Origin of the sequence: Chitinophaga sp. (genome assembly GCF_017745275.1) — a bacterium.
GTDB lineage: Bacteria > Bacteroidota > Bacteroidia > Chitinophagales > Chitinophagaceae > Chitinophaga.
The window spans coordinates 820,558-878,228 of the sequence record NZ_JAGHZS010000007.1 but is presented as its reverse complement, the minus strand read 5'-3'; the positions used below and the strand labels follow the sequence as shown (position 1 = coordinate 878,228).

The 57,671-nt window shown below is 46.8% G+C and carries 44 protein-coding genes and 1 tRNA gene; 27 read left to right on the top strand and 18 right to left on the bottom strand.

The features are described from left to right. Window positions 1-352 precede the first annotated feature (352 nt). A complete protein-coding gene (locus tag J7623_RS23135) occupies window positions 353-2,803 on the top strand; it encodes a tail fiber domain-containing protein (RefSeq protein WP_291924853.1) in 2,451 nt (816 codons plus the stop codon). A 95-nt stretch (window positions 2,804-2,898) separates the two neighbouring features. On the opposite strand, the gene J7623_RS23130 is transcribed toward J7623_RS23135, so the two are convergent. Further along, window positions 2,899-3,453, bottom strand: a complete 555-nt coding sequence (locus J7623_RS23130; protein WP_291924851.1) for an AAA family ATPase — start codon at window positions 3,451-3,453, stop codon at window positions 2,899-2,901. Window positions 3,454-3,520: 67 nt separating this feature from the next. On the opposite strand from J7623_RS23130, the gene J7623_RS23125 reads away from it, so the two are divergent. The 9 genes from J7623_RS23125 (at window position 3,521) to J7623_RS23085 (ending at window position 14,721) form a co-directional block, all read left to right on the top strand. After that, window positions 3,521-4,897 (top strand): HAMP domain-containing sensor histidine kinase, encoded by a 1,377-nt coding sequence (locus tag J7623_RS23125; protein ID WP_291924849.1) that lies wholly within the window; start codon window positions 3,521-3,523, stop codon window positions 4,895-4,897. 132 nt (window positions 4,898-5,029) lie between these two features. Further along, entirely contained in the window at window positions 5,030-5,485 is a 456-nt protein-coding gene (locus J7623_RS23120) for a hypothetical protein (protein WP_291924847.1), read from the top strand. Window positions 5,486-5,614: 129 nt separating this feature from the next. Then, complete coding sequence (locus J7623_RS23115; RefSeq protein WP_291924846.1) at window positions 5,615-6,298, top strand: response regulator transcription factor; 684 nt, start codon at window positions 5,615-5,617, stop codon at window positions 6,296-6,298. Next, a complete protein-coding gene (locus J7623_RS23110; protein WP_291924844.1) occupies window positions 6,295-7,662 on the top strand; it encodes an ATP-binding protein in 1,368 nt (455 codons plus the stop codon). Before J7623_RS23115 ends, J7623_RS23110 begins: the two co-directional genes overlap by 4 nt. A 191-nt stretch (window positions 7,663-7,853) precedes the next feature. Continuing rightward, window positions 7,854-10,604, top strand: a complete 2,751-nt coding sequence (mgtA, locus tag J7623_RS23105; RefSeq protein ID WP_291924842.1) for a magnesium-translocating P-type ATPase — start codon at window positions 7,854-7,856, stop codon at window positions 10,602-10,604. 73 nt (window positions 10,605-10,677) lie between these two features. Beyond that, the gene (locus J7623_RS23100; protein WP_291924841.1) at window positions 10,678-11,376 is read left to right on the top strand and encodes an SDR family oxidoreductase; all 699 of its coding nucleotides are present in this window, start codon (window positions 10,678-10,680) and stop codon (window positions 11,374-11,376) included. Window positions 11,377-11,660: 284 nt separating this feature from the next. Next, window positions 11,661-12,686: a histidine kinase gene (locus J7623_RS23095; RefSeq protein WP_291924840.1), complete on the top strand. Its 1,026-nt coding sequence runs from the start codon at window positions 11,661-11,663 to the stop codon at window positions 12,684-12,686. A gap of 58 nt (window positions 12,687-12,744) precedes the next feature. Then, window positions 12,745-13,497, top strand: a complete 753-nt coding sequence (locus tag J7623_RS23090; protein ID WP_291924838.1) for a LytTR family DNA-binding domain-containing protein — start codon at window positions 12,745-12,747, stop codon at window positions 13,495-13,497. A gap of 90 nt (window positions 13,498-13,587) precedes the next feature. Further along, window positions 13,588-14,721, top strand: coding sequence for a VCBS repeat-containing protein (locus J7623_RS23085; protein WP_291924836.1), 1,134 nt, complete (start codon window positions 13,588-13,590; stop codon window positions 14,719-14,721). Between the two features lie 87 nt (window positions 14,722-14,808). Here the strand turns inward: J7623_RS23085 and J7623_RS23080 are convergent, their stop codons facing one another. Continuing rightward, on the bottom strand, window positions 14,809-15,033 hold the full coding sequence (locus tag J7623_RS23080; protein ID WP_291924834.1) for a hypothetical protein: 225 nt from the start codon (window positions 15,031-15,033) through the stop codon (window positions 14,809-14,811). A 131-nt stretch (window positions 15,034-15,164) separates the two neighbouring features. On the opposite strand from J7623_RS23080, the gene J7623_RS23075 reads away from it, so the two are divergent. From J7623_RS23075 to J7623_RS23065, 3 genes are all read left to right on the top strand, one after another. Next, complete coding sequence (locus J7623_RS23075) at window positions 15,165-15,644, top strand: inorganic diphosphatase (RefSeq protein WP_291924832.1); 480 nt, start codon at window positions 15,165-15,167, stop codon at window positions 15,642-15,644. A gap of 265 nt (window positions 15,645-15,909) precedes the next feature. Beyond that, window positions 15,910-18,552, top strand: coding sequence for a PAS domain S-box protein (locus tag J7623_RS23070; RefSeq protein ID WP_291924830.1), 2,643 nt, complete (start codon window positions 15,910-15,912; stop codon window positions 18,550-18,552). Window positions 18,553-18,693: 141 nt separating this feature from the next. Further along, entirely contained in the window at window positions 18,694-19,209 is a 516-nt protein-coding gene (locus tag J7623_RS23065) for a hypothetical protein (RefSeq protein ID WP_291924828.1), read from the top strand. Window positions 19,210-19,216: 7 nt separating this feature from the next. On the opposite strand, the gene J7623_RS23060 is transcribed toward J7623_RS23065, so the two are convergent. The 4 genes from J7623_RS23060 to J7623_RS23045 form a co-directional block, all read right to left on the bottom strand. Beyond that, window positions 19,217-21,571, bottom strand: coding sequence for an ABC transporter permease (locus J7623_RS23060; protein WP_291924826.1), 2,355 nt, complete (start codon window positions 21,569-21,571; stop codon window positions 19,217-19,219). A 39-nt stretch (window positions 21,572-21,610) separates the two neighbouring features. Beyond that, window positions 21,611-21,796 carry a hypothetical protein gene (locus J7623_RS23055; protein ID WP_291924824.1) on the bottom strand — a complete coding sequence of 62 codons (186 nt, stop codon included), beginning with the start codon at window positions 21,794-21,796 and terminating at the stop codon, window positions 21,611-21,613. Window positions 21,797-21,894: 98 nt separating this feature from the next. Beyond that, a complete protein-coding gene (locus J7623_RS23050) occupies window positions 21,895-24,393 on the bottom strand; it encodes a YfhO family protein (RefSeq protein ID WP_291924823.1) in 2,499 nt (832 codons plus the stop codon). A gap of 124 nt (window positions 24,394-24,517) precedes the next feature. Next, entirely contained in the window at window positions 24,518-24,688 is a 171-nt protein-coding gene (locus tag J7623_RS23045; protein ID WP_291924821.1) for a hypothetical protein, read from the bottom strand. A gap of 199 nt (window positions 24,689-24,887) precedes the next feature. On the opposite strand from J7623_RS23045, the gene J7623_RS23040 reads away from it, so the two are divergent. After that, a complete protein-coding gene (locus J7623_RS23040; RefSeq protein ID WP_291924819.1) occupies window positions 24,888-25,472 on the top strand; it encodes a hypothetical protein in 585 nt (194 codons plus the stop codon). A 2-nt stretch (window positions 25,473-25,474) separates the two neighbouring features. Here the strand turns inward: J7623_RS23040 and bla are convergent, their stop codons facing one another. Beyond that, on the bottom strand, window positions 25,475-26,194 hold the full coding sequence (gene bla, locus J7623_RS23035; protein WP_291924817.1) for a subclass B1 metallo-beta-lactamase: 720 nt from the start codon (window positions 26,192-26,194) through the stop codon (window positions 25,475-25,477). Between the two features lie 127 nt (window positions 26,195-26,321). Between bla and J7623_RS23030 the strand changes: the two genes are divergently transcribed. The 5 genes from J7623_RS23030 to J7623_RS23010 all read left to right on the top strand — a co-directional run bounded on the left by J7623_RS23030 (window position 26,322) and on the right by J7623_RS23010 (window position 32,065). Beyond that, window positions 26,322-27,137 carry a serine acetyltransferase gene (locus J7623_RS23030; RefSeq protein WP_291924815.1) on the top strand — a complete coding sequence of 272 codons (816 nt, stop codon included), beginning with the start codon at window positions 26,322-26,324 and terminating at the stop codon, window positions 27,135-27,137. Window positions 27,138-27,213: 76 nt separating this feature from the next. Further along, window positions 27,214-29,262: a TonB-dependent receptor gene (locus J7623_RS23025; protein ID WP_291924813.1), complete on the top strand. Its 2,049-nt coding sequence runs from the start codon at window positions 27,214-27,216 to the stop codon at window positions 29,260-29,262. A gap of 205 nt (window positions 29,263-29,467) precedes the next feature. Beyond that, window positions 29,468-30,262: an ABC transporter permease gene (locus tag J7623_RS23020; RefSeq protein ID WP_291924811.1), complete on the top strand. Its 795-nt coding sequence runs from the start codon at window positions 29,468-29,470 to the stop codon at window positions 30,260-30,262. Between the two features lie 3 nt (window positions 30,263-30,265). After that, the gene (locus J7623_RS23015; protein WP_291924809.1) at window positions 30,266-31,039 is read left to right on the top strand and encodes an ATP-binding cassette domain-containing protein; all 774 of its coding nucleotides are present in this window, start codon (window positions 30,266-30,268) and stop codon (window positions 31,037-31,039) included. A gap of 3 nt (window positions 31,040-31,042) precedes the next feature. Then, window positions 31,043-32,065, top strand: coding sequence for an MlaD family protein (locus J7623_RS23010; RefSeq protein WP_291924807.1), 1,023 nt, complete (start codon window positions 31,043-31,045; stop codon window positions 32,063-32,065). A gap of 3 nt (window positions 32,066-32,068) precedes the next feature. On the opposite strand, the gene J7623_RS23005 is transcribed toward J7623_RS23010, so the two are convergent. The 10 genes from J7623_RS23005 to J7623_RS22960 all read right to left on the bottom strand — a co-directional run bounded on the left by J7623_RS23005 (window position 32,069) and on the right by J7623_RS22960 (window position 45,101). Beyond that, a complete protein-coding gene (locus J7623_RS23005; RefSeq protein ID WP_291924805.1) occupies window positions 32,069-32,365 on the bottom strand; it encodes an isochorismate lyase in 297 nt (98 codons plus the stop codon). Window position 32,366: 1 nt separating this feature from the next. Further along, window positions 32,367-33,071, bottom strand: a complete 705-nt coding sequence (locus tag J7623_RS23000; RefSeq protein WP_291924803.1) for a DUF1080 domain-containing protein — start codon at window positions 33,069-33,071, stop codon at window positions 32,367-32,369. Between the two features lie 76 nt (window positions 33,072-33,147). Then, window positions 33,148-33,849 (bottom strand): CDGSH iron-sulfur domain-containing protein, encoded by a 702-nt coding sequence (locus J7623_RS22995; RefSeq protein WP_291924801.1) that lies wholly within the window; start codon window positions 33,847-33,849, stop codon window positions 33,148-33,150. Between the two features lie 134 nt (window positions 33,850-33,983). Then, window positions 33,984-35,327 (bottom strand): alpha-L-fucosidase, encoded by a 1,344-nt coding sequence (locus J7623_RS22990; RefSeq protein WP_291924799.1) that lies wholly within the window; start codon window positions 35,325-35,327, stop codon window positions 33,984-33,986. Between the two features lie 6 nt (window positions 35,328-35,333). After that, window positions 35,334-36,518 carry a DUF4998 domain-containing protein gene (locus J7623_RS22985; protein WP_291924797.1) on the bottom strand — a complete coding sequence of 395 codons (1,185 nt, stop codon included), beginning with the start codon at window positions 36,516-36,518 and terminating at the stop codon, window positions 35,334-35,336. A 24-nt stretch (window positions 36,519-36,542) separates the two neighbouring features. Next, on the bottom strand, window positions 36,543-37,709 hold the full coding sequence (locus J7623_RS22980; RefSeq protein WP_291924795.1) for a DUF5000 domain-containing lipoprotein: 1,167 nt from the start codon (window positions 37,707-37,709) through the stop codon (window positions 36,543-36,545). Between the two features lie 29 nt (window positions 37,710-37,738). Next, entirely contained in the window at window positions 37,739-39,637 is a 1,899-nt protein-coding gene (locus tag J7623_RS22975) for a RagB/SusD family nutrient uptake outer membrane protein (RefSeq protein WP_291924793.1), read from the bottom strand. A gap of 22 nt (window positions 39,638-39,659) precedes the next feature. Further along, a complete protein-coding gene (locus J7623_RS22970) occupies window positions 39,660-43,049 on the bottom strand; it encodes a TonB-dependent receptor (RefSeq protein ID WP_291924791.1) in 3,390 nt (1,129 codons plus the stop codon). Window positions 43,050-43,280: 231 nt separating this feature from the next. Beyond that, window positions 43,281-44,432, bottom strand: a complete 1,152-nt coding sequence (locus J7623_RS22965) for a FecR family protein (RefSeq protein WP_291924790.1) — start codon at window positions 44,430-44,432, stop codon at window positions 43,281-43,283. 84 nt (window positions 44,433-44,516) lie between these two features. Further along, on the bottom strand, window positions 44,517-45,101 hold the full coding sequence (locus J7623_RS22960) for an RNA polymerase sigma factor (RefSeq protein WP_291924788.1): 585 nt from the start codon (window positions 45,099-45,101) through the stop codon (window positions 44,517-44,519). Window positions 45,102-45,320: 219 nt separating this feature from the next. Between J7623_RS22960 and J7623_RS22955 the strand changes: the two genes are divergently transcribed. The 6 genes from J7623_RS22955 to J7623_RS22930 all read left to right on the top strand — a co-directional run bounded on the left by J7623_RS22955 (window position 45,321) and on the right by J7623_RS22930 (window position 53,929). Beyond that, entirely contained in the window at window positions 45,321-46,469 is a 1,149-nt protein-coding gene (locus tag J7623_RS22955; RefSeq protein WP_291924786.1) for a putative sensor domain DACNV-containing protein, read from the top strand. Between the two features lie 34 nt (window positions 46,470-46,503). Next, on the top strand, window positions 46,504-47,109 hold the full coding sequence (locus J7623_RS22950) for a pseudouridine synthase (protein WP_291924784.1): 606 nt from the start codon (window positions 46,504-46,506) through the stop codon (window positions 47,107-47,109). 124 nt (window positions 47,110-47,233) lie between these two features. Next, window positions 47,234-49,534, top strand: coding sequence for a family 20 glycosylhydrolase (locus J7623_RS22945; RefSeq protein WP_291924782.1), 2,301 nt, complete (start codon window positions 47,234-47,236; stop codon window positions 49,532-49,534). Between the two features lie 131 nt (window positions 49,535-49,665). Next, complete coding sequence (locus J7623_RS22940; RefSeq protein ID WP_291924780.1) at window positions 49,666-50,964, top strand: hypothetical protein; 1,299 nt, start codon at window positions 49,666-49,668, stop codon at window positions 50,962-50,964. A gap of 335 nt (window positions 50,965-51,299) precedes the next feature. Beyond that, a complete protein-coding gene (locus J7623_RS22935) occupies window positions 51,300-53,759 on the top strand; it encodes a glutaminase family protein (RefSeq protein WP_291924778.1) in 2,460 nt (819 codons plus the stop codon). A gap of 97 nt (window positions 53,760-53,856) precedes the next feature. Next, window positions 53,857-53,929 (top strand) — tRNA-Lys (locus J7623_RS22930). Between the two features lie 149 nt (window positions 53,930-54,078). Here the strand turns inward: J7623_RS22930 and J7623_RS22925 are convergent. Beyond that, window positions 54,079-54,282: a hypothetical protein gene (locus tag J7623_RS22925; RefSeq protein WP_291924775.1), complete on the bottom strand. Its 204-nt coding sequence runs from the start codon at window positions 54,280-54,282 to the stop codon at window positions 54,079-54,081. Between the two features lie 99 nt (window positions 54,283-54,381). On the opposite strand from J7623_RS22925, the gene J7623_RS22920 reads away from it, so the two are divergent. Together J7623_RS22920 and J7623_RS22915 are read left to right on the top strand one after the other, a co-directional pair. Then, window positions 54,382-55,086, top strand: coding sequence for a hypothetical protein (locus J7623_RS22920; RefSeq protein WP_291924772.1), 705 nt, complete (start codon window positions 54,382-54,384; stop codon window positions 55,084-55,086). 1 nt (window position 55,087) lies between these two features. Then, a complete protein-coding gene (locus J7623_RS22915; protein WP_291924771.1) occupies window positions 55,088-56,698 on the top strand; it encodes a DNA-directed RNA polymerase subunit alpha C-terminal domain-containing protein in 1,611 nt (536 codons plus the stop codon). The last annotated feature ends 973 nt before the right edge of the window (window positions 56,699-57,671 follow it).

Sequence of the window (57,671 nt, the reverse complement as noted above, 5' to 3'; positions counted from 1 at the left end):
GAGCAACATTTTCTCATCACGTGTAGCTGAATTTTCCACTGTCAAATATTAATAGTTCATAGTGCCGGTGGTTGCCCGGCATTGTTAGTATTTACATAAACCTGGTGGGGGTTTGTTGGTGTCAGTTGTTGTTCACTAATACTCCGCGTTACGGAATGGTACCAGCAAAGATGCAGAAAAAATAGTTTTTCCGCACATTAATATTTTTCAAAGGTATTATGTATTTTTGGCATGCAAAAAATCCTGATAGGCTTGGCCATTGGGAATGAAAGCCCTTTCCTGTGAAATGTATTAATAATACAATCGAGAAAGTGTTACCCATAATTTCTTCTTATTATCTATGTCATACCTCATGAAGTATTTATCTGTCCTGTTGATGCTCCTTTGTGTGAGCACTCTTTCCAAAGCACAGCAAGTATACCAGATCCGGGCCGATAGTGTCCGCATTTACAGCAATTGCGATACTGCGGAATTAATCCTGGAAAACCGGACCAAAGGGGTACCGGGATTTTTGTTTAATAAAGGGAACGGGCGTACGGAGTTTCAGCGTATTCGTTTGAAAGCGATGGGGAACCTGTTGGCTATACCCGGACAGGATACAGTGGATCTGGGTACCTGGGGGAATCAAAGTTATATTCGCAATGATACCAGTTTACAGGCCGGTAATTTTAACATTAATGGAGTAGGACTCGCCCTGGCGCTGGAAGGACGTTTTCTTAGAAGTACTGCCGGCAGTGACTGGGATGGGGAAGCGCACTATCATATGTACAATGGAAGCGCCGCTGCAGGAAATCTGCGTTGGTCATTAGGACTATTGGGTGTTGAGGGAACAGTCGACAGTGGTGCAGATTTTCGCATATTCCGATATTCAAATACCGGTAAGTTTCTGAACTCTGCGCTGTCTATAGAAAGATCCAGTGGTATTGCCGCTATTCCATCGGGCTTAAGAACTGGTAATTTAATGATCAATGCCAATTATCCATTTTCTCCAAATGTACGTTTAGCGGTAACAGATACCAGCTATATGACTTATCAGCCAGTATCTGCTACTTTGCCAACTCCAAAAAGCAGTATGGTGTATGTAACGAATGCAACGGGTTTGACAAATAGTTTCTCAGGATTCGGTATGCAGTCGATGATACCTTCGGGTATTTACCAGGGAGCCTTTTTGGGAGTAGTATCCACGGCAGATGGTCAGGGCTATGGCGCACATATGGTATTTGGGAATAGGACTGCATTAAACGCTTATGCGGAACGTATGCGCATCACTACTGCAGGAAATATAGGTATTGGCACCACTACACCGACCACCTTATTGGAGGTCGCCGGAACAACCAAAACTGCAGACCTGCAGGTAACAGGTGCGGCAGCTTTCCCAAAAATAAAGACCTTCGGTGCTACAGGTGCCGGGCAATTGGAGATTTATGGTGGAGCACTGGATCCAAATGACATCAAAAACAGGAGATGGTCGTTTACCCGCAATAACGCAGAAACTGGGGGATTAGAGGGCAGCGATCTTGCCATCAATCGTCATGATGGAAATGGTAACTTAATTGACTCACCATTAAGGATTACACGCGGCAGAGGTTTTGTAGAAATGGCGAATGGATTTATCGCGGCCAGCTCCTCCCGGGTTCGTGGTACCGGTACCGGCAATGCCAATAGCTCCTATATTGCATTTATGGAAAAGAATGATACCGTACGGGTAGGATACGTAGGAAAAGTATCTTCTGTAAATGGTGATGTAAGTTTGTTGAGTGATAAAGGAAATATTTCACTAGGCGCACTGGGAGGGGGACAATTTACCTTGTCCAAAAACTTTATGCTGGTATCCACTGGCCTGGTATTGCTTTCTGATACCGTATCTAATATTATCAGTTTTAATTCAGTTGGAGTAGCACCACCGGCGTTAAATACAGCGGGGCCGGGTACCAAGTTATTACTCTATACACGAACTACAGATACCAGTACTAACTTTTCTATTGGGGTAGAGTCAGGGGCAACCTGGTTTTCTGTACCACAGCCCACGCTAAACTATAGCTGGAAATATTATGGTGGTACTACACTCGTTAGCCGGCTTACTTCACAGGGAGGACAGGAGTGGAATGGACAGGGGAGGTTTAAAGGCTGGTATACCAGTTCCCTGGATCCGGCCAACAGCCCGGCAGCAGAAATAGGTTATACAGGCGGGTACGCCATTTTTGATGGTTTTAACAGGAGCAACAATATGTTTAGACCGGTTAGGATAATGGGCGGATCTACTGCTACTGATAAAAAGACCCTGGAGATAGACAGCGTCGGATACAGATTTGTAGACTTTGCCAGCGCCGCGCTGGTAAGCACCGATAGTAGGGGATACCTGGTAAAAACTTATACGCCCTCTATTACGACCGCAGCTAGCACGATTGCCCAGCGCGACGCCTCCGGTAACCTGAATGCTACCGGCTTCCTGCAAAACTCCCTTGCCAGCCTGAAGAAAAATATCCAGCCATTTACCGAAGATGCTTTGAGCTTGCTGATGCAGGTACAGATCAAACAGTTTATTTATAAGGATGATAAACAGGAAAATGTTCGCATTGGTATTATTGCCGACAGCACCGACTGGCACTTTGCCACCAAAGGGCACGACCGCTTCGATACCAACAGCTCTCTCGCCATCACCATGAAAGCGGTGCAGGAATTAAATCAGCAACTGCAAAAAGAAAATGACGCCGTGAAAGCAGAGAACAAAGCGTTAGCTGCTAAGCTGGAAGAACTGGCGAAAAGAGTGGCCGCTATTGAACAGGCGGGCACAAAAAAATAAACAATATTGATCAGGAAGGCGTAAAGGAGGTAACCAGCAAAGGTTATTTTCTTTACGCTTTTTGTTTGACGGGTATCGCATATTCCACTGCCTTGCTATATCTGACAAGCATCATCTATTACAGATAAAATGAACTGCACCCGCTCCGCTACGCTGACTTTCGGCAATATCACCACTTCATAGCCCAATTCTTCGTAGGTGCGTAGCAGTTGCTCATAAGTACGTACCGCCTCTTCAAAAGACTGTTTTCGTTCGTTATCCTGTTCGTATATGGCCGGCCATGGTGGCGTGAAAAATACGCGGTTATTAAACCTGTACTGCCGGGCGGCCTCGCTCATTAATGCGGGTACTGGAAGCCCGCACAGCGTCAGGTAGCCGATGGTATCAGCAATGCCCCGGTCAAAAAATACCGGGGGCATTTGCCCCGATTGTGCCTGAAAGTCGCGTAGCGCCTGCTCAAACATTCGTGCTGCAAATGCCTCGCGGTTGCGCCAGGGAAGCGCTTCGCCGCCACTGGCTACCTGTTGTTGAATAATATCCCGGCCACTTTCTGGTACACAGGTATAACCTGATTCCTGCAAAGCAGTAATTACAGTCGTTTTGCCCATCCCCGGGCCACCGGTGATGACAAACAAATTGTCTTTTTTCATGCTATGATATTTGGAAAATAATAATGTGAGAAGCGGAAAAGGAAGAAGGAGCAATATAGGTAAAACTGTGAATTTTCGGAGTATCTTTGCTGCATATATGCTGCAGGGGCCAAAACGATTCATATATCAAACGGCGGTGAACTTCTGGAATCACATCGTACTTCTGGGTGTTTATCCTACCATGCCCTTTATTGAGGCGAGGCGTACCATGTTACTCAACCTGCTATCCCTTCCCTGTATTCCTTTCATGATCAGTTATTGCATTATAAATGCCTTCCAGGGCAGGTACCTGTTATCAGCGTTGAATGCAGTGACCACTTCCACTGCCGTGGCGGTATTGCTCCTGCATAAATACCGGATGTACCTGAGCGCCAGGATTGTGCTCATTTTCTTCAGCGTGGTGCTATACACCTTTACCGGCTTATATTTTCATAATGGTGCGGAATACTTCCTGTTAAACATCCTGGTTGTCTCCGTGATGATATATGACAACAAATGGGTGATAGGATGCCTGAGCATTTTGATCCTGTCGGCCTTTTTGCTGATTATATTTATGCCGCAGTCGTGGTACCTGGCACCTCCTGTACCCCAACAACGGGAATGGACCAATGTGGCGGTATCCCTGGTTTCTATGATTATAGCGTTACTCTTCTTTAAATATATACAGTCCGACTACCAGGAGGAAATCGAAAAGCAGCGGCAGGCGCTGCTGGCCATGAATAAAGACAAGGAAAAACTATTTTCCATTGTGGCGCATGATATCCGTAGCCCGTTATCTACCCTGGAGAGCTTACTGGATATGTTCCAGAAGGGCCAGTATCCGCGGAATGATATGGAGGAAGCTGCCGCCACCCTGCATCAGAAGGTATCCCAGCTGGGAGGTACGCTGGATAACGTATTGCGCTGGAGTACCCGTAGTATGAAAGGTATTCAGACAAGGCCCCGGCATTTTTTGCTGGCACCCGTGATGAGCGAGATATTACTTTTCTTTGAACTGGTGATACAACAGAAAAATATGCAGGTGGATGTACAGGTGCCGGTAAGTACCGCACTATTCGCCGATAGAGACCAGGTATCTGTTATTCTCCGTAACCTGTTCAGCAATGCCCTTAAATTCAGTTATGCCGGCGGAAAAATTTCGGTAACAGCGTGGCAAACAGAGGAGCAGGTCTTTATTCGTATCGTTGATGATGGCGTTGGCATGGATATGCAGCAACTGAAAACGCTGTTTACCTCCCAGCAGCAACCCGCCTATGGCACCACCGGCGAAAGAGGCGCCGGTATAGGACTATTGCTTTGTCATGAGTTTACCGAACTTAATAATGGTACCATCACAGTAGAAAGTGCACCGGAAAACGGTACCACCTTTATCATACAACTCCGCCGGGGCGATATCCCCGCCAATGAACCTGCTGCCGCTAATGAACCTACTGCCGCCAATTAACCCGCGCCGCCGCAAAAAACTTTGTTCCTAAAGGATTATTAATTTATTCTATATTTGCATGCCGACAACCACCTTCGGCAGTATATAACGTTACCGCACATACGCACAGACAAGCTAATTGAATATATACCTATGGCCAAATATGACGATGCTTCCTGGCATTACGGGGGCAACTATCCTGCTGACTTACCACCTGCCAATGCCGCTACGCATATTGGTATGTTCTTAACCTGGTGCATTGAACATGATCTGTTGTCGGAAGAACAAACCGACGATTGCGAAGAAGATATTGAAAAGGTGAAAAACAGAACATTAACCGGCGCTCAATACCTGATCGCCAACTGCGATGAGAAATTTACAACGGACGACCTGGATCAAACAGGCAATGATTTCGCTAAATCATATTATGCCCGTAAAGAGAAAACCGCTGCCGCTAAATACCCCAGCTATTTCGAGGACTACGAAAATGCATTCAGGCAGCATTCAACGGACTTCAATTTATATGCCGTAGCAGATACCTGGGAAAACTATGACCGCATCAAACCTTTGATAGATCAGCGGTTTGAGGAATGGAAAGGATTCCAGTAAAGAAATTACGAATTACGGATTTGTGCGGAGATATCAGCAAAGATCATCCGCTCTTATCTCCCCATAAATCCGTAATCCGTAATCCGTAATTCGTAATTCTCCTCTACCTTTGTCTCCTAAACAAGGCTTATGCAGATCCTGGTAATTGAAGATGAACAAAGGATGGCGGAAATGATAAAAAAGGGACTGGAAGAGCAAGGCTTCCTGATATCCCTTGCCTACGATGGGGAGATGGGGAAAAAACTGGCCCTGTCCCAATCCTTCGATCTTATCATCATGGACCTCATCCTGCCTAAGATCAACGGGCTGGATCTGTGCAAGCAGATACGCAGCGTATTGCCGGACTGCCCCATTATTATGCTCACCGCCCTGGGCACTACAGACGATAAAGTGGAAGGCTTCGATGCCGGCGCCAATGATTACCTCGTGAAGCCTTTTGATTTCCGGGAACTACATGCCCGCATCCGCGCGCTGATCAAGCGGAACCAGGCCAATACCAATACTTATAGCCAGGGTTTCCTGCTGCGCTTTGCAGACCTGGAAATGAACCTGCAAACGAAAATTGTAAAACGTAACCAGGTGGTTATTTCCCTTACACCAAAGGAATTCCGCCTGTTGGAATATATGATGAAAAATCCGGAAAGGGTATTGTCACGCACCGAAATTGCCGAGAAAGTATGGGATACCTTCGATTCCGGCACCAACTTCATTGACGTATATATCAACTATCTCAGGAAGAAAATAGATAAAAATTTTCCGACAAAACTAATCCATACCCGCTCCGGCATGGGTTTTATATTTGAAGCAGAGTGAAAATAAGGGTCCGGCTCATATTATTGTTCCTGGTACTTTTCGGAGTACTGCTGCTCGCATTCGCGGTATTCGTGTATGTGTCGTCTGCCAATGCCCGTAAAGCGGATTATTACGAACACCTGAAGCGGGAAGCCATCACCAAAGCCAATATGCTGCTGGATGCCCATGTGCCGCCCAACGTTCTACAGCTCATGTATAAAAATGCAGATAATGCATTGTTCGGCGAAGAAATAGCCATCTATGATACCGCTTTTCATCTCCTGTATCATGACGCCGTGCAAATCGATAAGGTGAAGGAAACTCCGCAGATGATCAACGAAATCCTGGCGCAACAAACCATCCTGTTTGAGCAGGGATCGCTACAGGTAGTAGGATTGCTCTATGAACATAACGGCCACCACTATGTGATCACGGCAGCCGCTATCGATAAATATGGACTGCAGCGACTGGAACGGCTGCGATATAGCCTCATTTTCTCATTCATCGGTATTATTGGTCTCACGATCCTTGCAGGCTATTTCTTTGTGGGTAAAGCATTGAAACCGGTGGAAGAGATGATTGATAAAGTAGAAGAAATTACCGCTACCAACCTGGATTTGAGGGTGCCCGTACAAAATGAAAAAGATGAAATAGGAGAACTGGCCACCACCTTTAATAAAATGCTGGATCGCCTGGAACACTCCTTTGATGCGCAGAAACATTTTGTCAGCAATATTTCCCACGAACTGCGTACCCCACTCGCGACTATTGTAGGAGAACTGCAGATTGTATTAACGAAAGACAGAACCCCGGCAGAATATAAAGAGGTCATCAGCCTCGCGTTGGCCGATGCACGGCGACTGGTGCGTTTGTCCAATGGCTTACTGGATATGGCAAAAGCCAATTATGACCATACAGAAATAAGCCGTAAAGTATTACGGGTAGATGAATTACTCATGGACGCCCGCGATGCCGTGATCAAATCAGCCGATGACTATAAAGTAGATATTGTATTTGAGCAGGAAATAGAGGCAGATGATATGATTTCCGTCAACGGAAACGAATACCTCCTGAAAGTGGCCTTTATTAACCTCATGGAAAATGCGTGTAAGTTCTCGCCGGATCACCAGTGCACGGTATCTATCCGTTACGGCGAAGCCGATCTTATACTACGCTTTATGGATAAGGGGATTGGCATCAGCGAAGCAGATCTTCCTCATATATTCACCGCTTTCTACCGGGGCGCCAATCAAAGCTTCACCCGTGGTAATGGCATTGGCCTTTCTTTAACAGAAAAGATCATAGGGATGCACGAGGGCGCTGTCAGCGTAACTTCCCGGCTGCAGGAAGGCAGTACCTTTACTGTGATCCTTCCTCACCTGTAAACCCCGTTCTAATAATTTTCTAATAAAATTCTGTCCAACCTCTAACTGCCCTTATCATCGTGCAGGCATACATTTGCATCGCAATAAAACAAAAAATTATGGACGCTGGTCCGGAACGTTACTTTATTTTTTCATCTCCTGCCTGATCTTCATAGCGCTGCTGTGCCTATCAGCAGGAAAAATATAGCGCTGTGTTATACTTATCAACTGCTGTAAACAAGCACCCACATTTCGTACGCAACTATGCTTTCAGAAGGAAGTCCGGCATGCCTGATATCAGGAAGATCATACCCGGTGGCCACGATGAATCCGCTACCAGCAAACTGCAACAGGTAGCGGCGGCAGACCAGGACACCTACCTGGCTTTACTCGATAGTCACCCTGATGGCTTATCTCCTACACAAGCCCGCAAACGTTTAACCCTGATCGGCTTAAATGAAGTGCACCATGAAAAAGCGCCTGCCTGGTACAAACAATTGCTGACGGCTTTCGTTAACCCGTTTATCGCCATCCTGCTGGCCATCGCCCTTATTTCATTCATCACAGATGTGTGGATGGCTGCTCCCGGGGAAGGGGACTATAAAACGGTGATCATGGTGGGTATCATGGTGATGGTGAGTTCCCTGCTTCGCTTCTTCCAGGAATACCGCAGCAACCGCGCAGCCGAACAATTGAAAAGTATGGTGCGGACTACGGCCACGGTTATACGTAAGTCGAAAGAGAAAACAGAAACAGACATCAAGCAACTGGTGCCCGGAGATATTATTTTCCTCTCTGCCGGAGACATGATCCCGGCAGACTGTCGCCTGGTGCAGTCGAAAGACCTGTTCGTGAGCCAGGCCATGCTCACCGGTGAATCGCTTCCCATGGAAAAGCGTAGCTTCCCCGTGCCCGACGCTTTTCATAAAACTGTGCTGGAACTGGATAATATCTGCTTCATGGGTACCAACATCGTAAGTGGCGCCGCTACCGCAGTGATCGTGAACACCGGTAATCAAACGTATTTTGGTTCCCTCAGCAAATCCATTACCGGCAAGCGCGCGGAAACCAGCTTTGATAAAGGGGTGAACAAAGTAAGTTACCTGCTCATCCGCTTTATGCTGGTAATGGTACCACTCATTTTCCTGATCAATGGCCTTGTAAAAGGAAACTGGTGGGATGCGCTGTTGTTTGCCATTGCCGTAGCAGTGGGGTTGACCCCCGAAATGCTGCCCATGATCGTTACCGCCAACCTGGCGAAAGGAGCCGTGAACATGAGCAAACGCAAAGTAATCATCAAACGCCTCAATGCCATCCAGAACATCGGCGCCATGGACGTACTGTGTACCGATAAAACCGGTACCCTCACCATGGACAAAATTGTATTGGAAAGACACCTCAACATTTTTGGGGAAGATGATGAAGAAGTACTGAAGTGGGCATATCTCAACAGCTATCATCAAACCGGTCTCAAAAACCTGCTGGACGTGGCCGTACTGGAACATGTGGAACTGCACGACTACCTGAAAGTGGAAGAACATTATCTGAAAGCGGATGAAATACCGTTCGACTTCCAACGCCGCCGCATGTCAGTGATCCTGAAACAGCGCAACGGTAAGCAATTGCTCATCTGCAAAGGCGCTGTAGAGGAGATGCTGCAACTATGCACCCATGCTTTTGATCCGGGGGAAGATAAAGAGCTGCACATCGAATCAGATAAAATTATTCCAATAGATGAAAACGTACGGGAGAAGATCCTGCGTATTTCCGGCAAACTTAATGAAGAAGGCCTCAGAGTGCTGCTGGTGGCGATCCGCGAGTTCGATGACCGCGCACTCACCTACACCGTGGAAGACGAAAAAGACATGGTACTTACCGGCTTTATCGGCTTCCTCGATCCGGCGAAACCTTCTGCAAGAGTGGCTATTGAATCATTGCAGCAATTGGGCGTACAGGTAAAAGTACTGACCGGCGATAATGAAATTGTTACCCGGAAAATATGCCGCGAAGTAGGCATTCCTTTCTCAGATGTATTGCTGGGCCACGATATTGCACAGTTGGATGATGCCACGCTTACCCGGAAAATAGACCAGGTATCCATCCTGGCCAAACTCACGCCGGTACAGAAATCAAGAATTGTAAAGCTGTTACAGGCAAAAGGACATACCGTAGGCTTCATGGGCGATGGTATTAATGATGCCGCGGCGCTCCGGGATGCGGATGTAGGCATCAGTGTAGACACCGCCGTAGATATCGCCAAAGAAAGCGCCGATATCATCCTGCTGGAAAAAGACCTGATGGTATTGCGCAAAGGAGTGATCTATGGCAGAAGAACATTTGGTAATATTATCAAGTACATCAAAATGACCGCCAGCAGCAACTTTGGTAACATGTTCAGCATGATTGGCGCCAGTGCATTATTACCTTTTCTTCCCATGCTGCCGGTACAGATTTTAGTGCAAAACCTGCTGTACGACATCTCACAGGTATCTATTCCCTGGGATAAAATGGACCAGGACTTTATAGACAAGCCCAAGAAGTGGAATGCTGGCGACATTTCCCGGTTTATGCTGTTCATTGGCCCGGTAAGTTCCATCTTTGACTATGCCACTTTTGCGATCATGTTCTATGTGTTTAAAGCGGCAACACCAGAGCATCAGGGGTTGTTCCAGGCGGGCTGGTTTGTAGAAGGGTTGCTATCGCAAACGTTGATTGTACACATGATCCGCACGCGTAAAATACCTTTTATCCAGAGCTGGGCCACCGCGCCGGTGGTGGCGCTGACCAGCCTGATTATGCTGATCGGTATAGCGATTCCGTTTACACCGTTTGCAGCCTCACTGAAAATGGAGCCTTTGCCGTTGTCCTTTTTCCCCTGGCTGATCGCAGTATTGTTTAGTTACTGCATGCTTACACAGCTTATCAAGAACTGGTATATCAAAAGATTTAACCAGTGGTTATGAGCACTGCGAAAGACAATGGATGACCGCGCAGCTAAAAGCTATTTTTATTATCTTGACAGAAATCCAGCAGTAAATGAAAATATGTTTAGTAACAGGCGCCAGCAGTGGTATCGGTTATGCCATTGCTGAAGCTTTACAGGCAGATGGATATACCGTAGTAGCCACAGCCCGCAGGGAAGACCGGCTGCAGCAATTACCTGCCAGGAACGTCACTACCATTACCGGCGACTTATCGGACGCGGCTTTCCAGGATCAACTGATCTCCACTGTGTATGAAAAATATGGTCGTTGCGATTACCTCTTTAATTGCGCAGGTACCATCGCTACCGGCACCATTGAAGAGATCGATATCGATAAGGTGACTGATATGATACAACTCAATGTCACCGCTACTATCCGGCTAACGTATCAATTGTTGAAACGTTTTCGTCAACAGGGATTCGGGCATGTCATCAATATGTCCAGTGTACTGGGTACAAAAGTACGACCTACGGCAGGGGCCTATGCTGCCACCAAATTCGCGATGGAAGCGCTGTCGGAAGCATTACGTATGGAGCTTACCGGTAGTAATATACAGGTGTCATGTATTGAACCCGGCCTGGTAATGACGGAGTTGCATAAAGACTGGAATGTACATCCGAAGGAAGGTATGGGCATTCACGAACCATTAACGACGGATGATATTGTAGGAACGGTACGATTTATCATGCAACAACCCGCACATGTAAGAATCCCCCGGTTAATGATTTTACCGAAGGATCATAATATATAATTCGAGCAGAAAGTACGGCTCATACAAATACGTAAAAGCAGAAAGCAGAAAGCAAAAAGCAAAAAGCTATTGTAGCGAGTGACAGAAGCGAGTATTTAATTACCTATTCGCTCTTGTCACTCGCTACAATAGCTTTTTGCTTTTTGCTTTCTGCTTTCTGCTTTCTGCTTTCTGCTTTTACATTTTTGTATGCCCCTCCCAAAATACCGACAAACGGAAGTCAGTAGTACTACGGATTTTCCTGTCTATCAATTTACCTACCTTAGTTTTCATAATCCCGAAAAATGTACGAGCGAAAAATAAGAGGGTATGCCCCGCTTTTTCTTTTCCTGTTCCTCTTGCTTTTTTTCTATAGCATGCTGATTCACGATAGGGATTCTGCAGTGAATGGTGTGTTGATATCCCTATTTTATGCCGTGGCCTCCGGCGAGGCAGGCCGTTTCCTGGTGTTGTTTTCCCGCCGCAAATGGCCGGGTAACCGCAATATGGTAAAACGGGTACGGTTAATCATCGTCATAGGAACACCGCTATTAGGTATGCTGGCATTGGCTAACCAGCTTTTTGGCAGATGGATTGGCTTTTATAAGCAGGTGACAATGGGCGATTATGCATTCATTGCAGGGTTGACTATTCTCTGTAGCCTGCTGGTGGTAGGCGGCTACGAGGCATTGTATTATATGGCGCAATGGAAGCAGTTATTTATGGAATCACAGCGACTCAAAAAAAGTAATCTTGATAGCCAGTACCAGTTTTTGAAAGACCAGGTAAAGCCTCATTTCCTGTTTAACAGCTTAAATACGCTCAGTGCTTTAATTGTAAATGATCCTGTAAAGGCGGAATCATTTGTAGAAGAGATGGCAGCCGTGTACCGGTATCTCCTGAAAAAAAATAGCCGCGAACTCACCACTTTCCGGGAAGAGCGTATTTTCCTGGAATCTTATGTGCTGATGCTCCGTACCCGCTTTGAGGAATCGCTGATAGTACAGATTGAAGTGGCGCCCTGCAAGGAACAGTACCTGTTGCCACCATTTGTATTACAGCTACTCATGGAAAATGCGGTGAAACATAATGTGGTGTCCAGGGATAAACCGTTGACGATTACCATTTTTTCAGACGATGACGATAACCTGCATATTCAGAATAATTTACAACCAAAGGTCAGGCAGGAGCCATCTGATAAAACAGGATTGCAAAATCTCCGGACACGTTACCGGTTGTTGAAAAAAGAACAAGCGCTCCGGATTACGGCAGCAGATGGCTTTTTTACGGTGGTTATTCCGCTGATACAGACGAATATCTATCACAATTAGCCACCTTTTATATTTCGGTTGATCTATAAACCCTAATCTTTTACTAATTATTGCGAACATGAATGCGTTGATTATTGAAGACGAATCTTTGGCGGCAGATCGCCTCATCAGGATGTTGTCTAAAGAAAACGAAGACATTAATGTGATGGCAGTATTGGATACGGTAGAAAAATCCGTGGCCTGGTTACGTGAGAACCCGGGCCCGGATGTGATTTTCCTCGACATTGAACTAGGTGATGGAAAGAGTTTCGATGTGTTTGAAGAAGTACCGGTAAATGCCCATATCATATTCATAACGGCATTTGATGAGTATGCGGTCCGTGCCTTTAAATACAATAGTATCGACTATCTCCTGAAGCCATTGAAGAAGGCGGATTTGTCGGTAGCGCTGGGCAAGTTCCGGCAATATTATTCGTTAGCAGGCGGAGAAATTGATATGTCGGTGATTGTGCAGGCACTGCGCCGGAAAGAATACAAGTCCCGTTTCCTGGTGGCCGCCGGCTCACGTCTCTATTCTGTGAATGTGGGTGAAGTGGCGTTTATTTATACCCGTGAGCGGCAGCATTACCTGAAAACCTTTACCGGCCATGATTACCTGATAGATAATAACCTGGATGAGCTGGAAATGCAACTGGACCCTGCCTGTTTCTTTCGCGTGAACCGGCAGTTTATTATTCATCATCCGGCCATCGACCAGGTATTTGCATGGTTTGATGGGAAAATAAAATTGCAGGTACAGCCCATGGCTTACGAAGATATTATTATTAGCCGTTTAAGAGCAGCAGATTTTAAGCGGTGGCTGGGTAAGTAACCCCGCTATTGCGGAATAATACAGGATACTACAGGATAGTTTATTCCCGGGGTTCATTATCTTGTTGGAGATAACTGATTCCACGCTGACATGAAAAAACAACTGATACCCACTATCGCCGGCTTGCTGTTAGCCAATAGTCTTCCTGCACAGCAACGCGTCATCCCTACGCTGTCATTTGAAAAAAAGGTGGTGGCAGCAGAAAGTTATGAGTCGGTGGCCGTGTTTGATGTGAACAACGACCATATACCCGACCTGGTATCCGGTGCCTTCTGGTATGAGGGGCCCGCTTATTTTAAGCGTCACTACATCGGCCCCGTGAAGCAATTTGGCGAATACTGGGACGATTTCTCCACCATCCCTTTTGATGTAAATGGTGATGGCCGCCTGGATTTCATTACCGGGGGCTGGTTTGGTAAAACTTTATCATGGATAGAAAACCCGGGAAACGACAGTGAATGGAAAGCGCACCTGATTGCTACACCCGGAAACATAGAAACCACGCGATCCTGTGATATAGATGGAGACGGCATCCCGGAAATTATTCCCAATACGCCCAATGATCCGCTGACTATTTACCGCTACAACAAAGCTGTTCATGGGTTTACGGCCCATAAAATACTGGACCGTAAGTCCGGCCATGGCCTGGGCTTCGGCGATATCAACGGCGATGGCCGTATTGACATCATTTTGCCCGAAGGCTGGGTAGAAGCCCCGGCAGCGCCTTTCGCAGCTTCCTGGACATTTCACCCCGACTTTAACCTGGGCACGGCCAGTGTCCCCGTGATTGTTACAGACGTCAACAAAGACGGGCTGGCCGATTTAATTGCTGGCCAGGGTCACGATTACGGCCTGGATTGGTATGAGCAGCGCCAGGATCCCGGTACCCATCAACGCCATTGGATCAAACATGCTGTTGACCCCAACAATTCTCAATACCATACTATGTTATGGACGGATATAGATGGAGATGGACAGGAAGAACTGGTGACCGGGAAGCGGTATCGCGCGCATAATGACCATGACCCGGGTTCGGCCGATCCCTGTGGTATTTATTATTTTAAATGGAACGGCGAATCATTTACAAAACAGGTGATCAGCTATGGAGAGAAAGGAGTGGGGCTGTACTTTGATGTACATGATCTTACCGGGTCTGGCCGGAAAGATGTGATCGTAGCGGGAAAAGATGGGTTATTCATTTTTTATAATAAAGGAAATAAGTAAGGGGGGACAACATCTGTAGATGCTGCCTGTTGTCCTGCACTACGTATTGCCTTTACCGTTAGTCCCGTATTTTGCCCGTTTGATTTTTTATTCGCTGTGCTGCGCCAGCCAGGTTGTAATGGCCGTGCCTATGGCTTCGGTTTGCGGCGTTTCATTATCCTTTCCTTCTTCGAACCAGTGACTGGCACCTTCGTTGTCCTGCTTTCTGCGCAAGTGAATAGTTTTCTCCGGGAGGCGGACAATAAAAATATTCTCTTCCTGGCGGGTAACGCCAATATCGTGGCCTTGCAGTTGTATATGGAAGTCGCTCATGATAATCAGTTTGTAATTTTTTGTACAATCATTGTGCCCTCCTGTGTATTATATGTCTGTTGGTTGATGGTTTTTTTGTTTCTTCGCAGTCGAGTCCTCTTTATCCTATTATTGACCAACAAAATGTGCGTATGATCATTAAAGAGTTACCTGTTGTCATTGAAACCCCGAAGGGGAGTAGTGAAAAATATGATTTTGATCCGGCATCCCGTTTTTTTGTACTCAACAAAATATTGCCCGCCGGGATGGTTTTCCCTTATGACTTTGGATTTATCCTGGGAACCAGGGGCGCAGATGGAGACCCGTTAGATGTCATGGTGATTTCAGAATTTAAAAGTTTTCCCGGTTGCCTGATCAAGTGTCGCCTGTTAGGGGCGATTAAGGCAGAACAGCGTGAAAGGGATGGAACAGTGGTGAGAAACGACCGCTACATTGCGGTGCCGGTTGTATCCAAAGCCTTTAAGGGGGTGGATGCGGTGTCGTCTCAAACGATCCGGGAAATAGAACATTTCTTCATTGCCTATAACGAACAGGAAGGTAAACAGTTTACTCCATTGGGATACATAGAAGCTGCCCCGGCCTACGAGCAGATTAAATTTCCGGATAAATAACGTATCCGGGACTGACACGATTATTGCAACTATATGGTAAAGCGGGAGCGGCTGGACCATATTGGTTGCTGAGGATTACTGGTCCAACACCCCGAAACTGTTAGCAGCAGGAAAGAAACCGGATAAAACCGGCGGTATCAAACACAACGACAGTATGATTTGATGTGCATTTTTTTACCCAGTTTTTTTGCTGATTGTGGAATTTTAAAACAATTGCCTGACAGCCATCAACCAGTGTATCTTTTATGACTTTATTCTTTGTACAATGTTAAACGCCCCTGTAAAGGCGGCTTTCCGTGAACCAGTCGGCGGGATGGATGACTGCCTGTCCGGCGGAGGAGAAGCCGGTGAACTGATCCGTTCTTTTGATTGGACTACTTCCAGGTTAGGGCCGGTAGCACAATGGCCGCAGTCACTGAAAACATGCATGCGTATTTTGCTGGCTTCACCGCAGCCCATGTTTTTATGGTGGGGGGAAGATGCTATTCATATACATAATGATGCCTGCCGGCTATTGCTGGATGCACATTACCCGGATCCATTAGGCTTGCCCGCCGTGGTAGCCTGGAGTAGTTTGTGGGATCAGTTAGCGCCCCGTTTTAACAGCCTGATGGCAGGAACATCCAATATTGCAGATACTTTGTTGTTACAGATGGTACAACGGGAAGGGCTATATTATAATTTCAATGCCTGCCCTGTTCCGGATGAATCCGGGCAAGTAGCGGGTATTATGGCGACTGGCTCCGTATGGCATCAGCCGGCTCCCATGGCTTTTGTGAAAACGGATATCAGCAGTTTTACCAATGGATTGCTGTCGCACTTCGAACAGGTAATCCGGCAGGCGAAACTTACCCTGGTCACCAATTTTCATGTAGTCACCAAAGAAGTATATGTAGACCGGGATATGTGGGAGAAGATCCTCTTCACCCTGCTGGCTAACGCGCTCAGGTATACGCTGCGCGGAGCTATTGCTGTACGGTTGATGCAGCAAAACAACACCATACAATTATCGGTATCCGATACCGGGATGGGGCTGAGCCCGGACCTGATGACTGCCGTACGCGAAAATTTGTTACAGAAAGAAGCGGATAATAAAGGATTGGCGTTGGTCAACGAGCTGGTGATGCGGCATGGTGGCGAGCTGCAGATAACGAGTGTGCCTGGGGAAGGCAGCACCTTCCTGGTAACTATTCCTATTGGGAAAGCGCACCTGCCCGCAGATAAAGTGATCAGCGGGCACGGTACCGTGGTGTATAAGCAATACACGGATTTTTTTTCCAGTCTTATATCCAATATCCGTGTTTCCAGGGAAAGACGGCGCCAGGAAGCCGGCGTAGACGCTTACCGCCGGGTGATAGCATGTTTGCCGGCAGCCGTTTATACCTGCGATAAACAGGGCCGTATTCTCCTGTATAATGAAGCAGCGATAGCCCTTTGGGGACGCGAACCTGTGGTGGGTGTAGATATGTGGAACGGCGCCTGGAAGATCTACCAACCAGATGGCATCACCGCTATTGCGCCGGAAGACTGTCCGATGGCACAGGCCATTAAAACCGCGACGCCGGTTTATAATCGTACCATAGTGATAGAACGACCGGACGGCAGCCGCCGGATTGTTGCGCCGCATCCCGTTCCCTTATTTGATGAAGACGGCGAACTCACAGGAGCCGTTAATATGCTGGTGGATATTACCCACGAGAAAACATCGCATGAACATTTATCCAAACTGGCCGCCATCGTGGAGAATTCAGACGACGCCATCGTCAGCAAAACCCTGGACGGTATCGTCACAAGCTGGAACCCGGCAGCAGAAAGGTTATTTGGCTACAGCGCCGCAGAAATGATCGGTAAATCCATTACCAACATCATCCCACCCGATAAACTGGATGAAGAACCTAAAATCATAGAAATCCTGAAATCCGGTCAACGGGTAGACCACTTTCAAACCAAACGCATCACAAAAGAAGGGGAGATCAGGGACTTCTCCTTAACCATATCTCCCATAAAAGATATGCATGGCAACGTGATAGGAGCCTCTAAAATTGCAAGGGATATTACACAACAGCGACAACTGTTTTCCGCCCTGCAGGAAAGCGAGGCCAGGTACATGCAACTCAACTTAAAGCTGGAGGCGGAGATAGAATTACGTACCAAAGAACTGCAGGATGCAAATTACTATCTCGAAAAATCAAACCAGGAGCTGGAACAGTTTGCCTATGTGACCAGCCACGACCTGCAGGAACCACTTCGTAAAATTCACACGTTTGCCGGCATGTTGCATAACGTCAACAAAGACATTCTTTCTGATACCTCCTGCATGTATCTTGATAAGGTGATGTCCAGTGCCAAACGGATGTCGCAACTGATCAATGAATTGCTGGATTATTCCCGCCTCGTACATGTGAAGGAACCGTTTGTAGCAACAGATCTCAACGAAATACTAAAGAACGTACTCATAGATTTTGAAGTGCCGGTTAGTTTGCATGATGTACAACTGGAAACCGGTGAACTGCCTCGTTTGTTGGTTAGCCCGTTGCAGATGAACCAGTTATTCCATAACCTGTTGGGGAATGCACTCAAATTCTTATCGCCTGGAAGGCAACCGCAAATAAAGGTATATGCGGAACCGTTATCGGCCGCTGAACTGGCCCGCTTACCAGAACTGGACCAGGGCCTGGCCTATTGGGTAATCGTGGTAAAAGACAATGGAATAGGGTTTGATCAGATGTATGCTTCGAAAATATTCCAGATATTCCAACGGTTAAATGACAGAACCGAATTTGAAGGAACGGGTATTGGGCTTGCCTTGTGCAGTAAAATTGTAGCGAATCATAAAGGACATATTTATGCAAATGGAGCACCGGGAGAAGGTGCGGAGTTCAGGGTTATTTTGCCCGCTCAACAATAGCTGGCTGTGTTGTTGTTTTGCTAATTATTGATGTTTTTTTAGAGATGCCGTTTTCAGTGGAAATTCCAAATTTTTTCAGGAACATTTCCTCACGTAATTTTGCACCAACACCCAATATCCTACCATTAAAATTACCCTGCGATGAGAGAGAAATTGTCGTCCTTATTAATTGATCCGGATCGCGACCGGCGTAACCAGTTTTATCTTGCACTGGACCTTTTACAGATTAGCAAAGCTTGTATTGCCCAGGATAATACCAGCAAGGCGTTGGATTATCTAAAAAAGCAATCCGGCTTTACGCCGGATTACATTTTTTTAGACAGTTTGCAACCTTCAGATGAAGCCCTTTTATTTCTGCGGGAACTGAGAAAAATAAAGCGGTTAAAGCAGGTGCCCCTGATCTGGTATGCCCCGTCATTTAATGCAGCACAGGAGCAGGCTATGCTGGAAGCAGGTTTTGCTGCAGGTTTGGTGAAGCAGGAAAAACTGTTGCAGTTGAAAGAAAACCTGCGTATCCTATTCCAGAGCGACTTACAGGAAGCCCTGCTGCCAGATGGAATGTCTGCGGCTGCCCGCTTTAAGATGAAGATGAAAGATGTGCTGTTGCAAACGCAGTTGCTTCTCGATACACCTAAACACTTACTTTCAACCCGCTAAGCGGTTATTATTCCGTTTGTAATGCCTTTACAGGGTTGGCTGCTGCTGCTTTCAGCCCCTGGTAACTAATGGTTGCCAGGGCAACGAGGGTAGTGAGTACACCTGCTGCCAGGAACATCCACCATTGCAGTTCAACGCGGTAGTCGATATGTTTTAACGCCTGTTGCATTGCCAGTATCGCCAGTGGTACGGTAATGATGAATGCGATGAAAACAGGTTTCAGGAACTCCGTTGCCAACATGAACCAAATGCGTGCGGCACTGGCGCCCATAATTTTCCGGACCCCAATTTCTTTGGTGCGCCGCTCTGCCAGGAAAGAGGATAAGCCAAATAATCCCAGGCAGGAAATGAGGATCGCTAAGCCCCCTGTCCAGTTCAACATAAGCCCTGACGACCGGATGCCGTTGAATTTCTGCTGATAGGATTCCTTGATAAAATGAAATTCAAAAGGAACCGTAGGATTACTTTTTTTGATGGCCGCTTCAATTTTTACCAACGCTGTTTGCGGGTTGGCCGTTTTCCGCAGCCGCACAAAGAAATGTCCCAGTGCCTCAGTATTCAGGAATACTACCATTGGGTTGGGCGACTGATAAGGATCGTTTGCCACGAAATCTTTGACCACACCAATAATAGGATTTTTACCCAGCAGCGTACCAATGATGGGTTCTTTTAATCCCATGCGTCTTACAGCCGCTTCATTGACCAGGCAACCGATAGAATCGCTTCCGTATTCCGGGCTGAAATCACGCCCTGCTGCCAGTTGTAGCCCGGCGGTCTTTACCCAATTGTATTGTACCCAGGTGAGGGTTACCGGGAAATTCTGATCGGCAGTTTTGCCGGGCCATTGAATACCATCGGTGGCGCCACCAAATCTCAGCAGGTCATCTGACCCTGCTGATACCTGCTCTATTTCCGGGATGCGGGAAAACTCATCCCGGATCAATGCAAATTGCTGGTTCATATCACCCCGTACCGGTATCTCTATCAACTGGTCCTGGTTGTAACCCACCGGCCTGTTCTCTCCGTACTGGATTTGCCGGTAAAGCACAATGGTAGTGATGATGAGAAAGATGGAGATCACAAACTGGAAGGTCACCAATGTTTTCCGGAAAGCGCCACCACCGCGTTGTGCTACGGTAGGGCCCTTCAATACTTTTACCGGTTGGAAGCTGCTGAGGAAAAAGGCAGGATAACTACCCGCTACCAGGCCGGTGAGGAAGGTTAATAGCACGATACTCAGCAAAATTTTCCAGTTGCCCAGGCCGAAAGCCATACTTCTACCGGATATGCGGTTCAATCCGGGGATGGTCAGTTTTGCCAGCAGTATCCCGAGGACCATGGCGAGAAAGGTAATCAGCAGGGCTTCCACGAGGAACTGTAAAATGATGGTGGTCCTGGATGCGCCCAATGCTTTGCGCACGCCTACTTCGCGGGCACGGCGTTCGGAGCGTGCGGTGGACAGGTTCATGAAATTGATACAGGCAATTAATAAAATAAACCCTCCAATGGTCCCCAGTAACATCATTAGCTGTATGCGGCCACCGCTGGGCTGCCCGTTTCTGAACTCGCCGTGCATGCGTAACGCCGAAAAAGGATAGGCAAATAAAGCGCGCTCTCCATCACCAGGGACCACCGTTTGTTTGGAGACGGTTTTCAACTTTTCATTAAAACCGTCCAGGTTGGCGCCTGGCTGCAGTTGTACCCAGGTGGTCAACCGGTAATTATCCCACTTTTCTATCCAGTCAGCGTTCTCTTTTTCATACAGGCGGAAGGGGAGTACAACATCGAATTTGGTGCTGCTGTTAGGAGGTACGTCCCGAACGATGGCCGCCACCTTCAGGTCGTATATGTTGTTATATTTCAAAATTTTGCCCATGGCATCGGCGTTGCCAAATATCCTGGTGGCGGCGCTTTCCGTGAGTACAATGTTGCCCGGTTCCTGCAGGGCCGTCACCGGATCCCCATTCACTGCCGGAAAAGTAAACATCTTAAAGTAAGCAGGATCGGTGTACACACTTTCCTGGTAGAGGCTTTTGTTGCCTGCCACCATCAGGCCCTGACCTCCGTAAGCAATGCGGGACGCATATTTTATTTCCGGCAGATCCTGCACCAGTTTTTTCATCAATGGACCCTGGGTAACCGTACTGGTTTGCCAGGAACCTTCCTGGCGGCGGTTTTCCATGATCCGGAAAAGATGGGCGCTGTTCTGATGAAAGGCATCGAAGCTGAATTCATCATTGATCCAAAGCAGGATAAGAATACCAGTGGCCAGGCCAATAGAAAGGCCTCCGATATTAATTAAAGCGGATAGTTTATTTTTCAGGAGATTTTTCCATCCGTTTCTCCAATAGCTTTTGAACATAGTTAACAGTTGTTTAAGGTGAAATGCCGGTTCATTTTTCTACAGAACAACCGCCGGGGGAGCAGGAAATAAGGGTGTCTTCTTAATACAGGAAAGTAAACAGGACGAATATACGTAGCCGGGATAGTTGTTTCGGGAGGAGGCCTCCGGCCGGCTTCCTTCTTCCATGCACCGGCTGAGTGATGACAGGAAGAAGGAAGTAATGGGAGAGGGTATGTTTTTCATACGAGGTAATATTTGGTATCAGTAACGATCCAAAAATAACCCCTGGTAAATGGAGCATTATTCAAATGTGATCAACACCCCACTTTCTGTGATGAACCTTACTTTTTAGCTTCCGGCAAAGCTGCCTGGTAACTTTTCCATCCGGTCCATAAAAATCCGATGGCTACTGCTATCAGCAGGAACCAGGAAGAGATGGCGGCAATTTTTCTTCCCAGGAAGAAGGTGGCAGGCTCAAATTTGAAGGTGATATCATGCTTACCGGCAGGGATTTTCAAACCACGCAGGGCATAGTCCACCCGGATAATGTCGGCCGGCTTTTGATCGATGAATGCTTTCCATCCTGCGGGATAATAGATCTCGGAGAATACGCCCAGACCTTCGCCGCTGTTTTGCGACGTGTATTGCAGCTGGTTCAACCCGTATTTCGTTAATACAATGCTGGCGTTGCTATCGGCCACTGGAGCGAAGGTGCCGGCAATGGGCTGGAAGCGTTTATCTATTACTACGGTATCTTTTGGATTGAAATGATCCAGTGTTTGCATTTCTGTGTTGGCGTCCGGTACCCAGTGGATGGCTTTTACAAACCAGGCATTGCCCAATGCCCCGGGATTCAGTTGCGCCACCGGCTGCCCGGTTTTTTGGTCAGGTACAATGAAATATTTAGTGTTGAGCATATTCAGCACCGCCATATTATTTTTGGTGAGCTGGTGTTCTATCAGGTCTTCGTAGATCCATAGTTTAGCTGGACTTTGTCCGCCAACGGATTTATGAAAGTAGGAGGTGTTGGCATCCAGGAAGGGATTGGTAGTAAGATTGAAGACGCGGTAGTAGGGATCTTTATCCTGCAGAATTTGCTCATCGGCGGGCGATGGGGACACAAATCCTGCCAGTGGTGCTTCACTGAAGTTATCTTCATTCATATAGGTTTTATCCAACTGGAAGCTGTCGAACAGCACGGCCACTGTAATGATGGCTACTGCAATAGTAGCTTTCATCTTTCCTTTCAGGAAGTACCACATGGCTGCAAAGGCGATGACGAGGAGTATCAGTGCGCGGATACTATCTGCTCTCAGTAGTGCGCTTCGGTCTTGTTTGAGGGCGCCCAGCAGTTTGGCCGCGGGGATTTCGCCACCGAGCATCTGTGTATACCTTGCCAGCAAAGCACTATCGCCGGGACCCGCAAAAGGATACATGAAACTACCTACCAGGCCGAGTAAGATTACCAGTCCGCCGGTTAGAAACACCGCCAGTTTTAAATGTTGCTGCAACAACGCTTTGGGCTGATTACCATATATCAGTTCCTGTAAGGCCCAGCAGGCAAGGATGACCATAGATACCTGTGGAATCACCAATGCCATGGTAGGCGCACGGAATTTACTGTACAGGGGGAGATGATAAAACAGGAAGTTATTTAACTCCGGGAAATTACTTCCCCAGCTGAGTACAATGCCAATCACGGTAGCGGCTACCAGCCACCATTTGTGCCAGCTCCTGATAATGAAGAGTGATAATACAAACAGGAAGCAGATAATAACGCCTATATACGCCGGTCCTTGTGTGAATGGCTGGCCGCCCCAGTACAACTGCCAACTGGCGCTGTTAACGGCTTCTTCTGCTTTGGTAGGAGGCACACCGATTTCGGTAAGGGCCTGATAAGTATGAGAGGCGGCGGATAATTTACTATTGGAGGAACCACCTACGAGATGCGGCAGCAGCAAGGTGAAAGTTTCTCCTTTGCCATAACTCCACTGGAACGCATATTTGATATCGAGCCCGCCGGATTTTTTACTTTCCTGGTCTTGTTGGTTCAGGGTGAGCTCCGACTGGCTGCCACGGATGGTATATTTCGTATACTCTTTCATGATGAGCAGGTTGTCCATAGCAGGGAGCACGGCGAGTACACCCGCGATGGCCAATACTACCGAAGCTTTGATGAAAGTGGGCAATTGCTTCTCCCGAAATGCCTCTATACCTGCGGCTATTCCCAGGCATATGGCCATGATGAAAGTATAATAAGTGATCTGCGGGTGATTGTTGTAGATCTGTACCGCTGCGGCCAGCGCAGTTAAACAGGCGCCTGCCAGGTAGCGCCCCCGGTAGGCGAGTATCATCCCTGCCAGTACCGGTGCTATATAGGCCATACTCATTACTTTGGTGATGTGTCCGGCATCTATACTCACCACGGTGAAAGTGGCAAAGCCATAGGCAATGGCGCCCATGATACGTATCCAGTATTTTACATCCACTACAGCAAGGAATACATACATGCCCAGCATCAGCACAAAAAACATATCAGCAGGATTGGGTAACCACAAAGTCAGTACTTTATTAAGGAAACCTATCTTGTTGGTAGACGGCCCGGTAAAGGTGACATAGGAAGGCATACCGCCGAACATGGAGTTACTCCACATCGGTAAATCGCCGGTAGATTTGTAATAGTCTCTTGCTTCTTTCGACATGCCTTCGTAGTGCATCATGTCTGATTGAAACAATTGTTTGCCTTCCAGTACCGGGCTGCAAAACGCCAGGGCCAGCCCTACAAATATTACGACGGCGGCAATATGAGGAAAAAATGACCTAAACCATGATGATTTCATATGTTGCTGATTATCTTTTATTTATTAAATGTTGTCTAAAGTTGATTTTAACGGAAAAACGGCTTTGTTTAAAGTAACACTTTAAGTCTGTTTAAAGTGATACTTTAAGCAAAATGAAGGTGATTTATGCCGGAGGACGGGTAGCATCGGCGCTGTCTTTTACTACCGGCGAGGTATAAACGATATTAGGAATCGTGGTCACTAAACTATCTTGTGTGGGAGTTTCCGTAACAGGTCCCGTGCCATGACAAGCTACCAGTAAGCCCGCCAATAGCAGAGGTAAATAAAGTTTCATCTAATAAATTTGCGGGTAAATATATTGAAATATATAAGCAAGTAACCGCTTTTTTGAGAATGGCTGAAAAGTGTGATGCAGGGGCATAACGGCAATGACTACCTTTAATAATCGCTACATCTTTATGAAATGCTTGCTGTTAGCCGGGCTTTTTGCACTATTGGCCTGCCATTCCCAACACTCCTTAAAACATGCTGCCATGGTGGATTCAACACATCATGACCCGGCAGTGAATAGCTGTGTCACCCCGGTAACGGGAAATCGCTTTGTGTTGTATGGCGACTTTGATGGAGATGGACAGCCGGACACATTGACCGAGCACTTCTTCAGTGAGATTGATAACCGGGAAACGAATAAGTATTATAAGGACATGGATTACGACTTACAGGTACGACTAAACGATCAGCAGGAACCCTGTTCGTTTATGACTTGCAGTAACGATTATATTGACACACTGAACACCGGCAATGGAGGAGTGTTCGGGTTATCCTGGCTGAAAAATGAAGGAGATTTAAATGGAGATGGTACAGATGAAGTATCTTATATATCGGATTGGGCCGATTGGTCAAATCTTAATACCTGTCACCTGGTGACCTGGCGTCGTCACCGCTGGGAGGAGCTGTACCGGTTTCCAATAAATGAGCTGAGCATACCGGATACTGGTGATAGCAGCGGGGCTGGTACCCATTTCCCCGGCTTCATCCGGAAAATAAAGCCAGGGAAGATGATGGTACAATTTGATAATATGGGAACTCCGGATAGTGCGATTATCCGTATCCGTTAGTGTTATTTCGCGAGTAACTGCAGGGAATGGTTCACCTGTTCAATGCCACCTTCCCATCCTTCATGACCGGGAACCAACAATGCGGGATGAGGGAATTTGCTTTTCAGCTTCCGCAGAGATGCCGGATAAGCAGCCAGGTTTCCATCTCCGAGAAAGCCCATGTTGGTAGCTTCCATGCTTTTCACAAAACAACCACCATATAATACTTTGGTTTGCGGTAACCAGATCACAATGTTATCTTTTGTATGTCCTTCACCGGGGTAGAAAGTTTCCAGCTTCACACCATTGATATTAAAAACAGTATCCTTACGGAACACAAAGTCCGCCGCTTTTTCATTCCGTTCTTTGCAGAGATCCTGCGTTTGTTGGGTGCTGTATGTTTTTACGCCTTGTGCTTTCAGGAAATCCAAACCGGCGGTGCAGTCGGCATGAAAATGTGTGACAATGCAGTGCGTGATTTTTTGGTGATACCGTTGTTCCAGCGTATCCGCCAGCTGCCTGGTCTGATCTTCACTCCAGGGCGTATTAATTAATATAATTCCTTTACCTGTTACAATATACAGGCCGTTGGCCGGCACCCAGGAACCTTTGTATTCTCCATGAGATACGCTCGCATACACATTTCCGGTGAGGTGGCAGATTTGCATGGGCGGTTGGGGTTCCTGCGAAAAAGTTGCGGTAGTACAGCACAGGCATCCAAAAAGAAGCAGTAGATTTTTCATGATTTCCTTCAATATAACTGCGAAATTAAGACTTTCATTATCCGCTGCCCTTATTTTTTTTATCTCCCCAAAACATTATCCTACTAAATTAGTAGATTATTCATATCTTACTGTTAAATCAAGTGTTTTGGATAGTCGTCATACACAATCGCTCATTAATCTCCTGCGCCAGACCCATCATGCAGAGTGGGAGGCAACCCCCTCCGCGCAGGACGCCATCGCCTGGTTGAATGACCTGGTGAGTTTCCTGTTTCCAGGTAATCATCTTCCCAAACAAACCTCTTATAAGGGCATTCTAAAAAAGAACCAGATAGACCTGGAGAATATCCTGCTTAGTTACCTCGACCCACAGGAAGTACCTATAGAAGATATTGCAAACGCCTTTTATAACTCGCTGGGAACCATTTATCAGCACCTGCGGCATGATGCTACAAAAATTCATGAATATGATCCCGCAGCTACCAGCGTGAATGAAGTCATTGTATCTTATCCCGGCTTTTATGCCATCACAGTATACCGCATTGCCCACCGGCTTACGCAATTACAGGTACCAGTACTGCCCCGTATCATCAGCGAGTTTGCGCATGGTAAAACGGGAATCGATATTCATCCCAATGCACAAATTGATGTGCCCTTTATTATTGATCATGGCACCGGGATTGTTATCGGGGCCACCAGTATTATTGGTGCCAACGTGGTGATTTACCAGGGTGTAACCCTGGGAGCATTGCAGGTAACGAAGGAACTATCTGAAGTAAAAAGACATCCTACAGTAGAAGACGATGTAGTTATTTACGCCCGCAGTACCATCCTTGGGGGGAATACTACCATTGGAAAAGGCAGTATTATAGGCGGCAGCGTGTTTATCACCAAAAGTGTTCCGCCGTTTTCCCAGGTGTTTAATACCCACCAGGTGAGAATTACCACTAAAACGGTTAGTTAGTACTTCACACAAATACCCGGACAATTCACTGAAATATAGCTATCTTATGCCCATTGAGGACCAACACGGCATAAGCATGAGAATTTTATTGGCTGGCCTTTTATCTGCCAGTTGTTTTATGACAAACCGCCTGTTTGCGCAGGACACGCTACAACAGTTACCGGAGGTAGTTATTCAATCTTATATATCAAAAACGCCCCTGCAGCGTGTACCCACTGCCGTGAGTGTGCTTTCTCCGGCTGATATGCAGTTGCAGCAGGGCACCTCGCTGTTGCCGGCTTTTAACACGGTGCCGGGCATACGTATGGAAGAGCGGTCGCCGGGTAGTTATCGTTTATCCATCAGAGGTAGTTTGCTGCGTTCGCCTTTTGGTATCCGTAATATTAAAATTTATGCTGATGATATTCCGCTCACCGATGCGGGTGGAAATACTTACCTGAACCTCATCGATCCGGATGCGGTCAGTGGGGCAGAGATATTGAAAGGGCCCGATGGCAGCCTGTTTGGCGCCAACTCCGGGGGCGTGGTTCGCCTGAACTTGTCGCCGTTGCCCGGCGATACCCAGCACCTGCAGGTACAGTTGCAGGGAGGCAGCTATGGCCTGTTTCATGGCAGCATTGGCTGGCAGCAACAATGGAAAAACTACCAGTTACAGGTGTTTCAGGGATATCAGCGGGCAGACGGTTACCGTCAGAATACTGCTATGAAAAGATCGTATACCCAAACGGCTCAACGCTGGGAATACAGACCGGGTTACGCGTTGAAATTGCTGGCCTTTTATTCGGACCTGTCGTATCGTACACCCGGTGGCTTAACTCTCGCCCAAAGTGAGGCAAATCCACGGGCCGCCCGTCCGGCAACAGCCGCGTTGCCCGGCGCCATCGCCCAACAGGCGGGGATTTACAACCGTACGGTCCAGGGCGGATTGGCACATGAGGCACAATTTAACTCCCGGTTGCAACACGTGCTATCTGTATTTGGTGCCAATACCCATTTTGAAAATCCTTTCATTACCAACTATGAAGCAAGGGATGAAAATACAGTGGGGTTTCGTACTTACCTGCAATGGGTGAATGATCCGGAGCCGTCGCACCTTATACAGTGGAAATGGCTGAACGGTGCAGAATGGCAGCAAACCAGCACCGACGTGATTAATTATGGTAACCGGGGCGGAAAAAGAGATACCGTGATGGCGGCGGATAAACTCACTGCACATCAATATTTTTTCTTTAGCCGCTTTCATGCTACCCTGCGGCAGTTTACCCTGGAAGCCGCCGCCAGCTTAAATTACTATGGCTATAGCTATAACAGCCAGGGGCACACGAATATTCATTTTACGCCGCAACTGATGCCGCGTTTGTCGATGTCATATGCGTTTACACCGCTGGTCACCGGGCGTATCACCGTGAGCCGGGGCTATTCGCCGCCAGCCACTGCCGAAGTGCGTGCATCCGATAACGTTATTAATACCGCGTTGCAACCGGAAACCGGCTGGAACTATGAAGCCGGGGTACGCGCTGCCACCCGTCGTCATAGGGCCATGGTGGATGCGGCCTTCTTTTATTACCGGATGCAAAATGCCATCGTCAAGCGGCAGAATACACGGGGCGAGGATTATTTCGTAAATGCCGGCGGCGTTCATCAGAAAGGTATAGAGTTGCAGGGAACGTGGTGGCTCCTGTTGCCGCGCCATTCTGGTGTACTACAGGGTATCAGATGGGAGGAAGGTTATACTTTCAGCGATTTTAAATTCAAAGATTATATCAGTGGTATAAAAAACTATTCGGGCAACCGTCTCACGGGGGTACCACAACACGTGCTTGTAAGCAGTGTGCTATGGCAATTCCCGGCAGGCATCTCCCTATATACCCAACATACTTTTACCAGCCGTATTCCACTGGATGACGCCAACAGCACTTTTGCCCGCAGCTATCACCTGTTACAGGCAAATGTGAACTGGAAGCTGCCGTTACATACGCGTTATGCGGTATACCTGCGCGCGGGGGCGGACAACCTGCTGGATGTAAAATACAGCCTGGGCAGCGATCTGAATGCAGTAGGGAACCGTTTTTATAACCCGGCTCCAGGCAGAAATTATTTCGGCGGTATCCGCGTTGTACTGTAACCGTTATACAGGCATGTTGGGGAAAGAATGTACCGTAGTGGGCATTGTGGTCCTCAGCACTGGTATTAAAAATACGCCCTGTGATCCGCATTATTTATCGTGTTAAAAACAAAATCCCTTTCCTGGCGGGCGCCAACATATTCCCCAGCATCGTTAACAAAAGCGGCATAGAATTGTAATTAGTGTGTAAGCATTTTACATACCGATGAGTTCTACCAACGAAAAACAGGATAAGCCGGTTATCACCGCTAAAATTGATGGTTTTTTTATCACCTTCTATGATATAGCTGTCTTTATAGCCCGTTTCTTCCGGGAGGCATTCCGCCCGCCGGTAGAGTGGGGCGAATTTGTACGGCAATGTTACCAGGTGGGATATAAATCGCTTGCACTGGTAACGGTCACCGGTTTTATTACCGGTGTGGTGTTTACAGAACAATCCCGCCCCACCTTATCAGAATTTGGGGTGACCGCCTGGCTGCCGTCACTGGTAGCAATTGCCGTAGTAAGGGCGCTGGCACCGCTGATTGCCGCACTGATCTGCGCGGGTAAGGTAGGTTCCAGTATTGGCGCCGAACTGGGCTCCATGAAAGTTACGGAGCAAATAGATGCTATGGAGGTATCTGCCATTAACCCGTTCCGTTACCTGATCGTTACCCGGGTAACGGCAATGACCATATGTTTACCCTTGCTGATGTTCTACAACGCGCTGATTGGTTGCATGGGTTCTTATTTCGATGTACATGCGCATGAACAAACCAGTCTCATTGCTTTTTTCGATAATGCCTTTGCACAAATTACTTTCCTGGATTATACCACGGCACTCACCAAAGCGATCCTGTACGGGTTTACCATTGGCATTGTGAGCTGCTACCAGGGCTGGAATGCTACCCAGGGCACTATGGGCGTGGGTAAGGCGGCCAATGTGTCCGTAATTGTATCCATGTTCCTGATTTTTATTGAAGAAGTGATTATTGTTCACGTATTTAATTCCATCCGGTAGCATATGAAAGAAAACGGACACTATATCGATAAGAATGAAACAGTGATCAAAATCCGTGATCTGTATAAGTCGTTCGGCGATAAACATGTATTACAGGGTATCGACCTCGATGTATTTAAAGGAGAAAACGTGGTGGTATTGGGTCGCTCCGGCACCGGTAAATCCGTATTAATCAAGATTATCATCGGGTTGCTGAAGCCGGATGCAGGCACTGTAAATGTATTGGGGGAAGAAGTAGACCAGCTCAGGGATGCCGATCTGCGGGCATTGCGACTGAAAGTAGGCTTCTCTTTTCAAAGCAGCGCCCTGTATGATAGTATGACTGTAGGTGAAAACCTGGCGTTTCCGTTGAAACGGAATAACCGCAGCCTGACCCGGGACCAGATCCGCAAAACAATAGATGTGGTACTGGATGCCATCGGGTTACCGGATACTATTAACCAATACCCGTCTGAGTTATCCGGCGGACAAAAGAAACGGATCGGGATTGGCCGCACGCTGATTCTGCGCCCGGAAATTATGCTGTACGATGAACCTACTGCCGGACTGGATCCTATAACCTGCATGGAGCTGAATAAGCTGATTAATGCAGTGAAGGAGCGCTTCAACACCAGTTCCATCATCATCACACATGATCTTACCTGCGCCAAAGAAGTGGGCGACCGGGTAGCAGTGATGGACGAAGGCCGGTTTGTACGGCAGGGTACTTTTGATGAAGTTTTTACGGAGAAGGAAGGACTGATAAAAAGTTTTTACGACTATAACTTTATACAATAAGCTATGGAAGCAGGAAAAAAACGCGCAGTGATTGTAGGCATCTTTGTAGTACTGGGGTTGGCGATTTTTGTAACGGCCGTAATGATGCTGGGCAAGCAACAGAAATTGTTCAATAAATCAGTGCAGGTAAATGCTGTATTCAAAGATGTGAATGGATTGGCGGTAGGCCGGAATATCCTGTATTCCGGTGTGAAAATAGGTACTGTAAAGAAAATCAGTTTTGTGCGGACCAATGAAATCCTGGTGCTGATGAATATCGATCAGAGTGCACAGGAATTTATACATAAAGATGTGGTAGCCCGTATCAGTTCTGAGGGACTGATGGGAAATAAAATAGTGATGTTATCCGGCGGTACGCCCAACATGCCGCGGATAGAAGACGGGGACCGGCTTACGGTAGGGAGTGGATTAAGTACAGAAGAAATTATGAATACGCTGCAGGTAAATAATAAAAGCCTGGTAGAAATCACGGACAACCTCAAAGTCATTACCAAAGGGATGGTAGATGGAAAAGGTACGCTGGGCAAACTACTGACAGACGACTCGGTGTATAAAAACCTGAATGCTTCCATGGCGGGGCTGAATAATGCCGTGGCCAATACCCGCCGGCTTACCAGTGCTTTATCTGCCTATGCGTCTAAACTGCAAACCAAGGGAGTGCTTTCCAATGAGCTGGTAACGGACACTATGGTGTTCTCGAAATTGCGTTCAGCGGTAACACAGATGAACGAGGTAACGGGTAATGCCAACAAAGCTGTACTGGATTTACAGGCAGCGAGTGCGGGAGTGAAAGAGGGAATGTCCAACAGCGATGCGCCCATAGGTATGTTGCTACAGGACACATTGCTGGCGGATGCTTTTAAAGCGACGATTTACAACCTGGAAACCAGCACTGAAAAGCTGGATACCAATATGCTGGCTATCAGGAATAATTTTCTTTTCCGCGGCTATTTCAGGAAGCAGGCGAAGCGGGAAAGGAAGGCGCAGAAGGCCAAAGAAAAAGCAGCGCGGCAGGCGCAAAAATAGGTGCTATTGTTTGGCGCGCCAGTGTTGCATTTCTTCTTCAATAAAATGTTTAACAAGATCACTATACATTTTTTCGATGGCATCGGGGTTTAGCCCGGCTTCGGTGGCCCATTCTCTTCGCTGTTGTAACATGGCTTTGAACCGCTCCGGCGCCTGTACAGCGGTGGCGCTGGTTTTAAAGGCGGCTGCGGCTTTTACATAGGCAAAACGTTTCCCCAGCAACTGTACTACTTCCTGATCGATCGCATCGATTTCGGTGCGAATGTCCTGCATGTTTTCGCAGGCTTCCGGTGATTTCATATTAATGTCCTTTTGCTGAAAGCGCTTTAATGGGAGTGAGGTCTACTTTGCGGAACTCTACTTCGGAGCCTTCTGCCTGCAAGGCAATCTGGCCTTTATGTGCAGTGGCCTGGGTGCCATAGTTAACGAGGTCGCCGTTTACCCATACTTTGATGGCATTGCCTACGCATTCTATGATCATGGTATTCCATTCGCCCAATGGTTTTTCGGAGCCATCGGTGAGGTTGATGATGCGGCGTTTTTTGCCATCCACGGAGCCCCATTCACTTTTAGGACCGCGGCGTTTTTCCATATCAGGTACGGTGATATCTTCCCCGATGCACCAGAAGTCGCCGGCGTCCTGGTGTTGCATCTGTACTTCAATAGATTTAGGGAACATACCGTACAGTACCCGTGGTGTAGAGGCAAATACCAGTACCCCGCAGTTGCCCGGTTTTCCCGGGAAGCGGTATTGTACTTCGAGGCGGAAATTTTCGTAGCTGGCATCTGTGATGATGTGTCCCTGCGGACTGGCCAGGCTCACGAACACACCATTCCGCACCAGGAACGGGCTTTTTACGTTCGGGTCTTTATCCATCGCTGGTACGTCGATATGCCAGCCACTCAGGTCTTTGAAGTTGAATAAGCTGCGCGTTTGTGCGTTGACGTTGGCAGCACCGCATAGCATCGCAGCGGCGACGCAGGTGGTGAAAATAAGTTTTTTCATAAAGGAATCTTATCGGGATTTGGGGCCCAATATAGTATAGAATTACGAATTACGAATTATGAATTACGGGAATCGTTTATGGTTCGATGCCGTCTTTGAACCCGATGGCGGCATGTGAGCCGTCGCAGAACGGTTTGTTGGCGGAGGCGCCGCATCTGCATAAGGTAACGCGGTTGCGTATTTCGTAAGGAACGCCTTCAGCATCTGTAACTTCAATACCGCCTTGCAGCCACAAGGGACCACTGATATTTTTGGCAGGGTCTTCTATGATACCGATAGCGGGTGTTAGTTCGGGTTCTACGGGCGTTTGTGTGGCCCTATCCCAGGCAACGAGGCGGCCGGAGGGACATTCGCCTGCCTGTTTAATAAACTGTGCTTTGACGGCAGCATGATTGGTATCGTTGATCATATTCCATACCTGTCCGTTGGGATCGCAGAAGCGGGCAAAGGCGCAGAGGTGTTGTACGTCGGTGAGCAGCATGGTGGGGCCTTCCAGCACTTCGGCATCATCTATATAATTGGTATGCCCGGCGGTTTCGGTGCCATCGAATTTTATTTTCCGGTGGGTATTATCGCAGAAAGGTTTGTTCCCGGAGTGGCCGCAGCGGCAAAGGTAAAAGGGGTGTCCCGCAGGCTGAAAAGCTTTGCCGGGAACCCATTTCAGCGATTCCTTGTGCACATTGGTGCCAATGGTTTCGATGCGTATAGGTACGGTGCCGGTTACTTCGTAGGGGCCGTCAGTGGTTACTTTTACCTGGATACCTGGTGCTGCTTTCATAGTGACTTTTGGTAAGTAAACAACAGGTAGCAGAAAAGGTTGAGAGAGCTCTCAGCCAATAGCAAAATGCAGCGAAGACCACATTACATGATCTCCGCTGCATTTACTAAAAGCTAATGGCTAAAAGCTAACTGCTATTGCAGCACCAGCTCAACCACCGGAATCTCCATGGCTGGCTTTTTCTCGGGGAGCGACAACGCGAGGTTATCGCCATCGGCGGTAAACTTCACTTCAGAGTTATCGTGCAGGAGCTGGGCATATTTTACTTTGCCTTTGTATCCTGGCAATACTACTTTGCTGTTGTATTCCAGCAGGTGAACATACAATCTTTTGGTAGTGGGATTGTAGGTAAGCATGGAATTTTGTGGTACCGCAAATGAGGTGGGTGCATAGGTGCAGCCATAAATAGATTCGCTGTTGCCTTTCATCCAGTCGCCGATGTTACCGAGGGCATTTTGCGCGCGGGCATCAAACACGCCGCGGGCAGTAGGGCCTACGTTGAGGATCAGGTTACCACCTCTGCTCACGGAGCCGATCAGCAGTTGCAGCAGTTCGTGGGTGCTTTTCCACGAGTTTTCATCGCGGTAGTAACCCCAGGAGCCGGAGAAGGTTTGGCAGGTTTCCCATGTTTTGCCACGGAATTGTTCCAGCTCTTCTACCTTCACCTGTTCAGGGGTAAGGAAGTCGGCGCCATCTTCATATTCTTCCAGGTTCAGGCGGTTGTCTACGATGATGCCGGGTTGTAGTTTGCGGATCATTTTCAGCAGGTCAACGGCCGCCCAGTCGTCTTTACCTTTACCGTTTTTGCCGGCATAGGAGAAGTCGAGCCACAGGATATCGATTTTACCGTAGTGGGTGAGCAGTTCTTTGATCTGGTCGCGCATATACTGACGGTATTTGCTCATATCCCTGCCGGCATTCAGGCGGGCATAGGCGCTGTCGGAGTTATCAGCCGGGCGTTGCGGATGTACATAGTCGATGGTGAAATCCGGATGATGCCAGTCGATCAGCGAGTAGTAGAAGCCCACTTTAATACCTTCGGCGCGGAAGGCGTCTACAAATTCCTTTACCAGGTCGCGTTTGGCGAGGGTATTGGTGGCCTTGTAATCTGTATATTTCGAATCAAATAAGCAGAAGCCTTCGTGGTGTTTGGTGGTGAGTACAGCGTACTTCATACCAGCGGCTTTGGCTTGTTTGGCCCAGGCTTTCGGATCGAACTGGGTAGGATTGAACAGGTCGAAATAATTCTGGTATTGTTCGTTGGTGAGCCGTTCGTTATGTTTTACCCATTCATGCCTGGCGGGCATGGCATACAGGCCCCAGTGGATGAACATACCGAAGCGGTCATGTGTCCACCAGGCCATGCGTTGTTCTTTTTGAGCAGCGGTTTCAGTGCCTATGTGTTTTAATTCCTGTGCCTGAACAGAGAAGAAGGGTGTGGCCATCAGCGCCGCCATCAGCAGTTGTTTCTTTAGCATTGGTCGTTATTTGTCTTTAATTAATAGTACTTTGTTTACACGGAGCGTTTGTTCTGCCGGGGATTTTAATGTGCCCGTGAATCCTACGGTAACCGTGGTGGCAGCGGTCAGGCTGAATCCGGCAGATGCATATTTATGGTTATTGTTAGAGAGTTTTGCGGACCCCAGTGCAGTATTCATTTGTTCCACGTCAGGTAATTGATTACCTGCAGCTACTACCAGGTAAGTGTTTTCAAGGGTATTATCGATATTGGAAATATCGGCCTCGAAGCGGTAGTCGCCGGGTTGCAGGGTAAAGGTCTGGTATATTTTACCATTGGTGATGGTGCCATTATCCCAGATCCAGAGCGTAAGCATACCGGGGCCATTGATTTCATCGTAGGTACCGTTTCTGCCGGCTTCACTGTTATATTGCCAGCCCTGTAGTTGTCCGAAGCGCCCGGAAGGCATGTTTGCAGGGTCTCTTAGGAAGGGAGCGCCGGGATTTACGATATACTTCGCCGTTAAGTCTTCTTTTACGCCGGCGATAACGAATGGCGTATAGAAGGTATCGATCGACTTAGGATCAGGTTTGTACAGTGTGCGGTAGCGAAAGTTGCTGCCGGAAAGGTAGTTATCCAGTTTGGTGACCTGTACTTCTGCTTCGGCGTGAATAATGGTATCGTGCAGCACCTGGTCGCTGGTGCTGTATTGCAACTGCATGGCAATGATACCACCGGTGGTGTCAATGTTTACCCAGGGTATTACGGCGCGTCCGTCTTTCATTTCCACATTACCGAAGGCCCTGTTGAGTAAGGCATCTTCATATAAAGGACCATATACGAAACCATTTGCTTCCGTTCTTACAGAGATGTTACCATCTTTATCGAAGTTATATACTTCAAAACTGTAAGCTCTTTCTTCCAGGTTTGTTATCACGAAACGAATAGTGTCTACGCCGGCGCTTCGTTTAATATCTATGGTGGCGGAATCTCTCCGGTTGTTCCAATAGATTTTTGACCGGCTTACTTTCGGGTCGGCGATGAGCAGCCAGGATAGTTCTACCCGGTTGCGTCCCGTGTGTACCTCCAGGGAATCTGCCTTGCCGGTGTATAATATCTCTCCGTTCTTAATAAATTTTTTATAGTCGTCCTGTTTACGGCAAGCGGAGAGTACCAGCAAACAGCCTATGATATAGCTTAATGTGCGCATAAAATTTTTTTAGGTAGATGATCATCATTTGTCGTTACCCCAGAATTTCATTTCCTGGATATTAGCTGCATATCCTCCATCGGTCCAGGTACGCAGAATTTTAATGCGTATATACCTTACCCGTGGGGCGTCCAGTGGCACCGTCATTTGTTCACCGGCGATGCTGGCGTCAATATCATCCTGTGTTTTTTGTCCTACTGGTAATCCGGAAGGTTTGATAACGGTATGTTCTACTAACCGGGTCCAGCTATCCCAGCTGCCATCGGAGGCGGGATTGGTGGAGCCCCATATTTCAAATTTGCGTACATTATTTTGCAGGTAAATCCATTCATTAGGACGCTGCCAGAGTGCAATGCGACTGAGCTGCGCGGTAACGCCCAGGTCGAAAGTGATAGACATCGGGAAGCCATCCAGTTTATCAGCGGAGTGCCACATGGTGCCGTTCCATAAACCGGAGATAGGGTAACCCCAGCCAAAGTCGGTATCTCCAGGTAATTTTACTTCCCGGAAAGTAGATTTGTCAAGTAGTTTTTCAAAGATGGGTACAATCTCCTGTATAATAGTATCTGACTGATTACCCCAGTGGTCTCTTACGAAGAAGGCGAACTTTCTTTTCTCCGCTGCGAATCCTCTCACGGAATAATTACCGCCTTCGAGTTTGGTGTAATGTACATCGGCAGGGGCCAATGCACCGGTTGAATCAGCGGCGAGTGTAACAATGGCCAGATCTGCCTTGCTACTGTTAGTGAATGCGATATTGATGCCTCCAAAATCTTCTTTAACGATTAGTGAACGCCGTACGGTCATCATAGGAGGCGACAACGGTTTTACGGTGGTGACTACCGGATCAGAGGCAATCTCATTGCGGCTTACCACGTATAGAGAAATATCATGGGCAAGTGAATCACCAAAGCCATCTACAACGAGGTAATTATTATAGTAAGATGATCTTATTTCACGTGGTGTCCCTGATTTGATCGTATATACGGCTTTTACGTAAAGGATATCCTTATTATCGGGCAAGCTGTAGCTGATCTTTGCTGAACCGGCCATATTGGTGACGTTCAGGTTTTTGAGGACATCCGGTTTATTGCCGGTGGTATTGATGGGATCATGTGTTTCCTTCTGACAGGCGGCTACCAGCAGGACCATGGAGGCTATGAGTAAGGTGAAAAAATTATATGGTTTCATGTTGTCGGTATTTAAGTAAATAGAAAATGTTACCATCCAAAGTTTTGCACCAGCTTAGGATTATTCAGCAGGTCCCAGTTATCGAGGGGCCAGAAATAATTGCGGGTCTGGAATGTTTGACGGAACAATGTTCTGACGCGGTAATAGAAAGCGGGATCAGACTGGTCTACATCCCATCCGGTAACCGGTTTGTTTAATTCATCCATACTTTTTTTCCAGCGGCGCAGGTCCCAGAAGCGTGAGCCTTCGAAAGCCAGTTCTATGAGTCTTTCCTGGTGGATGATTTGTCGTAATCCTTCTTTGGTCTGGAATTTTCCGGGTTGTTTGGAATAGTTGGTCCAGGCAGTTTTTACACCGGGTAATCCGGCCCGCTCCCTTACTTTATCAATATATTTAAAGGCTTCTGCATCGGGTCCATTTAGTTCGTTAACAGCTTCTGCGTATAGTAAGTAAAGGTCTGAGAGGCGCATTTCCGGCCAACTGTATTGTTTAATATACAACCCTTGTCCTTCCAGGATTTCATTTTTCCAGTTGATCATTTTTTTACAGAAATAACCGGTTACGTTATTGTCGTAAATATTCTTCCTGGTTTGCCATTGGCCGGCTTTCGATTCTATATGAAACGTTTTTTTCTGCATGGCCCACATGGCGCCATCAAATGCGAGGTCAGCATAGAAGCGTGGTTCGCGGTTGAAGTGCAGGGATGCAGTGGTGTAGCCTTCGCTAATAAGTTCTCCTTCTGCTTTGGTAGCTGTTCTTAGCTTGTTGCGGTTGGCATAATCCCAGGTATTGTCTTCATTGATAGGTACGCCTTTATCGGTATAAAACAGTTCAGCCATTTTCATAGTAGGAGCAACGCTGCCTACCACTGATTCGTTGCCGATGCGTGCGGGGTCCAGTCGCGGCATCATTTGCCGTTGCAGGTCATAGTTCATGGAGTTGGGATTATCCCAGATAATTTCCGGGTTCCATTCTTCACAAACGGCGTTGCGGAGCGACATTTGCCGGGTCATGGTATCAGAGAGGGTGACACCCAGTTCATTGAAAGTATATAACAGCATGCCCATATTCTCGCATTCGGTGATGGCGGCTTTACAGGCATCGGCGGCTATTTTCCATTTGTTGGGATCATAGGTAGGGTTGAACAGGGCACTACCATCGTAATTTTTAAAGCCGGTGTAATCCTGGTTGCCATTGAACAGTGGGCTGGCGGCATAGGTGAGGATACGTGCTTTGATGGCAAGCGCAATGGGTTTGGTGATACGTCCCAGTTCTGTGGATCTGTCGGCGATGATTTCGGGTAAATTGATGGCAGCCGTGTCCAGCAAACGGGAAATATAATTGAATACGGTGTCTACGTGCTGGCGTGGCACCTGCGTTTGTTCAATAGGGCTGGCAATAGGCAGATTATGATCTACGATAGGCATGGGTCCATACTGGCGAAGCAGTACCCAATGGTAATAGGCTTTGAGGAACTTTACTTCAGCAATCCAGCGGTCTTTTTCAGGTTGACGCATATCTACCACTTTATGAATATTGTCGAGGAAGATGTTGCAATCACGAAGCCCCATGAAGTAATAGCTCCAGGTGGACATATAGATCACGTTGGCGCTCAGGAAGCCCTGGGCAATTTGCCACGGCGCTTCACTGGTGCTGTAAGGACGTACCATCCAGAATTCGTCACCAGCCAGCAGGGCGGGGTTGGAGCCGAAGTCGGCGGACCTGGGAAGATAGGAGTAGCAGGTAAAAAGATATTTTTCTGCTTCTGCGCGCATGGTAAATGCGTTGTCGATAGTGGCCACATTGTCTGGCACCACATCCAGGAATTTTTTACAGGCAGTTAGCTGTATGAATAGTACACATAATAATATACGCACCGCTTTTTGGCGGAAGGAGCGGGTATATATGGTTGAATTGATAAGTTTCATTTTTGCGCAATTAAACGATGAATCAAAGTCCCAGGTTAATGCCCAGGTTTACTACACGTTGCACAGGATATCCAAGGCCGTTGCCACCCATTTCAGGATCCCAGGTTTTAAATTTGCTCAGTACAAACAGGTTGGAGGCGTTGGCATAAATGCGCGCGGTACTGATGTGTACACGTTCCAGCAAATGTTTAGGGAACGTGTATCCCATCTCCAGTGATTTCAACCGCAGGAAGTTACCACTACGCATCCACCAGGTAGAAGTCTGAACGTTATTTGCCACGAAATAATCGCTGAGACGTGGCCAGAAAGCATAGAGGTTCCTGTTGCTTTCACTCCAGTGATCATCTGCAATAGCCTGTAACAGCCCATGTTGGCCGCCGCCATTCAATACAAACGGGGAGGTGCTATAGGAATCTATCCAGAATGAAGACCTGGCAGAGCCCTGGAAGAAGAAGCTAAGGTCTACCTGTTTGTAGCCAAAAGAAAATCCGAATCCATACGTAATTTCCGGTGTGGTGGGTAATCCTATGGGCACCATGTCGGCGCTGTTGATCTGACCATCTCCGTTTACATCATGGTATTTTATATCACCACCCATTACCACCTGTCCCCAGTTCTGATAAGCGGAGTTAGCAACTTCCTGGTCATCTACAAACAAACGTTCTGCGATATAGCCATAGTTCTGGGAAAGTGATTGTCCAACATGTGAGCGGTAAGCTTCGGGATAGGTCGGTTCTTCGTTGACCAGCAGTTTGCTGGTAGCGTAAGTGAAGTTACCACGGAATTGAACGAATGCATTGTTGCTAAAACTCTTCGTATAGTCCATGGCGATATCCACGCCTTTACCGGAAGCTTCACCTACGTTCGCCTGGGTTGCCGCACTCAATCCCATGGTGCTGGGGATGGTGCTACGGGTCATCAGGATATTTTTACGGTGTTCCTGGTAAACGTCCAGTTGCACATTCAGGGCATTGAACAAACCTAACTCAAGACCGAGGTTGGTTTTATAGGATTTTTCCCAGGTAATTTCGCGGTTTTCATAACGGCTTACGGAAATGCCATTGCGGGTGTATTCTCCTCTTTCTCCGAAGTTGCCGCCTTTGCTGCCGTCATTCATATTTACTTCAGAGAGGTAGAAGAAGCGATCGTTGTCATTGCCGATCTGGTCATTACCTACGATGCCGTAAGTGGCCCTGAGCTTCAGTTTGTCGACATGGTGTTTCAAGGGCTCAAAGAATTTTTCTTCCTGCACATTCCATGCGATACCTGCGGAAGGGAAAAATCCGAAGCGGTGATTGCTGGCAAATCTTTCGGAGCCATTGTAGCCGAAGTTAAATTCTGCCAGGTAGCGGTTATCGTAGCCATAAGTGAACCTTCCGGAAACGCCCTGGTTACGGTGGGGCAGCGACGACTGCAGTGAGCCGGCATTTGCGGTGAGGTAGTTACGGAATAAGCCGATGAGCATACCGGAAACGCTGTGTACTTTATTAAACTCCTGGTTATAGTTCACCGCGGTTTCCATGTAAGTGGTTGTCATCATAAACTTGCCGCCTGGATTATAACTGAGGTACTCTGTACCGTTGGTGTTGAGCGACGTCAGCTGAGGTGTTTTATCGTACATACCATATTTCATCGTATAGAAATAGGGGCTGTATTGGCGGCTTAGATCAAAATAAGAGTAACGCTCTGTGTAAGCCATCATCCTGGCGCTCAATCCCGGCAGCAGAAATTTAAAATCCTGTTTTAATTCTGCCTGTACCAGCAGCGTGGAGGTATTGTACTGCGAGTAGCCAGAAACGGAGTTGGCATAAGGATTATTATAGAGGTTGCCGCCACCGCCAGGCAGGCTGGGGAATCCGGGTTTTACGGCATTACCAAACAATGGATGTTTCAATTCCGGTGCGTAACTGGCCGGATATACGGCAGGGAACATGACCGGGTTAGCCCAGATGGTTTGCGAAAACAGGGAACCGCCGCCGCCCACAGGACCATTGTAATCGTCGAACTGGCCGTAGGTACGTACAATGGCGGTGGTAGTAGGAGTCAGGTTTATATTAACGTTGGAACGGAGCGAGTAATTTTTTAGTTTGATGTTGGAGTTAAAGTTGTTTTTCTTATCTATGTTCAATATACCGTTGTCTACATTATAAGTACCTGCAACATAGAACTGGGCTACTTTTCCTCCGCCTTTCAGGTTAAAGTTGGTGCGTTGGTTGTTCGTGTAGTCTTTGATGAGCAGCTTTATCCAATTGTTGTTGGGATATAGCAGTGGGTCATCGCCGGCTGCCGTATGATCTATTTTGCTTTGTGAATACTGGACATCCCGTAGCGGGTTCCGCGTGAGTACCGCTTCGTTGGCCAGGTTCATATAAGTGATGTTGTCTGCAAATTTAAAGTTGCGGGTATTGCTGGACAGCGAATTTTCAAAGCGTACATTGAAAGCTGTTTTTGCTTCCACGCCTGATTTGGTAGTGACCAATACCACGCCGTTAGCGCCCCTGGCGCCGTACAGGGAGGAGGCGGTAGCATCTTTCAAAATAGAAAAACCAGCAATATCATCCGGTTGTAAACGGGCCAGGTCATTGGTGCTGGATTCCATACCATCAATCAGGATCAGCGGATCTACTTTACCGGTACCAAAAGTGGTAATGCCCCTGATGAAAAAGCTGGCATTGTCTCTTCCCGGTTCACCACTGCGTTGGTAGGAGATCACGCCTGCCAGCCGGCCGGCGAGCATGGTGGTAAGGTTGCTGGTAGGGCCTTTCAGTTCTTTAGGGTTGATGCTGGTCACTGCGCTCACCATACTGGCTTTCTTTTGTGTACCATAGGCAACCACCACTACTTCACCTACATCTGATACCTTGGGCTGCATCACTATTTTCAGCAGCTTATCATTTTTTACCGCTACCGTTTGTGGCTGCATACCCACCATGGTAAAGAGGAGGCTATCGCCGAAGTTGGCTTCAATGGTGAAAATTCCGAGGTCGTCTGTGAGTGCGTTGGCGTGGCGGGTTTTGTTGACAACGGTAACACCTACTACGGGGTTGCCGTTGCTCTCCGTTACCTGGCCTTTTATTTTAACGCGGACTACCGCCGGGGTTGTGGCCGCGGGTGCAACGGGCTTCTTTTTGATGATAATTGTTTTTTTAACGATGGCATACTCCAGGGGCTGATCCCTGAAGATGTCTTCCAGTACGCGTTCGAGAGGAGCGCCATCCATGGAGCAATTAACGGGCTGGGCATGTTCCATAACCTGCAGGTCGAACACGAATACATAGCCGGTTTGTTGCCGGATAGATTTGAATACCTCTGTTAGCGGCGCTGCTTTAACGTGGAGGGTAACTGCCTGCGCGTAGCCGTTGGCGTTAGCCTGCAATACTACTGTGAGTAGCAATACAAATAGGAATTTCATACGGCGAATTAGTTTTTGGTTTGATAGCACCCGCCGTTTTAGCGGACGGGGTGTAAGTAAAAAATGCATCATGAATGTTTGATAAGGTGAATGGATGCCGGGAGGTGAAGCCATAGCAATGGCAGGACGCACTTGTCGTCTGTTTAGTTCACATGCCCGGATGTAGTTCCAAATACTAAGCTAGCGTTGACTTTGGTTGAATATCATAACGATCGATTGTAGGTGTTTTTTTTAGGGGCCGACAGTTACGGTGTTGCCGGCGATGTTAAAATGTATGGATCCAGTTAATTCTAATTGTTGCAGTATTTCAGGTAATCCTTCCTGCCGGGAAAAAGAAGCGGCAAATGCTCTATCGGTGACTGATCCTTCGTAGACCACCTGGATATCGTACCAGCGTGCCAGTTCCCGCATAATTGCCTGGATGTTGCCATTGAATTCAAACCGGCCTTCTTTCCAGGCGATGGCATTGTTTACATCGGCATTGCTGATGCTGATCCCGGCATGTTCCCTGTTTACGAGCGCCTGTTGTCCTGGCAGCAGGCGTTTTACCGAGGTTCCGCTTAAAATGTTTACGGCGCCTTCCAACAGGGAAGTACAGATATTATTTTCTTCTTCGTAGGCCATCACATTAAAGTGGGTACCGAGTACAGCGATTTTCATTGTGTTGGTTTTTACAATAAATGGTTGGTTGGCTTGTGCAGCTATTTCAAAATAAACTTCCCCTTGTATGGTTACTTCGCGGGTACTGTCTGTAAAAGCAGTGGGGAAACGAATGGATGAAGCGGCGTTAAGCCAGGCTTTCGTGCCATCAGGCAGGATCACCTGGTAGGTACCGCCTTTGTTGGTATAAATGGTGTTGACAGTGGGATGGATGGAATGAGTACTGTTATAGGAAAGCAGGTTGCCTTGCCTGTTTATGGATACGCCTGTTTGTACTGCCAGGGTGCTGGTATCGTCTTTTTCCAGGTCAATCACAGAGTTATCTCCCAATACCAGCCTGGCATGTTGATTTTTTGCGGGTGCCGGGTGGCTGCTGGCCATAGGCATATGATCTGCACTGCTTTTGTTATACAGTTTATAGCCGGCAATACTTATCGCTCCGAGGATACCGGCCGCTATAGCAGCCCGCTTCCAGACCGGCATTACCCGCGCCCGTGTTACAGTGGGTTGGGTTTGCATGATTTGTTGCAGCATGTTAGCGGCAACATCATCGGGCATGGTACCCAGGTCATCATCTCCTAACAGGAGGTTGTCCAGCAGTTGCTTGAGTTCTTCATCATGTTCTGCCTGTTCTACCAGGAGCATGAACTCCTGTTGTTCTTCCGGTGTACATTGTCCGGAAGCATAGCGACTGAACAAGTATCTGAAACGGGATACTGTCATGTATAGCGATTTAAATCAACGTGGCTAATAAAGGAGACTATAAAAAAAGAAGGATGGGTTAGTGCCGTCCAAAAAAAATTCGATTTAGCAAAAAAGACACAGTAAAACGAGGAAGGTATTGAGGTCCATACGTGCCAGGCAGAAGGCGCGGATAGAGCGCATCGCGTTAGCCAGGTGGACTTTGATCGTTTCCGGGGATAATTGGAGGCGGTCCGCAATTTCATTTCTCTTCAGGCCTTCTTCTTTACTTAATTTATATATCAGTTCCTGTTGCGGGGGTAATTGCGCGATGGCATTCCGCAGAATCTGTTCATATTCTTTCTGAATAATGGCAGCTTCCCGGATATTATGCACCATGGTGGCAGATAGTTCTGATTCCATCATTTGCTCGCGGGCCAGTAATTTAAGAGAGGTGAAAATATGATTGCGGGTAACCGTAAAAAGGTATGCTTTAAAATGACTGATTTCATGCAGCTCCTGCCGCTTCAGCCACATCTTCAGGAAAACATCCTGTACGGTGTCTTCTGCCTGTGAGGAGGTCCCCAGCAAACGAAAGGCAATAGCGTATATACGATGGCGATAGTGGTGGAACACGGCTGCAAAGGCATCATCATTGCCTGCTGCCAGACTTAATAATAACTCCCTTTCATTATAGGTATTGATTTCCATACGTGGTTACAGCAAAAGCAAATTACTATATTATCAAATTGCTTGTTAGCCTTAAATTCTCCGGGAGTAATAGTATTTTAGCTTTTAGCAGTTAGCGTTTAGCGTTTAGCAAATGCAGCGAAGATCGACAAAACACCCTCTCCCCTGCATTTGCTAAAAGCTAACCGCTAAAAGCTTAATTTAGCAATTTAATCCGGACCCAAAAGAGAATCAGGCATTATGGAAATAGTTAATGAAGCAACCTACCAGGCAGCTGCCAAGGTAGCCGGAACAATAGAAGCCCATTTCAGGAAGCATCTTTGTTTGGCGAAAGAAAATGGAGAAGATGACCTGGCCGTGGTACCTGCTGCGAAGCAGGTAGAGAAGATGATTGACGTAGCTTTCTGGTCCAGCTTACGTAAGGAAGAAGGCAATCCCATTCGTATATCCCTGGCATTTTTACCTCCGTCACAGGCTGGCAAGCCGCTGCTGTTTGAGCGGCCGTTGCTGTTAACGCCGCAGTTGCTGACCAAGCTGGGACCTGGCGTTGAACGTCCGGGTATACACGTAGGCGTATGGGCCGAAGGAGAGGAGCTATATGTATGGGGCACCACTATAAAATTACCGAATCTTTGTTTTGTGCTGGACGTATCCGAGCCAGGACTGCTGGTAGTGAAACACCGCCGTGCTGCAGGTTTGGGGAAATTTACCAACGTAGCCGTATTGCGTGGCGACCAGATAAAGGTAGTGAATGAAGACAGTGGCCTGCTGCCTGATAGCCCGGATATCCTGAAATCCCTGCTGGGACTTACGCCTTCCTGTTTATGGAATAATGGTGTGAATGTATTGATACAAATTGCCGTATCCATGCGCGCGCATAAGCGTGGTGGCATCCTGCTGGTGACGCCTTCCGACAGTGACGCGTGGCGGGAATCTATTATACACCCGCTGCAATATCCTATCAGCCCGGCATTTTCGGGTGTAGCTGATCTATTGCGGTATGATGGTAAAAGCGTAACAGAAATTTTCTGGCAGAATGCACTGCGCAGGGAAGTAGAAAATATCACCGGTCTAACGGCGGTAGATGGCGCTACCATTGTAAATGACCAACAGGAGCTGCTGGCATTTGGGGCTAAAATCACCCGCGCCCGGGACGCGGCGCCGGTAGACAAAGTATTGCTGGCAGAGCCCATAGAAGGAGGTGTACCTACCTTGATTCATCCTTCTGCCATTGGTGGTACACGGCATCTCTCTGCTGCACAGTTTGTGCATGATCAGCGCGATTCGCATGCACTGGTGGCTTCACAGGATGGCTACTTTACCGTGTTTTCCTGGTCAGCACAGCAACAACTGGTACAGGCGCACCGGATCGATATCCTGCTGATCTAAGCGGTTTTATTATACTGATTTTATTTTTTTTGTTTTGGATCGATACTTTATCATCAATAAGCCGTTCAACATGGTGTCGCAGTTTGTCAGCTCGCACGATGTAAGATTATTAGGAGAGCTGGACTTTGATTTCCCGGAAGGGACCCATGCCATCGGGCGGCTGGATAATGATTCGGAAGGATTATTAATACTCACCACCAATAAAAAAGTAACGCGGCTGTTGTTCCAGGGGACAACACCGCATGAGCGTACGTACCTGGTCAAGGTGAAGGGAGTTATGAGCACGGCTACCTTACAGCAACTCAGGGAAGGCGTGCCTATACCGATCACCGGGGCCTTGAATTATGTGACCACGCCCTGCCGGATAGAAATCGTAGAGCGCCCTGCCGGTTTATTTGACCACCCCAACGAATTACCCGTTAGCGCACCGCATACCTGGTTGCTGATCACCCTCACAGAAGGGAAGTTTCACCAGGTCCGGAAAATGGTGGGCGCCGTGAAGCACCGCTGCCAGCGCCTGATTCGCGTATCTATAGAAGACTTGTTGTTGGGGGATCTGCAGCCAGGAGAGGTTAAAGAGTTACCGGAAGAAACTTTTTTCTCCCTGTTAAAAATTGATGATTATAAAGATAGCAGGTAGTATATCCGGAGATGGCAACCGCTGCAGCGTCAATTTTACTACAGTAATGGCGAAGATCGCATTAGGTTAGCGGGTTGATTCTTATTACGTTTGCCCTTTGGAATCATGCTTTAATGAGATTATTATGAGGAAACAATGTTGGTTAGCAGCAGCTTTATGTTTGTTGTTGCAGGTTACTTTCGCGCAGTCGGCGCGCTACCCCATTATCCCCTGGCCGCAGCAGCTGGTACCACAATCCGGCTCTTTTGTGATTACGCCGGCTACGAAGCTGGTATTGCCCGCGCATCCATCGGCTTTTATGATAGAAACCGCGCAACTGGAGGCGCTGTTGACGCAGGCATTGGGTAAACCGTTATCTACCGCCACCAAAGCGTCGAAAGGTGCGATTGTACTGCGTCAGAATCCATCATTAACAGGTGAGGAAGACTATACACTCGATATCAGCACTACGCAGTTACTGATGACCGCCAAATCACCGGCCGGTTTTTTCCGGGCCATTCAAACATTGAGGCAATTAATGCCGGCTTCCATAGAAGACACCCGCACACCGGATCTGAAAAGGATTGAGTTGCCAGCCATGCAGCTTAAAGATCAGCCCGTGTATGCGTGGCGTGGCATGCACCTCGATGTATCACGTCATTTCTTCTCTGTGGATTATCTTAAAAAATTCATCGACTTACTGGCTTTATATAAAATGAATAAGCTGCACCTGCACCTGACCGATGACCAGGGCTGGCGCATTGAAATAAAGAAGTATCCACTGCTGACCACACAAGGCGCCTGGCGCGAGTTTAACAACCAGGATTCTGTTTGTATGGAAAAGGCAGCTACCAATCCGGATATGGCGATAGATACTTCACACATCATTCATAAAGATGGTAAAACCTTGTATGGTGGCTTTTATACACAGGAACAAATGAAAGACATTATTCGTTATGCCGCCGCCCGGCACATCGAAATCATTCCTGAAGTAGATATGCCCGGTCACATGATGGCTGCTATCCGTCAATATCCATTCCTGGCCTGCAGTGGTGAAATAGGATGGGGCAAAACTTTTTCTACGCCTATCTGTCCATGTAACGAGTCGACCTTTGCATTTGCAGAAGATGTGTTCACAGAAATCGCCGCCTTATTCCCGTCGAAATATATTCACCTCGGCGCCGACGAAGTAGAGAAAACCAGCTGGGCGGCGTCTCCGGCCTGTGCGGAAGTGATGAAGGCCAACAACCTGAAGTCTGTAGAAGAGCTGCAAAGCTATTTTGTGAAACGCATGGAGAAATTTTTCCACTCCAAAGGTAAAACCCTCATTGGCTGGGATGAGATCCTGGAAGGAGGGATCAGTCCTACTGCCGTACTGATGTACTGGCGTTCCTGGGTGCCAGACGCCCCTGTAAATGCCGCCAGGCACGGTAACTCCGTGATCATGACACCTGGTAATCCACTGTACTTCGATGGTCCTCCGGACCGCAACTCCCTCTATAACGTGTATCACTTCCAGCCTATCCCTAAAGGATTGACTGCCGAAGAAGCCAAACATATCATGGGCGCCCAGGCTAATATCTGGACAGAATATATTCCTTCTGAGAAACGCGCTGATTACATGTTTATGCCGCGGATGACCGCCCTGGCAGAGGTACTGTGGACTAACAAAAACAACTACGACAACTACCTGCAACGCCTAAACGAACAATACAAACGCCTGGATATGCTGGGTGTACATTACCGTTTGCCTGACCTGGATGGGTTTACAGAAGATAATGTATTTGTTGATAAAGGCATCCTGGAAGTGAAGAAGCCACTAACGGATATGACTATCCGTTATACCACCGATGGCAGCATTCCGGCGGAAAACAGCACCGTATTACCGGCGCAATATATTATCAACACCCCGCAAACCATTAAGCTGGCGGCTTTCAGCCCTGCCGGCAACCGGGGAGATATTTATACGTTGCGCTATCGCCAGGAAGCTTACCGCCCATCTACAGTGGTAAAAGATGCCCGCCCCGGTTTGAAACTGGATTATTACACCGGTGCATTTAAAAGCGTCACTAAAATAAAAGCAGAACCAGATAGTACGATACGCGTGAACAACCTGCTTGTTCCGGAAGGAATGGGAAAAGGTGGTGGTGCTTTTGGCGCCCGCATACAGGGTTATATCAACATTCCTGCTACCGGCATTTACAGTTTCTATGTAACAGTAGACGATGGAGGTATCCTGTACATCGACGACCAGGAAGTAGTAAACAACGATGGCTGGCATGCCCCCTTCCAGAAAAGCGGGCAGGTAGCACTGGAGAAAGGCTGGCACCCGGTGAAGCTGGCATTTGTAGAAGGAGGCGGGGGATACACCCTTAAAGTAGAGTACAGTGTAAATGGCAGCAAGCTGCAGCCGGTGCCGGATAGTTGGTTCGGAGCGGGACTGTAGGAGCAGAAAGCAGAAAGCAAAAAGCTATTGAAGCGTATGATAAGAGCGAGTATTTAAATTATACGTCCGCTTATATCATACGCTTCAATAGCTTTTTGCTTTTCGCTTTCTGCTTTTTGCTATTTTTGAGCATGCGCATACTAAAAATACTATTGTTACTGTTAACCATCAGCTCCACCACTTTTGCCACAGATGCCGCGCTGGCAAAGATACTAGCCTCTCTGACGAAGGAGCAGCACGCCTTATTATATCAGTATGGAACATTAAATACCTGGGCTGGTCCTGCGGTGGCAGATAGTTTTTGGCGGCAGCATCAGCCGGAGCTGGGGAGTATTTCGCCGGAGCAGGGGAAGTTGCTGGCCGCAGAATTGCTGGCGAATACAGAGTTGAGTTATGCCATGAAGAAGCCGTCGCGGCTACAGGCGCTGTGGGGCGTATTTACCGCTTCGCGGTTATTGATAGGGTTGGCGGCACTGGTGGGTGCTTTTGCCATTATACAGTTATTAGGGAGATATATACCTACGTTATGGCGTAAGTTGCTACGGTACCTTTCCCCGTTGTTCCGCTGGTTATTTTCTCCACGTATGCTTACCTGGGAGTTGTTCATTGCAGGGCTGGCGGGAGTGTATTGGGGACCACATATTGATAGTGTGGAGATCCGCACGGGCGTGATACAGGTGGGATTATTGATGGTATGGGCGCAGCTAACGGCCATCCTTACACGTCAATATGAAGTGAAGGATTACCTGAACGTGATCAAAGATTGTTTTGATCAGTACCATACGGAGAAGCATGCGTTTTTATACGTATCGCTGCCGGCATTATTCACGGCAGTATTGATTTTCGGGATCACGCGGGTTTGCCCGGATATGTGGTATCGTTATGAACTGATTGTTCCCGCCATGATCGGCTTATATGCGTTGCCGTTTATACCCAGGCTGGAACCCATATTGAGCCGCGTATTGCTGCCATTCACGTATGACCGGCTACGTGCCAAAGACCGGCGTTTAGCTGCCTACGTGGTTGTTTCCCTGGTGGTATGGGTGGCGATATTATTATTGCCGATAGTACCACGTGAGGCGCTGTTAACACTTACTTTTGGCCTGATTGGTGCGTTGTTGCTGATATCTATGGCAGATGTGCTGCATAGCAACGGCAAAAATTATTGGTGGCTGCAACTGGTGACGCTGGCTTTTCTTTTTACCGTCGTATTAGCTGGTGCGCAGCAGGGGCTATTGCTATTTACCTGGGCAGGGCTGGGAGGTATGCTGGTATATGTATTGATCAAATACTGGGAGATGCCCACCATGTTTGGCTGGAGCTGGAAAAACAAACGCGCCTGGGGAGCATTGGGCATGGCGCTGCTGATTTGGGGTATTGCGGTGTTGATCCGGTCGCGGCCAGAGTGGTTTACACTCTTTCCCGGATAATAGGAATATTTCATGTAGAATTTGATGTAAAAGTGTATTTTTGCGCTCCTTACTTGTATCGGATTTAATTAATTTAAGATACGCGTAGATCTGAAAGACGTACTGACAAGGCTTCTCAGGGCCTCCAAGGCGTTGGCAGGGTCTACGCTTTTTTTTTGAAAGCAGAAAGCAGAAAGCGGAAAGCAAAAAGCTATTGTAGCGATTGATGGGAGCGGGTATTTTACTACTTATTCGCGTTTATAATTCACTACAATAGCTTTTTGCTTTCCGCTTTCAAAAAAATGTAATAAATTTAATAACTGTACTTTATACGCTTAATTGCTTTAAATCCCGTTATGCTCAGAACATTTTTATGCTTAGCACTGCTTGGCTTAGGAAGCAGTGTGGCTGCGCAACAGCAGGCGCCGGCCTATCCGTTGATCACACATGATCCTTATTTTAGTATCTGGTCTGCTACCGATGAACTGACCAACAGCGCCACCACGCACTGGACGGGCACTGCACAGTCGCTCACCGGTCTTGTAAAAGTAGACGGCGTTACCTATCGGGTACTCGGGCAAACCGCGCCTTCGTATCTGCCGGTGTTGCCCACCACCGATGAAAACGCCTACCAGGTGAAGTATACCGAAACAACGCCGGGTAACGACTGGATGCAGCCGGACTATGACGACAAGGCCTGGAAAACAGGGAAGGCGCCATTCAGCGACGAGGCCGGCAGGAGCGGCACGCCATGGCACAGTCATGACCTCTGGACCAGGAGAACATTCGATGCCGGTGACTTATCCTCAGCAGACTTATTTTTAAAGATATCTCACGATGATAACATCCAGGTATACCTTAATGGAGAGGAGATATATACACTGGAAGGCTGGTTGAACAAATACATTTATCACCCGATCCCTGATGCCGTAAAAAGCAAGTTAAAACGCAAGGGCAATGTGTTGGCCATTCATATTCTCAATACGGCCGGCGGCGCTTTCCTGGATGCCGGTATATCCCGCGTAACTGTTGCTTCGAATGCAAAAGAGACAGAGAAAGGCACCCAAACCGCTGTGCGGATCAATGCCACGCAAACGGCCTACGATTTCACTTGCGGTAAAGTAAACCTGACGCTTACCTTCACCTCGCCCTTGCTGATGGACGATCTGAACCTGCTCTCACGGCCGGTATCCTACATTTCTTACCGGGTGGCCTCGAATGATAATGCTGCTCACCAGGTGGCCGTTTATTTCGGCGCTTCTTCCAATATATGCGTAAACGTGCCCTCACAGCCCGTTACCACGGCGAAGTACACCTCCGGGCAGCTATCTGTTTTAAAGGCAGGAAGTAAGGAACAACCTGTGCTGAAAAAGAAAGGTGACGACCTGCGCATCGACTGGGGCTATATGTACGTGGCTACTCCTACAGCTTCGCATCCGCAACAGTATATCAGTCGCGCTACAGATGCCACGCAGCTATTTGTAAACGGTGCCGCTGCCGGTAATACCCAAGCCGGGAAAGACCTGGTGCTGAGTACGGTGGTGAACCTGGGCGCCGTGGGCAGCACGCCCAAAGAACAATTGTTTCTCCTCGGCTACGACGATCTGTATGCTGTGCAATACTTTAACACCAACCTCAAAGCCTGGTGGAAGAATGATCCCACTCAAACTATCGATAAGCAATTGAATGCAGCGTATCGCGATTATGCAGCTATCCTGGACCGCTGCACGGTATTCAATACCCAACTCCATCATGATTTACTGAAAGCAGGTGGAGAGGACTATGCTAAACTCTGTGAGCTGGCCTACCGACAGGCCATTGCCGCGCATAAACTGGTGAAAAGTCCGCAGGGAGAAATATTATTTCTCTCCAAAGAAAATTTCAGTAATGGCTGTATCAACACCGTGGATGTTACTTATCCTTCTGCGCCCTTGTTCCTGCTGTACAACCCGGACCTGATGAAAGGCATGATGAATGGCATCTTCTATTTCTCTGAAAGTAGCAAATACACGAAGCCTTATGCTGCACACGACCTCGGCACCTATCCGCTGGCGAATGGCCAGGTCTATGGCGAAGGCATGCCGGTAGAGGAATCCGGCAATATGCTGGTGCTGGCCGCCGCCATCGCCCGCGCAGAAGGTAATGCGGACTATGCTAAGAAACACTGGACTACACTCACCACCTGGGCAGAATACCTGATGAAAGAAGGTTTTGATCCCGCCAATCAATTATGCACCGATGATTTTGCCGGACACCTGGCGCGTAATACTAATCTTTCGCTGAAAGCTATTGCCGGTATCCGTTCATATGCCATGCTGGCCCGCATGCTTGGGCAAGCCACTGTTGCAGATAAATATGAAAACGCAGCTAAAGAAATGGCCGCCGCCTGGACTAAACTCGCCGATGATGGTGATCATTTCAGTCTTGCTTTTGAAAGTAAAAACACCTGGAGCCAGAAGTATAACATGGTGTGGGATAAGGTGCTGAACTACCATCTTTTCCCGGCATCTGTTTACAGGAAGGAAATCAGCTTCTATCTTACGCACCAGCAAAAGTTCGGCTTGCCACTGGACAGCCGTAAAACCTACACCAAATCAGACTGGATTACCTGGACGGCCGTATTAGCCGATAACGATAATGATTTCAGGGCATTCATCTCCCCATTATACACTTATATAACGCAAACGCCTACACGTGTTCCGCTTAGTGACTGGCATGAAACTACAGACGGCACTAAAGTGGGATTTCAGGCCAGGAGCGTGGTAGGAGGGTATTTTATGAAGTTGCTGGATGCGAAGTTTAATACGGCGCAGTGATATTGTAGAAAAATAATTTAGATAAATAATTAAAAATGAATTTGGAAGTGATTTAGAAATTACTATCTTTGCACTCCGTTAAACAAACGGGGTGAATGATTCCCTAGCTCAGTTGGTAGAGCAATACACTTTTAATGTATGGGTCTTGGGTTCGAGTCCCAAGGGGATCACAGAGATAGGAAAGGCTTCAGAACGTATTCGTTTTGAAGCCTTTTTTGGTTCGATTTTAAAATTACAGAAATTTAAGAATTATCAACTTGTTGATATACATAAGTTTTGAGGTTCGAGTGCCATAAGGTAAATCTAAGTTTTGTACATTCTAAGATTGATTAAGATCATTGGATTTTAGAATTTGTTCCATAGTAATTTCGGTCAAGAAATAAACGATTTCAATGATTTTCTCGGCTTCATCTTCAGATATTTTTATCCCTTCGTTCGCTAGAATTGAAATCACTTGTGGAGGTGTAAGTTTATCATTATTGGTTAAACTTACAGTCATCTTTCTTAAGTTAGGCAGGCTCATATATTTGATGGTTTTAGGATTATAAAAGAAATGCTTCATTCACGAAGGGGATAATCAAATAATTTGAGAATTTTTGAGAATGTCTTATTTTTAAAGCTTATGAAAGTGACAGAATTTTATACTCAGCTAGGAAATAATGCAATTGGCGTTTTACAAACCTCCTTAGGGAATGACGATTTAGAGCTATTATCTTCTAATCATGCTTTTATACATGATTTGTCACTATGGCTAGAGGTCCTGAATGATAGACCTGAATCTAGCATTTTGCAAAACGCAGTAAAAGAATTTCAAATTGCTATTCTAAGTAATAACCTTGGGTTTTATCAACAAGCCTTCATGGGTTTGAGATTTTTCTTTGAACGTACATTGGTCGCAATTCATTTTTCTGCAAAAGAAATTGAACTTAATCTTTGGAAAATTGGTGAGCGCGATACATATTGGAATGAGCTGATCGATAAAGATAATGGAATTTTTTCACCTAAATTTTGTAGAGCTTTTTTTGCGGAATTAAAAGATGAAATAAAACATTTCGAGGTTATTACCGCAAAGGTTTATCGTGAGTGTTCTGAATTTGTACACGGGAATCAATCTGTCATAAAAAAAATCCCTGAGCAGGTATCTTATTCCAAAGAGCTTTTTTATGAGTGGAACGTTAAAGCTGATACTATACGAAGAGTCATTTTATTTGCCCTTTGTTTAAGGTACCTAAAGCATCTAGACGACGATAAGGTAAAAAAAGTGGAAAGTACTTTTGCTGAAGAGTTTAAATCTATTTCTCAAATCAAAGACCTAATTATCAAGTAGTATGTCAGAGTTGCTTTTTAGAACTGAAGATATTCCAAATGAAGAAATCCTTGATTTATTTGTCGAAACAAGTCAAGATAGAGATGTGATTGAAAAACTAAAATCCATAACTCCTATTATATTAGTTGGCAGCCGTGGTGTGGGGAAGTCGTTTTTGATGAAAGTTGCAGATGAGGAAATGCATCAGGAGTTTCAGAAAACAGGCATATTACCTGTTTATATAACATTCACTAAGAGTTCCTTAATTCATTCGAATGATAAACAACAGTTTACTCATTGGATGCTTGCTTTGATATGTTCTAAAATAATTCGTCAGCTTAGACGGAAAGGGTTATTGGCAAGTGTTCCACAATCAATAAATGTTCTTAGTGGCGGGGCATATAATGAAGATATCTTGAAAATAGAGCAAGCCGCTAAACGGTATGAGGAGTCTTGGAAAAATCCCACAACCGATATTGAAACACAGGATATTCCAAGTGTAGATAATTTAAGGGACGCTATTCAGGAAATTTGTGAAGATTTGGGACTGAAACGAATTAATCTCCTTATTGATGAGGCGGCCCATATTTTTAGACCAGAACAGCAACGTCAATTTTTTACATTGTTCAGAGATTTACGTTCCCCATACATATCTTGTAATGCCGCTGTTTATCCGGGGGTTACATCCTATGGTGAAGTATTCCAGTATTCTCAAGATGCAACCTTTATTAATATAAATCGAGATATCCTTTCATCCGAATATATTGAGAAGATGAGAGAAATTGTTGAGAAGCAAGCTGATTCCGATAGTAAATTATTGAGTGAGATTTCGCGTAATCGGAATAATTTCGAGATACTTTGTTACGCTGCGTCGGGTAATCCTCGCTTTCTTCTTAAAACAATTGGAAGAGCTCCCAAATTGAACTCATCACAGATAAATGAAGTAATTAGGGAATTCTATAAGGTTGAATTGTTAGCGGAACATTCTAACCTGAGCGAGAAGTATCCTGGACAAAAAGGGCTAATAGATTGGGGCAGATCTTTTATAGAAGGTTTTGTGTTACCAGAGCTGCAGAGGAAAAATATTAACTATCTAACAAGCGACAAACAAACAACTTGTTTTATATGGATACATAAAGATATTCCTCAGACTGTTAAGGAAGCATTGAGATTATTAGAATACACAGGTATTATACAGGAACATGGCAAAGGTATTAAGTCTTCAATGTCAGAGGTAGGCACGAGATATCTTGTAAATTTGGGATGTTTATTTGGACAGGAAGCAACGCCTGCTAGTAGTTCTCTACCGGTTGCACGAAATATTACACCAAAGAGAATGACTGAGTTTGGGATGTCTAATTCCCATTTTTCTCCGCTAACCGATCAGATACCAAACTTTGTAGAAAATGATACTACTGAAATACTAGAAAAAGAGCTTAGCAAGAACATTGATGTTTTAGATTTAACAAATTGGATAAAAGATTCGCTTCGAAGAATTAATATAAATACAGTACGAGATATTCTTAACGCAACTGAAGCGTATTTAAAGACAGCGTATTATGTAGGTGATAAAAGGGCGAGATTGGTAAAGAGTGCTGCTACTGCGGCCGTTTATGAATACTTAAACGGATGACTATTAGACCAAAAGCGGAGTTGGAGTGCCCTGATTTTTAACCCGGATTGATATTTAAAGTTTCGCTAGTAGTTGAAGATCGGAAAGTAAAAGGTTCGAGTTTTGTACCATAAGGATCACTGAAGAAACTTGAAACCTGCGCGCTGCGCGGGTTTTTGTTTTTGGTCTATTTGTTAGTCTATCAAAGTGCGGATTTGCGTTTTGTGGCTACTTAGTTTTATTCGGGTTGACTTGTCTTACAAAGAAAGCACTATATTTTACGTGAAAATATAATGACTTACAGTTGGGATCAAATATAGACAAGTGAGATTTGATTTTAGCAATCACATACTTATAAAGTTGCCTTCCATGCTCTTATTTCTTCTTCTGCTATTAGAATTTCTTCCGCATTTTCCAAATGGACAATTCCCTTTTTGAAACTTTAAAAAATTTATAGATAGCCGGCGTATCAAAAGCCCCAATATATGCCTTGATATAGAAGTAATCAGAATGAAGTTTCAAAGTGCTATACTTTCGCCACATCCAAAGATCTGAGGCTATTGCTGTCGGAAATTTTGGCGTAGAAATAAGCTCTCTATTGCCAGTCTAAAAGAGATTCGTTTCAAATTGTGTTTCCCCTTCAATTTTATTGCGATCTCTAACTTTACCGGTAATTATTACCATTCCATCGACTTCCCGTGGGTTCAAAGAAAGCTTTTGCTCTACGAAATACACATTTTTCAAAGTCTTTGTATGCTACAAAATCTTCACTGTCTTCAGAAAGTTCCTGGATTTTTATTCAAATAATTATTTCAATAAAAGGAAAAAACTCCTTTCAGACCGTCACCATTATCACCAAAAGGAAAGCTGTTTGACAAGATTTTTTATCATGTTTCTAAAGCGCAGTAAAAGTCCCAAACAAAATTTTTACGCAAAGATTTGCGTTTTTGAAAAGCCTTTGTATATTTGTCTATAGTTTTAGTAGACTAATAAG

Coding starts and splice junctions, on each gene's coding strand:
- J7623_RS22970 (WP_291924791.1), bottom strand. CDS start 43,049: ATGAAATTCCTATTTGTATTGCTACTCACAGTAGTATTGCAGGCTAAC.
- J7623_RS23040 (WP_291924819.1), top strand. CDS start 24,888: ATGGTGGATTCAACACATCATGACCCGGCAGTGAATAGCTGTGTCACC.
- J7623_RS23050 (WP_291924823.1), bottom strand. CDS start 24,393: ATGAAATCATCATGGTTTAGGTCATTTTTTCCTCATATTGCCGCCGTC.
- J7623_RS22975 (WP_291924793.1), bottom strand. CDS start 39,637: ATGAAACTTATCAATTCAACCATATATACCCGCTCCTTCCGCCAAAAA.
- J7623_RS22990 (WP_291924799.1), bottom strand. CDS start 35,327: ATGCTAAAGAAACAACTGCTGATGGCGGCGCTGATGGCCACACCCTTC.
- J7623_RS22985 (WP_291924797.1), bottom strand. CDS start 36,518: ATGCGCACATTAAGCTATATCATAGGCTGTTTGCTGGTACTCTCCGCT.
- J7623_RS22915 (WP_291924771.1), top strand. CDS start 55,088: ATGTCAGAGTTGCTTTTTAGAACTGAAGATATTCCAAATGAAGAAATC.
- J7623_RS23005 (WP_291924805.1), bottom strand. CDS start 32,365: ATGAAATCACCGGAAGCCTGCGAAAACATGCAGGACATTCGCACCGAA.
- J7623_RS23095 (WP_291924840.1), top strand. CDS start 11,661: ATGTACGAGCGAAAAATAAGAGGGTATGCCCCGCTTTTTCTTTTCCTG.
- J7623_RS23115 (WP_291924846.1), top strand. CDS start 5,615: ATGCAGATCCTGGTAATTGAAGATGAACAAAGGATGGCGGAAATGATA.
- J7623_RS23020 (WP_291924811.1), top strand. CDS start 29,468: ATGAGTTCTACCAACGAAAAACAGGATAAGCCGGTTATCACCGCTAAA.
- J7623_RS22960 (WP_291924788.1), bottom strand. CDS start 45,101: ATGGAAATCAATACCTATAATGAAAGGGAGTTATTATTAAGTCTGGCA.
- J7623_RS23080 (WP_291924834.1), bottom strand. CDS start 15,033: ATGAGCGACTTCCATATACAACTGCAAGGCCACGATATTGGCGTTACC.
- J7623_RS23130 (WP_291924851.1), bottom strand. CDS start 3,453: ATGAAAAAAGACAATTTGTTTGTCATCACCGGTGGCCCGGGGATGGGC.
- J7623_RS23025 (WP_291924813.1), top strand. CDS start 27,214: ATGAGAATTTTATTGGCTGGCCTTTTATCTGCCAGTTGTTTTATGACA.
- J7623_RS22940 (WP_291924780.1), top strand. CDS start 49,666: ATGCGCATACTAAAAATACTATTGTTACTGTTAACCATCAGCTCCACC.
- J7623_RS23075 (WP_291924832.1), top strand. CDS start 15,165: ATGATCATTAAAGAGTTACCTGTTGTCATTGAAACCCCGAAGGGGAGT.
- J7623_RS23090 (WP_291924838.1), top strand. CDS start 12,745: ATGAATGCGTTGATTATTGAAGACGAATCTTTGGCGGCAGATCGCCTC.
- J7623_RS23010 (WP_291924807.1), top strand. CDS start 31,043: ATGGAAGCAGGAAAAAAACGCGCAGTGATTGTAGGCATCTTTGTAGTA.
- J7623_RS23100 (WP_291924841.1), top strand. CDS start 10,678: ATGAAAATATGTTTAGTAACAGGCGCCAGCAGTGGTATCGGTTATGCC.
- J7623_RS23070 (WP_291924830.1), top strand. CDS start 15,910: ATGTTAAACGCCCCTGTAAAGGCGGCTTTCCGTGAACCAGTCGGCGGG.
- J7623_RS23045 (WP_291924821.1), bottom strand. CDS start 24,688: ATGAAACTTTATTTACCTCTGCTATTGGCGGGCTTACTGGTAGCTTGT.
- J7623_RS22945 (WP_291924782.1), top strand. CDS start 47,234: ATGAGGAAACAATGTTGGTTAGCAGCAGCTTTATGTTTGTTGTTGCAG.
- J7623_RS23055 (WP_291924824.1), bottom strand. CDS start 21,796: ATGAAAAACATACCCTCTCCCATTACTTCCTTCTTCCTGTCATCACTC.
- J7623_RS22980 (WP_291924795.1), bottom strand. CDS start 37,709: ATGAAACCATATAATTTTTTCACCTTACTCATAGCCTCCATGGTCCTG.
- bla (WP_291924817.1), bottom strand. CDS start 26,194: ATGAAAAATCTACTGCTTCTTTTTGGATGCCTGTGCTGTACTACCGCA.
- J7623_RS23135 (WP_291924853.1), top strand. CDS start 353: ATGAAGTATTTATCTGTCCTGTTGATGCTCCTTTGTGTGAGCACTCTT.
- J7623_RS22925 (WP_291924775.1), bottom strand. CDS start 54,282: ATGAGCCTGCCTAACTTAAGAAAGATGACTGTAAGTTTAACCAATAAT.
- J7623_RS23065 (WP_291924828.1), top strand. CDS start 18,694: ATGAGAGAGAAATTGTCGTCCTTATTAATTGATCCGGATCGCGACCGG.
- J7623_RS23015 (WP_291924809.1), top strand. CDS start 30,266: ATGAAAGAAAACGGACACTATATCGATAAGAATGAAACAGTGATCAAA.
- J7623_RS22965 (WP_291924790.1), bottom strand. CDS start 44,432: ATGACAGTATCCCGTTTCAGATACTTGTTCAGTCGCTATGCTTCCGGA.
- J7623_RS23000 (WP_291924803.1), bottom strand. CDS start 33,071: ATGAAAAAACTTATTTTCACCACCTGCGTCGCCGCTGCGATGCTATGC.
- J7623_RS22935 (WP_291924778.1), top strand. CDS start 51,300: ATGCTCAGAACATTTTTATGCTTAGCACTGCTTGGCTTAGGAAGCAGT.
- J7623_RS22955 (WP_291924786.1), top strand. CDS start 45,321: ATGGAAATAGTTAATGAAGCAACCTACCAGGCAGCTGCCAAGGTAGCC.
- J7623_RS23120 (WP_291924847.1), top strand. CDS start 5,030: ATGGCCAAATATGACGATGCTTCCTGGCATTACGGGGGCAACTATCCT.
- J7623_RS22920 (WP_291924772.1), top strand. CDS start 54,382: ATGAAAGTGACAGAATTTTATACTCAGCTAGGAAATAATGCAATTGGC.
- J7623_RS23060 (WP_291924826.1), bottom strand. CDS start 21,571: ATGTTCAAAAGCTATTGGAGAAACGGATGGAAAAATCTCCTGAAAAAT.
- J7623_RS23085 (WP_291924836.1), top strand. CDS start 13,588: ATGAAAAAACAACTGATACCCACTATCGCCGGCTTGCTGTTAGCCAAT.
- J7623_RS22995 (WP_291924801.1), bottom strand. CDS start 33,849: ATGAAAGCAGCACCAGGTATCCAGGTAAAAGTAACCACTGACGGCCCC.